The sequence below is a fragment of the Limnohabitans sp. genome, from assembly GCF_017848645.1.
Taxonomy (GTDB): domain Bacteria; phylum Pseudomonadota; class Gammaproteobacteria; order Burkholderiales; family Burkholderiaceae_C; genus Limnohabitans_A.
This window is the reverse complement of sequence record NZ_JAFEIF010000074.1, coordinates 1-56,167: the sequence shown is the minus strand read 5'-3', so window position 1 is coordinate 56,167 and position 56,167 is coordinate 1. Positions and strand designations below refer to the sequence as shown.

Below are 56,167 nucleotides of genomic sequence, written 5' to 3'. Positions count from 1 at the left end.
AGGGCTTCGCGGATGAAGATGACGCGTGCGCCGTGCAGGTCCACCCGGCTGTAGGCCGTGCGCCGCCCGCTGTAGACCACCAGGCCATAGAGCGTGGCGCGTTCCAGCGCCACCACTTCGGCGGATTTCTTTTCCCAATGCGGGTCGAGCACTTGTTTGCGCAGCAGGTGCGCGCCAACTTGTTCCAGCCACTGCGGCTCGATGGCGGCAATGCCCCGGCCAAACAGGCGCGTGGTCTCCACCAGTTCGGCCACCACAATCCAACGGCCCGGCTTTTTGCTCAAGTGTGCGCCGGGATGTTTGTGGAACTTGATGCCGCGTGCGCCCAGATAGGCTTCTTCGTCTTCGAGTTTGTAGCCCACGTTGCCCAGCAGACCTGCCAGCATGGACAGGTGCAATTGCTCATAACTCGCAGGCTGCGTGTTGATGCGCCACTTGTGTTCGGCCACCACGGTGAGCAGCTGGGTGTGCGTGTCCCGCCACTCGCGCACACGGCGGATGTTGATGAAGTTCTGGCGGAGCAGCTGTTCGTATTGGCGGTTGCTCAGCTTGTGCTGCGGCGCTTCTTTAATCGGGGTCAGATCCCGATTGTTTTGACCCGCAGAAGCAGCTGAATTTAATTGGGATCTGACCCCAATTGTTTTAGTGGGGCCACCCCGGGCGTCGTGAATCCATTTCCACAGCTTCAGGTAACCGGTGAACTCGCTTTTGTCGTCGTCGAACTTGGCGTGTTGCTGGTCGGCCTGAGCTTGCGCGTCCATGGGGCGGTCGCGCACGTCTTGCACGCTCATGGCGCTGGCAATGACCAGCACTTCTTCCAAGGCGTTGCGGTGACGCGCTTCCAGAATCATGCGGCCCACACGCGGGTCCAGCGGCAGGCGGGCCAGCTCTTGGCCGATGGGGGTCAGTTCGTTGTCGTCGTCCACCGCGCCCAGCTCGGCCAGCAGTTGGTAGCCGTCGGTGATGGCACGTTTGGACGGCGCTTCGATGAATGGAAAGTCTTCCACCACGCCCAGGTGCAGGCTCTTCATGCGCAAGATCACGCCCGCCAAGGACGAGCGCAAGATTTCCGGATCGGTGAAGCGCGGGCGACCCGCAAAGTCTTTGTCGTCGTACAGGCGGATGCAAATGCCGTTGGCCACACGGCCGCAACGGCCCGCACGCTGGTTGGCCGCCGCCTGGCTGATGGGCTCGACCAGCAGCTGCTCGACCTTGCTGCGCAAGCTGTAGCGCTTGACGCGGGCCGTGCCCGCGTCGATCACATAACGAATGCCGGGTACCGTGAGCGAAGTTTCGGCCACGTTGGTGGCCAACACGATGCGGCGGCCGTTGGACGCTTCAAAAATCTGGTCTTGCTCGGCCTGCGACAGGCGGGCAAACAAAGGCAAAACTTCGGCACCCCGCGTGAGTGGCTGGTGCGCCAAGTGCTTGCGCAGGTGGTCGGCGGCTTCGCGGATCTCGCGCTCGCCGGGCAAAAAGATCAGGATGTCGCCCGCTGCCCCGCCTTGCCAGAGTTCGTCCACCGCATCGGCCATAGCCTCGTTCAGGCCATAGTCACGCGACTCTTCAAACGGGCGGTAACGCTGCTCCACCGGGAAGGTGCGGCCGGACACCATGATGACCGGGGCCGGACCGTTGCGCGAGGCAAAGTGCTTGGCAAAGCGGTCCGCGTCGATGGTGGCCGAGGTGACCACGATTTTGAGGTCCGGGCGGCGCGGCAAGATCTGGCGCAGGTAGCCCAGCAAGAAGTCGATGTTCAGGCTGCGTTCGTGCGCCTCGTCGATGATGATGGTGTCGTAGGCCTGCAGCAGCGGGTCGGTCTGGGTTTCGGCCAGCAAAATGCCGTCGGTCATGAGCTTGACCGAGGCGTTTTTGGAGAGCCGATCCTGGAAGCGCACCTTGAAACCCACCACCTCGCCCAGCGGCGTTTTGAGCTCTTCGGCAATCCGCTTGGCCACCGAGCTGGCCGCAATGCGCCGGGGCTGGGTGTGGCCGATCATGCGGGCCCGTTCGCCCGGCTTGGCGTTGAGCTTGCCGCGCCCCAGCATCAGCGCAATTTTGGGCAGCTGCGTGGTTTTGCCCGAGCCGGTTTCACCGCACACGATGATGACCTGGTGCTGGTCCATGGCGGCCATGATTTCGTCACGGCGGGCCGAGACAGGCAGGCCTTCGGGGAAGTCGATTTGGAGGGGGGTGTCAGACAAGGCGAAAACTTCTGTGAAAATCAAGGCAAGAACAGCGGGGGATTATCCCAGTCCCGCGCACCCTGCCACTTTCGCAGCCCTTTCACCGCACCTTCGCCGCCCATGTCCACAGTCTTCAACTTCACCTTCGTGCCCTGGTTCCGCTCGGTCGCGCCTTACATCCACATGCACCGGGGCAAGACCTTTGTGGTGGGCATTGCGGGTGAGGCGATTGCGGCGGGCAAGCTGCACAACCTGGCGCAAGACTTGGCGCTCATCCAGAGCATGGGCGTCAAGATCGTGCTGGTGCACGGCTTTCGCCCGCAGGTGAACGAGCAACTGGCGGCCAAGGGCCACACCCCCAAGTACTCGCACGGCATCCGCATCACCGACAGCGTGGCGCTCGACTGCGCCCAAGAGGCCGCGGGTCAACTGCGTTACGAGATCGAAGCCGCCTTCAGCCAGGGCTTGCCCAACACGCCCATGGCGGGCTCCACGGTGAGGGTGATTTCGGGCAACTTCATCACCGCACGGCCCGTGGGCATTGTGGACGGGGTGGACTTCATCCACTCGGGCCTGGTGCGCAAGGTCGATGTCGACGGCATCATGCGAACCCTCGACATGGGCGCGATGGTGCTGCTCTCGCCCTTTGGCTTCTCGCCCACCGGCGAGGCCTTCAACCTGACCATGGAAGAAGTGGCCACCAGCGTGGCGGCCGAGTTGCAAGCCGACAAACTGATTTTTGTGACCGAGATCCCGGGCATCCGCATGCAGCCCAGTGAGCCGGCCAGCGAAGACAACCCGATCGACACCGAGCTACCCCTGGCTGCGGCCAAGCAGTTGCTCGCCTCGCTGCCCACGCCCACCGAGCCGACCGACATCGGCTTTTACCTGCAGCACTGCGTCAAAGCTTGCGAAGAAGGCGTGGAGCGCTCGCACATCCTGCCCTTTGCGGTGGATGGCGCTTTGCTGCTGGAAATTTATGTGCACGACGGCATTGGCACCATGGTGGTGGACGAAAAGCTCGAAGAGCTGCGCGAAGCCACGTCCGACGACGTGGGCGGCATCTTGCAGCTGATCGAGCCGTTTGAGAAAGACGGCACCTTGGTCAAGCGTGACCGCACCGAGATCGAGCGCGACATCGACCACTACACCATCATTGACCACGACGGCGTGATCTTTGCCTGCGCCGCGCTCTACCCCTACCCCGAAGCCAAAACGGCCGAGATGGCGGCACTCACCGTGTCGCCCCAGTCACAAGGTCAGGGCGATGGCGAAAAGGTGCTCAAGCGCATCGAGCAACGCGCCCGCGCCATGGGCCTCAAGAGCATCTTTGTACTGACCACCCGCACCATGCACTGGTTCATCAAACGCGGCTTTGCGCAGGTGGATCCGGACTGGCTGCCCGAGGCCCGCAAGCGCAAATACAACTGGGACCGCAAGAGCCAGGTCTTGGTCAAAAAGCTCTGATCACAAATCCAGCACCAGACGCGCCGTCTGGCTGCGCGAGCAGCAGATCAGCATCTGTGTGTTGGCCTCTTGCTCCTCGGGGGTGAGGAACATGTCCCAGTGGTCCGGCGTGCCCGCGATCACCTGGGTCAGGCAGGTGCCACACACGCCTTGCGAGCAGGAAAAAGGCACTTCGTGGCCCGCGTCCTGCAGCGCGCTCAGGATGCTTTGCTCTTTGCCCACCTTCAAGGTCTGGCCACTTTTTTGCAAGTGGACTTCGAAGCTGCCGTCGGCGTCGATGGGGGTTTGGGTCAGGTCGGGTGTGTTCATGCGGTGATCTCGGAAGAATTTTCTTGGGCCAATAAACGCTCGATGATGCGGCGCGACTGCACGCCGCCCGAGTCGATGTTGAGCATCAAAAGTTTACGCTCGGGCCATTGGCTGATGTTGGCTTGCTGCAATTGCAGCATCTCCATGTCTTCGTTGAAGATGCCGCCTTGGCCCGCACGGATTTTGTCGGTCAGCGCCGCGTCTTCGGGCTTGAACTGGCGCGCCATGCCCCAGTGGTACCAGTGCGAGGTCTCGGTCTCGGGGGTGATGAAGTCCACCACCACGCTGTAGGCTTTGACTTCGGGTGGCGCATCAAAACCGCCGTGTCCTGCCAGCGCCACGCCCACGTCGATCATGATGTGGGTGGGCGGCGTGAAGCGGCAAATTTGCCAGCGGTCCACCTTGGCCTGGGGGTCCAGGCCATTAGCGCTCATGGCCATTTGCCAAAAGGGTGGTGCCTGAATGCCCGTCATGTGGCGCTGCAAAATGACCTGGTCACCTGTCACCGTGGTGGTGCAAGGTGTCTCGTCGATCTCGGGCTGGCCGATGCTGTTGGCGTGCACATAGGTCTCGTGCGTCAGGTCCATCAGGTTGTCGATCATCAGGCGGTAATCGGCCTTGACGTGGTACAGACCGCCGCCATAAGCCCAGGCCGGGTTGTCGAAGAACTCGAACACCGGCATCTTGGCCTCGTCGGCTTGGGCCTGGTCACCCGGCCACACCCAGACAAAACCATAGCGCTCGACCACGGCAAACGCCTTGATGGCCGGAAAACCGCGCACGCGCTGGCCGGGCATCTGCACGGTTTTGCCATCGGTGCCCATTTCCAGGCCGTGGTAGCCGCACTGCAAATGGCCTTTGCACACCCTGCCCAGCGACAAGGGCGCACCCCGGTGTGGGCAAAAGTCTTCAACAGCAGCGACCTTGCCGTCCGGACCTCTGAAGAAGGCCATTTTTTCGTTGCAGATGGTGCGGCCCAGGGGCTTATCGCCCAGGGCTTCGAGTTCGGCCTCGGTGCAGGCCACGTACCAGGTGTTTCGGATGAACATGCTTCAACCTCTATGGCGAATGAGTGGTGTGCCCGGCGTGGTCGAGCTTTGAGGATTTTGCTTGTGTTTCCAAATACCAGGGAGCTGGCAGCCAAAACCGAACCGCATGACTGGCGCTCACAAGGCCTTGACCTCTTCGTCCACCAGGATCACCAAATCTGCACCCGTGATCAAGGTGATGCGGTTTTCTGCGGCGTATTCCTCGGCTTTGGTGCTCACTTGCCCCAAGCTGATGCAAACGCTGTTGCTGGCCTCCAAGGCATCACGGCGGGCCACCAGTTCGCGCAGCGGCTCCAGGCCCATGGCGGCCGCTTTCCAGCGTTTGGCACTGACCACGGTGCGCACGCCCTTTTTTTCAAGCAACATGTCGGCCGCGCCTGTGAGCTGTGTGACGGTGTAGCCTTGGCGGGTGAAGGCGGAGTCCAGCACCACCGAGAAATCACGCCAGCTCATGCCGCCGAGGTTTTGCAAGCCCTTTTCCACCAGCGCTGGACTGGGCAAATTGCGCTGTCGCCACAGGGCCATGCAACCGATCACAAAGAACGGAAAGCCCCCCAACATGCCCACGCCCTTGTACTGCTCGGGCAACAAGGCCCCGGCCACCACAGCGATCACAGCCACCAACACAAAGCTGATCCACCACGGAGAGCGCAGCAGCACCGCAAACAATGATTTCTCAGACATCTTGAATTTCACACGCACTCCCTGTCGATTAAAAAAGCGACCTGCATGGCCGCCTGGCGCATTATCAAACGGGTGTGTCGCCCGCCAAGGTGATGCGGTGCATCACCCGACGAAAACCGTGGTAATCGTTGACCGGGTTGTGCTGGGTGCAACGGTTGTCCCACACCGCCAGTGAGTGGGCCTGCCAGACAAAGCGGCAGGTGAACTCGGGCTTGACCTGGTGCTGAAACAGGAAGTTCAGGATGGGCGTGCTTTCGGCTTCGGTCATGCCCACAATGCCCGAGGTGTGGGCCACATTGACATAAAGGGCTTTGCGACCAGTTTCGGGGTGCGTGCGCACCAGCGGGTGGTGGGCCAGGTATTCCTTGGGAGCGTTGTCCTTGCCGTCACTTTTGATGCGGTCTTCACGGGTTTTGGAGACGTCGGCTTTGGCCGAGCTGCTGATGCCCACCAAGCCGTCAAGCAGCGATTTCATGGTGTCAGACAAAGTGTCCCAAGCCAGGTACTGGTTGGCAAACAGGGTATCGCCACCGTAAGGCGGCACTTCTTTGGCCAGCAGCATCGAGCCCATGGGTGGCTGGTCCAGGTAAGTGGTGTCCGAGTGCCAAATGCCACCGAAGTTGACTTTTTCGTGCTCCAGCTTCTTGACTTCGATGACGCAAGGAAAACCGTCCAAGCCTTTGACAAAAGGGTATTCAACGGGCTGGCCAATGGTGTGAGCAAAGCGCATGAATTGATCGGGCGAGAGGTCCTGGTCACGGAAAAAAATGACCTGGTGCTGCAGCAAGGCGGCGCGTATGGCCTGTTGCACATCGGCCGTGAGAGTCTGGGTCAGATCGACCCCGTGCAGCTCGGCGCCCAAGGCACCTGCAATTTGGCGAATGATCATGCTTTCATTGTGTCACGGAGCTTGGGTAAACCCCCATGGGTTTTGTCCGCCGCGAGACAAGCGCTGCAAGCCCTTCGTGTCATTCTTGCTCTCTTGTTTTCTTGTTTACTGGAGCTGACATGCTGAACCGTCGATTGAAATTTCTCGCCTTGGCCTTGGGTCTGTTCGTGGCCCAAAACGCAGTGATGGCACAGGACTTTTTGTCCAAACCCGTGCGCATTGTGGTGCCACAAACACCGGGCGGTGCCTCGGATGCGCTGGCGCGCATCGTGGGTCAAAAGCTCAGCGAAAAATGGGGCCAGGCGGTGGTGATCGAAAACCGCGCAGGCGCTGGGGGCAACGTGGGCATGGAACATGTGGCACAAGCCGCTGCAGACGGCCACACGCTGCTGATGAGCTATGCCGGCTCACACGCCATCAACGCGGCCCTGTACAAAAAACTGCCCTTCGACCCCGAAAAAGATTTTGAACCCGTGGCCACCTTGGCCACCTTGCCCTTTGTGCTGGTGGTGCGCCCGGACTCGCCTCTCAAAAGCATCAAGGATCTGGCAGAACAAGGCCAGCGCACACCTTTGACTTTTGGCTCGGCTGGCAACGGCTCGGTCAACCATTTGTTGGGCGTCATGTTCAATGCAGCGGCCAACACCAAGCTCGAACACATTCCCTACCGGGGCGCAGCGCCTGCGATGCAAGACCTGATGGGCGGGCAGATCAACATGGTGTTCACCAGTTTGCCATCGGTCTCAGGGGCCATCAAAAGCGGCACGCTGCGCCCTGTTGCTGTGACCAGTGCGGTGCGTTCGGGCAACTTCCCCAACATCCCCAGCATTGCCGAGTCGGGTTTCAAAGAGTTTGACGTGTCCCCTTGGTTCGGTCTGTTTGCTCCGGCCAAAACCCCGGCTGCTGTGGTGCGCCGCATCAACCAGGATGTGCAAGAGGTGCTCAAGAACAAGGAGGTGATCGAGCGCTTCAATGCGCAAGGCGCCGATGTGCTGATCACCCAACCTGCCGAATTTGCCGGCATGCTGAAAAGAGACTTGGCCAAATGGGCCGTGGTCGTCAAGGCGTCGGGTGCCCAGATTGACTGAGGTGCTTGGGCCGGTTCCCAAAACCACCGACCTGTGCGATGCCTGCGATGCGGCACTGGCTTGTGCATTGCCCTTTCATGGCTTCGGTATGCGCCGCGCCTTTACCGGCCCCATCCGCACCCTGCGCTGTCACGAGGACATAGGCTTGATGCGTGACACCATCACACAGCCTGGCCATGGCCATGTGCTGGTCATTGACGGCGGGGGATCTCTGTCGCGGGCCCTGTTTGGCGATGTGATGGCTGCAGCCGCTTCACGCAATGGGTGGGCAGGCTTGGTGATCCATGGCGTGATCCGCGATGCCGATGAGATCAATGGCATGGACGTGGGTGTGAAAGCGCTGGGGACCGTGCCCAAACGGGGCGAGCGGACTGGCGCAGGCGAGTTGGATGTGCCAGTAAGTTTTGGGGGCATGACGTTTTTGCCAGGACACCATGTGGTGGCGGATGCCGATGGCGTGATCATGTTGCCCTGGGGCCTGACGGCCGCAGACATTCAGGTCACCGATGTGGTGGCCGCAACGGCTTTGTACGGCCAAGGCAGCAGCGCAACCTGAAGGATGCCGCCCCGCTTGACCGTCCCTCAGGAGCAACCCCATGGTTCATTACTTTGACGAAGCCCGTGTTCAGCAATTGCTGAGCGTGCCCGATTTGCTGCAAGGCGTGCGTGAGGCCCTGGTGGCCCTGACGCTGGGCCAAGTGGTGCAGCCGCTGCGCATGGTCATGCCCATTGGCGAGGCAAGCAACGATGGCCTGCTGTTTTTGAAGCCCGCGCAGCTGGGCGATGCCCTGAGCACCAAGCTCATCACCTTGGTGCCGGGCAACGCGCAAAAGGGTTTGCCCACACTGCTGAGCACCATCGTGCTGATGGACCCGGCCACGGGCCAAACGCTGGCCGTGATGGAGGGCAACACCATCACCGCGATGCGCACGGCAGCGGCCTCTGCCGTGGCGGCCGACGCGCTGGTGCCGCGCACACCAAAGGTGGTGGCCATGCTGGGCAGCGGTGTGCTGGCCCGCAGCCACGCGCAAATGCTGCGTGCCGTGCGCGAGGTGTCCGAGATTCGGGTGTGGAGCCCCAACCCCGCCAACGCCCAACTGTGCGCACAAGACATCGGCGGCGTGGCCTGCGCCAGCGCGGAAGCCGCCGTGCGCGGGGCAGACATCGTGTGCACCGTGACCAATGCGAGTGAGCCGGTGCTGCAAGGCGCCTGGCTCAAGCCTGGTGCCTTTGTGGCGGCTGTGGGTGCCCCCCGTCCCACCTGGCGCGAATTAGACGACGCGGCCATGGCCCACTGGGTGGTGGCCGATCAGCGCGAGGCGGCCGAAAAAGAGTCAGGCGATGTGCTGCTGTCGGGTGCGCAGGTTGCCGCCGAGATTGGCGAGATTTTGTGCGGGCGGGTGGCTGCGCCACCCGCGGGCACCACCATCGTTTTCAAATCGCTGGGCCAGGCCGTGGAAGACACGGTGGCGGCAAGGCTGGTGTACCGCGCCGCCATGGCCGAACTGGGCGCATGATAGCCAGACAGCCAATGCAGCCCTGAAAGCGCCACACTGCGCCAACAGCTCAAGTTCAGGGCTCTGGTGTCGATTCTTCATAAATCGCTCCATCAAACCCATGTTGACCATCACCAAATCGCCTGAAAAATTCGACATCCCTGTTCGGCACAGGTATGTGTTTCATGGCATGGACATCGGGGACAGCTTGTTCTTTGACGATTTCAAACTGGCTGAAAACGCCCGCATTGCGGCCATTCAGTACGTCAAAAGGAACCGGCTGAGCTGGAAATTCGGCATCCGCAAGATGCACGATGGCTGGCGCATCTTCCGGATGGTTTAACGGCCCGAGCAAGTGGTGATGTTGCAAGGGCAGTCGTAAATGTCACCCACAATCGTGGTCAAGTACCGGGAGCTGCCCATGTCCGTGCCTTCACGCAAGATGATTTCCTGGTTGGCCGTGACGTAGGCATTTTCAATGTTGTCCACCTCGGAGTGGTGCACCACCGTGACCCATTTGCCCCCCATCATGTGGGCCCGGTTTTTGAACAAGTTCAATGCCGATGTGAAGTCGGTGTTGGTGCGGATGCGGTAGCGTTTGATGAGTGAGCAGCTGTTCACCGTGGCATAGACCTGCGAGCCCACAATGACCGATCGGGATTGAGGCGTCTCTTGGTACAAGATGTCTGGTTGAACCAAGGTCGCATCACGGTAAGAAGGTCCAGTAGTCGCCACGCGCATGTCAACTGTGGCGCACCCGGAAAGTACCACGGCACACAAAATGCCGATGAGAGAAGTTTTTGTCATGATGTCCAAGGCGTTAAGGTGAAGTCAAGCCATTGCAAATTTGCAGAGCGATTGTTTTTATTATCACTTTTGTCATTTGCACCTGTCCATGAGGCCCCATGTAACATCCGTAACTTGTTGACTTTGGGATCCATTTGCAAGCCGATGCGCGCGCCCGAGATCACGCACACAAGCATTGCAACTGACGTACCGTCCTTTCGCGCTCGCTGAGCGCACCACACCTCCAACGAAAAGATCACCTCATGAGCACTCCCCAAGCATTGACCGATGTGGTGATTGTGGGCAGCGGCGTGATGGGCGCGGCCACGGCCTATTGGTTGACCCGATTGCAGCCTGGACTGCGCGTCACGCTGGTTGAGTCGGACACGCGTTACGAAAAAGCCTCCTCATCGCTGTCGGCCAGCTCGATTCGCCAGCAGTTCACCTGCCCCGTCAACATCCGCCTGAGCCAGTACGGCATCGCTTTTTTGCGCGAAGCCGAGCAACACCTGGGCTTACCCGACCACCCGGTGGTGCTGGGCTTGCAAGAACCTGGCTACTTGTATTTGGCCCAACCTGAACAAGTGACCGCATTGCACACCGCGCACCAGATTCAAAAACAGGCTGGAGCAGATGTAGCCTTACTCGGCCCCGAGGCCCTGCGCCAGCGCTACCCATGGCTCAACGTGGACGATGTGGCCTTGGGCAGCCTGGGCCTGAGCGGCGAGGGCTGGTTTGACGGCCCTGCCCTGCACCAGGCGTTCTTGAAAAAAGCCATGGCGCAAGGCGTGCAGCGCCTGCACGATCGCGTGGTGGGCCTGGAGCACACCGACACGCACATCAGCGCGGTGCGGCTGGCCAGTGGTGGCAGCTTGCCCTGTGGCCAAGTGGTCAATGCAGCGGGACCTTGGGCCGGTGAAGTGGCCGGAATGGCCGGGGTACAGCTGCCCATTGAAGCGGCGCGGCGCACGGTGTTTGTGCTGTCTTGCCCCGAGCCGCTGCCGCAATGCCCCTTGCTCATCGACCCGAGCGGCTGGTGGCTGCGGCCTGAGGGGCGGTTTTTGATCAGTGGCGCAGAGCCCCAACACACCGAGCCTGGCCTGCCGCTGGAGCCCGACTGGGCTGAGTGGAACGATGAACAATGGGCCTCTCTGGCGCACCGCATCCCGGCGCTGGCAGCCCTGCGGGTGGAGCGGGCCTGGGCGGGTTATTACGAGATGAACACCTTCGATCACAACGCCGTGATTGGCCCGCATCCTGAGCTTGGCAACCTGTATTTCATCAACGGATTTTCAGGGCACGGCATGCAACATGCGGCAGGCGCTGGTTTGGCGCTGGCCGAGTGGATGCTGCAAGGAAAGTCTCGAAGCATTGACGTTGCTGAGCTGGGATTTGATCGCCTGCTGAACAACCGACCGCTGCGCGAGCTGGCGGTGATCGGCTGAGGCTAAAGGTCTTCGCGGGCTTCGATCAGCAGGCGTTGCACCACCGCGCCCCGGGTGCCTGCCACCGCGCGGATACGCAGGGCTGGGCCGGCTTCTAGTACCACGCGGCAGTGGTAATCGAGCCCATCGGTCTGGCCCGGGCAGCTGCTGGCAATGCGCCTGTGCCACTGCCGCTTGCCGTCAATTTCCAACGTCAATTCGTGCCAAGCCTGGGCATTCTCTTCGGGCACACGCACCAGCAAGCTGACATCGATGTCAAACGTGCGTGGCCGCTTCAACGCGCCGGGAATATTGAGCACGGCCACCGCATCGCCCACCTCGGTGCGCCACAACTCGGGTTTTGAATCGGGTTTTGCCCTGGACGCCATGGGCTTCAGGCTTGCAGCAAGGCCTGGAGTTCGCCGCTGTCGATCAAGCGACGCAGGTCATCGGCCCCGCCGACCAAGGTGCCGCGCACAAAGACCATTGGGAAAGTGGGCCAGCCGGTCCACATCTTCAGGGCATTGCGCAAGCGCCATTGCGAGAAATAACTGCCAAATTCGATGTACTCATGCGCCACGCCCGCTGAAGCCAGGGCTTTGCGGGCCTTGCCGACAAAAGGGTTGCCCGACAAACCCACCACCACCACGGCGTGCTGGGCAATGGCATGTTGCACCCGCTCGATCACGGGCAGGTGGTGGTCGGCAATGCGTTGGCGGATGGCAGGATGGATGGCCGATTCGGCCAGTATGGGTCTATTCATGGGTTCACTTGGGTGGTTTGGACAAGGACACGCAGTATCCGGAGGGCTGGCAAACCATGAAAAACGGGTTACAACCTTGTGAGTTGTAACCCGTTGATTTCAATGATAAATGGTCGGCGTGGCGGGATTCGAACTCGCGACCCCTTGCACCCCATGCAAGTGCGCTACCAGGCTGCGCTACACGCCGACAAGACTTGAATTATAGCCTGAAACCAGGCTCATTCAGACCGAGAGAAGCGCGCGAATTTGCAAAAGCTCTTGGTGCACCGACCAGTCCGATTCCAAACCTGGACGCGTTGGCCGATGCGTGTCGATGTCGTCGGTGACATCCTCATGCGTCAAATCCACCGAAGCCTCAATTTCATCGCTGTTGTCCTCCAGCATCTCATCCAAAAACGCACCCGAGCGCATGAGCTGACGCTCGCTCTGGGTCAACTCCAGCAATTTGTTGCGTGCCCCACTGATGGTGAAGCCCTGGTCGTACAAGAGGCCGCGTATTCTGCGGATCATCATCACTTCGTGTCGTTGGTAATAACGGCGGTTACCTCGACGCTTGACCGGACGCAGTTGCGTGAACTCCTGCTCCCAATAGCGCAAAACGTGTGGCTTGACGCCACACAGCTCGCCCACCTCACCAATGGTGAAGTAGCGTTTGGCTGGGATGGCGGGAAGCAAACTGTCCATGGCTGACAAGGAGTTATCTGAAAAACATTGGAGCTTACTGCAAGTGTGTTCACCTCGTCCAGCCCTCATTGGGGCTGGCGCATGCACAACCGAAGGTTGGGGCCAGCAAGAGCCCGGAAACCGGACGCTAAAACAAAAAAGCCTAAGTAGAAATCTACTTAGGCTTTTCATTTTGGCGGAGTGGACGGGACTCGAACCCGCGACCCCCGGCGTGACAGGCCGGTATTCTAACCAACTGAACTACCACTCCTGGTAGCTGTAACTTTTGTCAGGCTGCTTGTGCAACTGACCAAGTGCTACAAAACTTGGCGACCCTACGGGGATTCGAACCCCGGTACTCACCGTGAAAGGGTGATGTCCTAGGCCTCTAGACGATAGGGTCATAACCTGGACTGATTCTTTCGAATCTTCTCGACACTTTGGTGGAGGTAAGCGGGATCGAACCGCTGACCTCTTGCATGCCATGCAAGCGCTCTCCCAGCTGAGCTATACCCCCTTTGGCTTCACTTTCAAAAAACAACGTTACCGCTGTTTTCTTTTTGTTTTGCCTCGTTGGTGTCGAGACTTGAATTATAGACAGGTTTTCAAGCGTTTTTCAAGCTCGCAACAATTTTTTCTCTTTGGCTCAAAAAAAGTACCGCGTCAAGAGAAGGGGTCTGCGCCGTGCCCATCACCAAGACGCGCACGGGCATGGCCAGTTGGGGCATCTTGAGGCCGGTTTCAGTCAACGTGGCCTTGATGGCAGCGGCAATGGAGGGCTTGTCCCACACGCAAGTGGCCAGCTTGTCGGCCAGCAGCGCCAAGGCGGGTTTGACAGCGTCGGTCACGTGCTGGGCTTTTTCTTCCGCATTGGGCACCACGTCCAGATAAAAAGCCGAGATCCATTGGGCCAAAACCACGAGCGTGTCGCAGCGGTCCTTGAACAAACCGCAAATGCTGGCGAGGCGCTCATCGGCCACCACCCCCAGTTTGGCCAGAAAAGGCTGAACGTGCTGGGCCAGCTCCTCGTCAGGCAAGGCCTTGAGGTGCTGGGCATTGACCCATTTGAGTTTGGCCTCGTCAAATTGAGCGGCACTGCGGCCCAGGTGGTCCAGGTTGAACCACTCGATGAATTGCGCACGGCTGAAAATTTCGTCGTCGCCGTGGCTCCAGCCCAGACGCGCCAGGTAGTTGACCATGGCGTCGGGCAAATAGCCTTCATCACGATACGCCGTGACCGCTTTGGCCCCGTTGCGCTTGCTCATCTTCTCACCCTGCTCATTGAGCACCGTGGGCAAGTGGGCGTACACCGGCGGCTCTTTGCCCAAGGCTTTGAAGATATTGATCTGGCGCGGCGTGTTGTTCACATGGTCGTCGCCACGGATCACGTGCGTGATCTGCATGTCGATGTCGTCCACCACCACGCAGAAGTTGTAGGTGGGCGTGCCGTCCGGGCGGGCAATCACCAGGTCATCGAGCTCGTCGTTGCTGATCTCGATGCGGCCTTTGACCTTGTCGTCCCAGGCCACCACGCCGCCGATCGGGTTCTTGAAGCGCAGCACGGGCTTCACACCTTCGGGAATCGCGGGCAAGGTTTTGCCCTCTGCCGGACGCCAGGTGCCGTCGTAACGGGGCTTTTCCTTGTTGGTCATCTGGCGTTCGCGCAAGGCGTCGAGTTCTGCCATGCTCATGTAGCAAGGGTAGACATGGCCCGCGGCAATCAAGTCGGCCAGCACCGCCTTGTAGCGGTCCATGCGTTGCATTTGGTAGAACGGACCTTCGTCGTGGTCCAGCCCCAACCAGGCCATGCCTTCGATGATCACGTCGACAGACGCTTGCGTAGAGCGGTCCAGGTCGGTGTCTTCGATGCGCAAAATGAAGTCGCCGCCCGTGGCGCGGGCAAAGGCCCAGGGGTACAGGGCCGAGCGGATGTTGCCCAGGTGAATGAAGCCCGTGGGCGATGGGGCAAAGCGGGTGCGCGTGTGTACAGGTGTCGTCATATCAGAGGGTATCGAGACCACGGGAGAGGTCTTTTTGGATGTCTTGCGGGTATTCAAGGCCAACGGCCACGCGGATCAGGCCCTGGCCAATACCGGCAGCTTGCCGCTGGGCCTCGGTCAGGCGGCCGTGCGAGGTGCTGGCCGGGTGCGCGACCATGGTTTTGGTGTCGCCCAAGTTGGTGGCCAAAGACAGCATTTTCATCTGGTCCATCACATGGAAAGCGCGTTGGCGCGAGGCCTCAGGGCCCTCGGCTTTCACCTCAAAGGACAACACCGCGCCGCCCAAGCCAGACATCTGGCGCATGGCCAGGTCGTGCTGCGGGTGACTGGCCAAGCCGGGGTAGAACACGCGCGACACGGCGGGGTGCTTTTCCAGCCATTCGGCCAAGATTTGCGCACGGGCGCTTTGCGCCCGCATGCGCAGGTCCAGGGTTTCCAGTCCTTTGAGCACCACCCAGGCGTTGAAGGGCGCGAGCGTCATGCCCCCGCTTTTGAGTACCGGCAAAAACTTTTCGGTGATCATTTGCTGCGGCGCGCACAGCGCCCCGGCCATCACGCGGCCCTGGCCGTCCAGGTACTTGGTGCCCGAATGCATGATGATGTCGGCCCCCATGGCCACAGGGCGTTGCAGGGAGGGCGTGGCGAAACAGTTGTCCACGGCAAACAAAGCCCCCGCGTTGTGCGCGATGTCGGCCAGCGCCTGGATGTCACACACCTCGGTCAGCGGGTTGGTCGGGGTTTCGGCAAACAGCAAACGTGTGTTGGGTCGAACCGCCGCTTGCCACTCTTTCAAGTCGGTTTGCGAGACAAAGCTGGACTCCACGCCGAACTTGGCCAGGTCCGAGCCAATCAGCTTGATGGTCGAGCCAAACATGGAGCGCGAGCACACCACATGGTCACCCGCCTTGAGCAAGCCCATGCACATCATCAAGATGGCAGACATGCCCGAGGACGTGCCCATGGCCGCTTCGGTACCCTCAAGCGCCGCCAGACGCATTTCCATGCTGGCCACCGTGGGGTTGCCGTAGCGGCCGTAGGTGTAGCCCTCTTCGTCACCCGCAAATCGGGCGGCGGCGGCGGCGGCCGACGGCTGCACGTAGCCGCTGGTCAGGTACAGCGCCTCGGAGTTTTCGCCATACTGGCTGCGCTCCACGGCGGCACGCACCGCCAGGGTTTCGATGTGCAGGTCGTCAAATCTTTGGGCTTCGGTCATGGCAAGTACTCACACGCTGGCGTTGGGCAAAGCCAAACGCGAATTGTCATCATCGCCCTCTTCCACCTGGAGTCGGGTTTCGTTCAGACGGGTGATGTCGTCGATGGAAATATCACCGGTCACGTACACGCCGTCGAAGCAAGAGGCATCAAAGTCGGACAGTGCCCCTGCGGCGTTGACACGCGCTTGCGCCACAGCGGTTTTCATGGCGTCCACATCCTGGTAAATCAGGGCGTCGCAGCCGATGATCTCGCGGATCTCTTCGATGCTGCGGCCGTGCGCCACCAGCTCTTCTTTGGTGGGCATGTCGATGCCATACACGTTGGGGTAGCGCACAGGCGGCGCGGCGCTGGCCATGTAGACCTTGCGGGCACCCGCGTCCCGCGCCATTTGCACGATCTCGCGGCTGGTGGTGCCGCGCACGATGGAGTCGTCCACCAACAGCACGTTGCGCCCCTTGAACTCGCTCACGATGGTGTTGAGCTTTTGGCGCACCGACTTTTTGCGCACCGCCTGGCCCGGCATGATGAAGGTGCGGCCCACGTAACGGTTTTTCACAAAACCTTCGCGGTAAGGGATGCCCAGCAGGTGCGCCAACTGTGTGGCGCTGGGGCGGCTGGACTCGGGGATAGGAATGACCACATCGATGTCGCTGGGCGGTACGGTGGAAATCACGCGCTTGGCCAGGGTCTCGCCCAGGTTCAGGCGGGCCTGGTAAACAGAGATGCCGTCCATGGTGGAGTCGGGTCGGGCCAGGTAAACGTATTCAAAAATGCAGGGGCTGAGTTGCGACTTCTCGGCACATGGCTGGGTATGCAGCTGGCCGTCGAGATCGACAAAAATCGCCTCACCCGGGGCCACATCACGGTCAAACTGGTGGCCTGTGCCATCCAATGCGACCGACTCGCTGGCCAGCATGATGGAGCCATCTTCACTGCGGCCCATGCACAAGGGGCGGATGCCATGCGGGTCACGGAAAGCCACCAGGCCATGGCCTGCAATCAGAGCGATCACGGCGTAAGAGCCTTTGACACGGCGGTTCACACCCCGCACGGCCTCGAACACGTCCACCGGCTTGAGGGGCAAGCCGCGTGTGGTTTTTTCCAACTCATGCGCCAGCACATTGAGCAGCACCTCGGAGTCGCTTTCGGTGTTGATGTGGCGGTGGTCGTTGGAAAACAACTCGGCCTTCAAGGCGTGCGCATTGGTCAGGTTGCCGTTGTGCACCAGCACCAAGCCAAAGGGGGCGTTCACATAAAAAGGCTGGGCCTCTTCTTCGCTGAAGGCATTACCCGCCGTGGGGTAGCGCACCTGACCCAAACCGCAACTGCCGGGCAAGCTGCGCATGTTGCGGGTGCGAAACACATCGCGCACCATGCCTTTGGCTTTGTGCATGAAAAATTTGCGGTCCAGTTGCGTGACGATGCCTGCGGCATCCTGGCCCCGGTGCTGCAGCAGCAGCAAGGCGTCATAAATCAACTGATTGACCGGTGCGTTGCTGACAACGCCGACAATTCCACACATACTTTTAATCCGTTCAAAAACCGAACCGCCTGAAAATATTCAAGGCAAATAATCGACAAAGGCTTGTGGCAACAAGGGTTTGAGGCCCTTGAGTGCGAGGTCCAGCCAGGACGGCCCCACAGCACCCCGCCACCAGTCCTCTTGCGACAAACCCAGCAGCTGCAAGACCACCGTCAAGGCCAACAAGAGCACCACGCCGCGCGCCAAACCAAAAATGCCCCCGAGCGCCCGATCCACCGGGCGCAAACCCACGGTTTCCACCAATTTTTTGACCAGCCAGGACAACAATCCGGCTGTAAACAAGGCGGCAACAAAAACCAAGGCAAAAGCCACCGCGTACTGCACCTGCGCCGCCGCTTCTTTGAGAAAAGGCAAAAAGGCCACGGCATCGGCGGCGAACCATTGCGCCAGGATGAAGGCAGCCAACCAGCCAGCCAAGGACAAGACCTCGTAAACCAGGCCACGCCACAAGCCCACCAACATGGAGGCCAGCAACACCGCCAACAAAATCCAGTCGGTCAGGGCGAGGGCCACGTCAGATCCTCAAGACGGCCGCTGACAAGTCGAGTTTGCGAACCTTGGCAGCGGCTTTATCCGCCTCTTCACGGCTGCTGAAGGGCCCCACCCGAACCCGCGTCGTGGATTTGCCGTCAGAGGTCTCCACCACTTGCGTGAAGGTGATCATCCCCGCTTGTTCCAACTTGCGGCGCACCTCGCGCACTTTGGCCGGATCACTGAAGGCACCGACCTGCACCACATGCCGCTCACCTTTGGCTGCGGGAGGCTTGCCATCGAGCAAGGCCCGGGCTTTGTTGCCATCGTCTTTGGGCTTGGCCACGGGCTCGGTTTTGTCGGTTTTGCTGGGTGCTGGCTTGACTTCGGCCTTGACCGCAGGCGGTTTGGGCGCAGCCTCTGAAGGCTTAGTCAGAGGCGCAGGCTCAGGTGCAGGTGCAGGCTTGGGCTCAGGTGCAGGCTTGGGCTCAGGTGCAGGCTTGGGCCCATCCGCGGGCGCAGGCTTGGCGGCTTGAACCACGTCCTCTTTGGCATCCAGGCCTTCTTGCGGAGGCAAGGGTTTGGCGTTGGGCAACAAGGGTTTGGCAGGGCTGGCATCTGCAGGCAGGGTCGGCGTTGCTTTCAAAGGGGCACTGGTGGGACGGTCCGGGATGAGGATCGGGGTGTCCACCGCGACGGGGCGCGGCTGCGTGTCAAACAACAATGGAAAGCCGACCACAGCGAGCAGCACCAGGACCACGGCACCGATCAGGCGGTGGCGGGCGCGTCGACGCACCAACTCGATGCTCTCGCCTGTTCCGGGCGCGACCGTTTCGGCCGAGGCTGGAGATGAGGCCGCTTGACCCGGAAAACGGAACTTGAAAAACGCCATGGCAGGTGCTCAGGGGCTGAGGTGTTTGGCTTGCAGACGCGGGATGCCGTCTTTCAAAACACCGCCCACGGTATAGAAGGAGCCAAAGACCACGATTCTATCAGCCGGGTCTGACGCATCGATGGCAGCCTGCAGGGCTTGCATGGGGTCGGCATGCACGCTGGACGCGGTGTCGCTCCGGGTATTTTGCGCTTGCCAGGCCAGCTGCAAATCAGCCGCTTTGGCGGCACGGGGCAAGGGCAAATCGGTGAAATACCACTTGTCCACCATCGGGTTGACCTTTTGCAGCATGGGCAAGAGGTCCTTGTCGGCCATGGCCCCCAGCACCGCGTGGGTGGTGGGGTAAAAGCCCATGGCGTCCAGGTTGGCTGCCAGCGCCGCCACCGAATGCGGGTTGTGCGCCACGTCCAGCACCAACACCGGCTGGCCTGGCACGATCTGGAAGCGCCCAGGCAGCTCCACCATGGCCAGGCCGTTGCGCACGGCCTGGGCCGTGACGGGGATGCGCTGGCGCAAAGCGTCCAGCGCGGCCAGCACGCCCGAGGCGTTGATCAGCTGGTTCGCTCCACGCAAGGCCGGGTAGGCCATGCCGCTGTAGCGTCGGTCACGCCCTGCCCAAGCCCACTGCTGTTTATCGCCCGAAAAATTGAAATCCCGGCCAAACAACCAAAGTTCAGCCCCCACAGCGGCGGCGTGGTCGATCACGCTTTGCGGCGGCACCGGGTCGCTCACAATCACAGGCCGGCCGGCCCGCATAATGCCCGCCTTCTCAAAGCCAATGCTCTCGCGGTCTTTGCCCAAAATGGCCGTGTGGTCGATGTCGATGCTGGTGATCACCGCGCAATCGGCGTCGATGATGTTCACCGCGTCCAGGCGGCCGCCCAAACCGACCTCCAAAATCGCCACATCCAGGTTTGACTGGGCCATCAGGTGCAGGATGGCCAAGGTGCTGAACTCGAAATAAGTCAGGCTCACATCGCCCCGAACCGCTTCCACGACCGCAAATGCAGCGGCGAAGGCCTCGGGCGAAGCCGATTCGCCGTGAAGGCGGCAGCGCTCTTCAAAATGCACCAGGTGCGGCGAGGTGTAAACGCCCGTGCGGTAACCCGCTTGCAACAAAACGGCTTCGAGCATGGCGCAAGTTGAGCCCTTGCCGTTGGTGCCCGCCACCGTAATAACTGGGCAGTCAAAACGCAAGTCCATGCGATCGGCCACGGTTTTCACGCGGTCCAGCCCCATGTCAATGGCCACGGGGTGTAACTGCTCGCACCAGTCGAGCCATTCCTGTAGAGTCTTCATAGGCGGCGATTGTCGCCCAGTCTTGTCACTTTCCATTTGATCTAATCCCCATGGACCCCATTGTTTACGGCATTCCCAACTGCGACACCGTCAAAAAAGCCCGCACCTGGCTCACCGACCAAGGCTTGAACGCGGCATTTCACGATTTCAAAAAACAAGGTGTGCCCGAGGCGCAGCTGGACACCTGGCTGAACGCGGTGGGCTGGGAAACCCTGCTCAACCGCAAAGGCACCACCTGGCGCAAGCTGGACGCTGCCACGCAAGCAGGCGTGAAGGACAGCGCCAGCGCCAAACAAGTCATGCTGGCACATGCCAGCACCATCAAACGGCCGGTCATTGCCTGGCCCTCGGGCCGGGTCACTGTGGGCTTCGCGCCTGAACAATGGCCTGCCTGAAAACCACACTGGGGCTTGCGGGAGGTTGGCCTTGGCGCAAAGCGGTGGCCTTGGGTACACCTGTATGCACGCAATCCACGACCTTTGAACAACGGCCGCAACTTTACGTGCCAGCCATACGCCAGCGGGCATCCACGGCTAAACTAGTCCACAGTGATTTCACGGAGAAACCGATCATGAAAACCCTGATGACCACACTTTTACTGGCAGCCACCGGGCTGGCGCAGGCCCAGGAAGTCGGACAAGTGATCTCCCGCACCGCGGTGTACCAACAAGTCGCTGTGCCGCGCCAAACCTGCACGCAAACCCCCGTGGCTGTTCAAAACACATCGTCCGGCGCAGGGGCCTTGATGGGGGCCATCGCCGGCGCTGCCGTGGGCAACCAAATCGGGGGCGGATCGGGGCGGGCCTTGGCCACCATGGCCGGTGTCATGGGCGGTGCCATCATGGGCGACCGGATCGAAAATCCGGGCAGTCAAATTCAAAACCAAACCACCTGCACCACCCAGACCGCGTATGAAAACCGTTTGAGCGGGTACAACGTGGTTTACGAATACGCAGGCAAGCAATACAGCGTGCAACTGCCCCAAGACCCTGGCCCCACCATCCAGCTGCAAGTCACGCCCATGGGCATGCCTCAGTCTGCTGCGCCCACAGACACGGTGGTGACCACAACCGCCGTGCTGCCCCCCGTCATCACCGAATCCCGCGTGGTTTATGTCCCCACCCCGGTTTACCGAAACTACCCACCGGTCTACTCCAACATCCAACTGGGCTGGGGCTGGAGCAATGGCCACGTCCACAACCGCCGCCATGGCCACGGCCAGTGGCGCTGAAAGTCCCTGATCGCCGCGCACCATCGATCCCGGATCAGATCGGCTGTCTGGCCTAAAATGCCGGGTTGACTGGCCACCAAGGGCGTCCAAAGACGCCCTTTTCCATTGACGCGGGATTGTCTCGCCCCTTTGAAGCACCACCCATGACCACCCAAACCATCGACGGCGTCTCCGTCAACACCCAAGCCAATGTTTACTTTGACGGCAAATGCGTCAGCCACGGCCTGACCCTGCCCGACGGCACCAAACTGTCGGTGGGCGTGATCCTGCCCGCCACCCTGACCTTCAACACCGGCGCACCCGAAATCATGGAATGCGTGGGCGGCTCCTGCGAATACAAGCTCGACGGCAGCACCGAATGGGTCAAGTCCAGCGCTGGCGAGGAGTTCAGCATCCCCGGCAACTCCAAGTTCGAAATCCGCGTGACCGAGCCCTACCACTACATCTGCCACTTCGGTTGAACCCCCCGAACGAAACGATATGAGCACCATCCTGCAAAACCTGCCCAAAGGGCAAAAAGTTGGTATCGCCTTCTCGGGCGGTCTGGACACCTCTGCCGCCCTGCTGTGGATGAAGCAAAAGGGCGCACTGCCCTACGCCTACACCGCCAACCTGGGCCAGCCTGACGAGTCGGACTACAACGAGATTCCCCGCAAGGCGATGGAATACGGCGCTGAAAAAGCCCGCCTGGTCGACTGCCGCACCCAGCTGGCCCATGAAGGCATCGCCGCCATCCAGAGCGGCGCCTTCCACATCTCCACAGGCGGCATCACCTACTTCAACACCACGCCTCTCGGCCGCGCCGTGACCGGCACCATGCTGGTGGCGGCCATGAAGCAAGACGACGTCAACATTTGGGGCGACGGCAGCACCTTCAAGGGCAACGACATCGAGCGCTTTTACCGTTATGGTTTGCTCACCAACCCGAGCCTGAAGATCTACAAGCCCTGGCTGGACCAGCTGTTCATCGACGAGCTGGGTGGCCGCGCCGAAATGAGCGCCTTCATGACCGCCAACGGCTTTGGCTACAAGATGAGCGCCGAGAAGGCCTACTCCACCGACAGCAACATGCTGGGCGCGACCCACGAAGCCAAGGACCTGGAAAGCCTGCAAAGCGGCATGAAGATCGTCAACCCCATCATGGGCGTGGCGTTCTGGAAGCCCGAAGTCGAGGTCAAGGCCGAAGAAGTGAGCGTGCGCTTTGAAGAAGGCATGCCCGTGGCCCTGAACGGCGTGGAATACGCCGACCCGGTCGAGCTGTTCCTGAAAGCCAACGAAATCGGCGGTCGCCACGGCCTGGGCATGAGCGACCAGATCGAGAACCGCATCATCGAAGCCAAGAGCCGCGGCATTTACGAAGCCCCCGGCATGGCGCTGCTGCACATCGCCTACGAGCGTTTGGTCACCGGCATCCACAACGAAGACACCATCGAGCAGTACCGCATCAACGGCCTGCGCTTGGGCCGCCTGTTGTACCAAGGCCGCTGGTTCGACCCACAGTCCATCATGCTGCGCGAAACCGCCCAGCGCTGGGTGGCCCGCGCCGTGACCGGTACCGTGACGCTGGAGCTGCGCCGCGGCAACGACTACAGCATCCTGAACACCGAGTCGGCCAACCTGACTTACGCCCCAGAGCGTTTGTCGATGGAAAAAGTGGAAGACGCGCCGTTCAGCCCTCTGGACCGCATCGGTCAGCTGACCATGCGCAACCTCGACATCGTCGACACCCGCGCCAAGCTGGGTATTTACGCGCACGCTGGCCTGCTGTCGGTGGGTGAAGGCCCGCACATCTACAAGCTGGATGGCAGCGGCAAGAAGTGATTTTTGCTTTGCTTTAAAGAGAAACGGCCTGCGGGCCGTTTTTTGTTGTCTCGTCTTGCTTGGTTTTGTGGTGTTTTCCGCCTTGTTGCGGGTGCCTGCCGGCTCGCCTCATCACTCGCTTCGCTCGCCAAATCGGCGAGTCCGGCAGGCACCCGCACCAAGGCTAAGTCCCGTCACAAACAGGGAAAGTCTTTGACCCAGCAGCAACGCAGCCCTGGGTATTGGCCTGAGCGGATCGGCCGATTTGGCGAGCGAAGCGAGTTATGAGGCCGACCGCTCAGGCCAATGCCCGGGGCGGAACACAGGCGCTACAAACGACAGCGAACAGTAAGCCTCAAATCACCACAGGCTCCGGCTCCAACCGAATCCCGAACCGCTCGTACACACTGGTCTGAATGGCTTTGGCCAGTGTCATCACCTCGCCCCCCGTGCAGGGGTTCTCACGCCCACCCCGGTTCACCAACACCAGCGCCTGCTTTTCATAGACCCCGGCGTGCCCCACGCTCTTGCCCTTCCAACCGCACGCGTCGATCAGCCAGCCCGCCGCCAACTTGATGGAGCCGTCGGGCATGGGGTAGTGCACCACCTTGGGCTCACGGGCGATGATGTCGGCGCATTGGTCTGCCGTCACAGTGGGGTTTTTAAAAAAGCTGCCCGCGTTGCCAATCACCTGCGGGTCGGGCAGCTTGGCGCGGCGAATCGCCACCACCCAATCAAAAATCTGCCGTGCATCGGGGCTGTGGATGCCCGTCTCGGCCATTTTGCGCTCCAAATCAAGGTAGCCCAGCTCGGGCTTCCAGCGCTTGGGCAACGCAAAACGCACCCGCAAAATCACCGCACGGCCTGCCAGGCCCAAGCCATCGGGTCCGCCCGAGGCGTGTTTGAACACCGAATCGCGGTAGCTGAAGCCGCACTGCGCTGCGTTCAGACTGAACAACTCGCCCGTGAACATGTCCATGGCGTCCAGCGAATCAAAGCGGTCTTGCAGCTCCACCCCGTAGGCACCGATATTCTGAACGGGCGAAGCGCCCACAGTGCCAGGAATCAGGGCCATGTTTTCCAGACCGGGGTAGCCTTGGTCCAGCGTCCAAGCCACCAGCGCGTGCCAGTCGACGCCGGCGCCCGCCTCAATCAGCCAGTGTTTGTCGGTCTCACCCACCAGGCCAATGCCGGGCACTTCCATCTTGAGCACCAGCGCCTTGACGTCGCCCGTCAAAACGATGTTGCTGCCGCCGCCCAGCACCTGCCTTGGCAAGCTGGCCAGTTGCGGGTCGGCCAGCACAGCCAGCAGGTCGGCTTCTGAGCGCACGCGCACCAAAGCATGGGCTTTGGCGGCGATGCCGAAAGTGTTGTACGGCTGCAGAGGGACATTTTTCTCAAGGAACATGGGAGAATTGTCGCATTCTCAACCTTCGGATTTTTAAAGCCATGCCCTCGTTTGATACCGTTTGCGAACCCAATATGGTCGAAGTGCGCAACGCCGTTGACACATCCGCCAAAGAAATTGGCACCCGCTTTGACTTCAAAGGCACCTCGGCCAACATCGAACTCAAGGACAAAGAGATCACGATGTTCGGCGATGCCGAGTTTCAGCTCACGCAGGTCGAAGACATCCTGCGCAACAAACTGACCAAGCGCAACGTGGACGTGCGCTTTCTGGACATTGGCAAAGTCGAGAAGATCGGCGGCGACAAGGTCAAGCAGGTGATCAAGGTCAAAAATGGCATCGAGACCGAAGACGCCAAAAAGATCACCAAAGTGATCAAGGAAAGCAAGCTCAAAGTGCAGGCGTCCATCCAGGGCGATGCGGTGCGCGTGACCGGTGCCAAGCGCGATGACCTGCAGGCCGCCATGGCCCTGCTGCGCAATGACATGACCGAGCTGCCGCTGTCGTTCGACAACTTCAGGGATTGATCCGGGTTGAACCCGCGCTGGTTCAGCGCGTGGGCTCGTCCAAAAAGCCACCCGAGCGCAGCGTGACCACCAAGGTGTCGCGCCAGCCGCCAGCCAGCTCGGGCTGAATGGGGGTGGTCTCGTGGATCACGCGGCTGTCGTCCAGCAGCAGCACCGACCAAGGCTCGCTCAGGGTGAAGCGCTGGCCTCGGGGACTGTCCATGTCGAACACCCGCGTTTCGCCGCCTTTGATGCCGTGGCGGCCCACCAAAAAAACCGCCACCCAGTTCACGCCATCGCGGTGCGCCCCTTCAGGCGTGGGTCGGCCAATGCCGTCGGTAGTGTCGATGCGGAACTGGTGGGCTTCGGTGAACCAGGTCTGATCGCCCTGCGCGGCTGAGGCCACGCGGCCCAGCCAGCACAACAATTTTTGCCAAGCCGCTTGTTGCACCACCTCGGGCGACATCGGCTCAAACCAGCGCTGCATGCCACCGTGCAAGGCGTTGTAAGACAAGGGCTGCCAATGGGCACGGTGCGGCATGGCGGCCGCCTGCTGGGTCGTGACTTCAAAACTGGCGTGACGGCGGCGGCGGTAACGGCCACCATCCTTGAGGTACTGGTCGGGTGGCAGATCGTTCCAGCTCGGCTCCAAAGCTTGCAAGTCTTCGATCTGCACGCCCGCCAAAGCACAGACACTGGTGGCCCCAAGCACCGCAAAACCTTGCGCCGCCAAAGTGGCGTTGAGCTGGTCAGCGGGGGTCAGAGGGGGCAGCAGGGTTTGTTGGGTCATGAAAACGTCCAGGAGATCAGGCAAAGGACGCAAGCATAACGCGCACCCTGAGCTGGGTGCCTTCAAGCGTAACGCTGGCTGGCCAGTTTCGCGCCTTCGGCCAAGGCCTTGAGCTTGGCTTCGGCCACGGCGCGACTCATCGGGGCCAAGCCGCAGTTGGTGCAGGCAATCAGGCGGTTTTTGGGCACAAACTGCAGGGCACGGCCAATGGTATCGGCGATTTCTTCGGGCGTTTCAATGGCCGGGTTGGCCACGTCGATCACGCCGACCATCACATCCTTGCCTTCCAGCAGCTTCATCATTTCCATCGGCACATGCGAGTGCATGCACTCGAGGCTCACTTGCTGGATGCTGCTCTTGGCGAGCGCCGGGAACACCTTTTCATACTGACGCCACTCGTGGCCCAGCGTCTCTTTCCATTTGTTGTTGGCCTCGATGCCGTAGCCGTAACAAATGTGCACGGCCGTGGTGCAGGTCAGGCCCCGCGCAGCCACCTCCAGCGCCTTCACGCCCCAGTCGGCGGCATCGTCCATGTAGACGTTGAACGCGGGTTCATCGAACTGGATGATGTCCACGCCATCGGCTTGCAGCGCCAGCGCTTCCTGGTTGAGCAATTCGGCAAAGGCCATGGCCATCTTGACCTTGTCGCCATAAAAACGGTCGGCCACGGTGTCCACAATCGTCATCGGGCCGGGCAAGGTGAATTTGAGTTTTTTCTTCGTGTGGGCACGGGCCAGCTGGGCTTCAAAGGCGTGCACACGACCTTTGAGGCGCAAGGGTGCAATGACTTGTGGCACCTGCGCGTCGTAGCGGTTGTTGCGGATGCCCATGGTGACTTTGTTCACAAAGTCGATGCCCTCGACTTGCTCGACAAAGCCGTGCACAAAGTGCTGGCGCGCCTGCTCGCCGTCACCGATCACATCCAGACCTGCGTCTTCTTGCGCCTTGATCCACAGCAGCGTGGCATCGGCCTTGGCTTGCTGCAGCTCGGGGCCTTGGGTGGTCCACTGGGGCCAGAGTTTTTCGGTCTCGGCGAGCCAAGCGGGTTTGGGCAAGCTGCCAGCAATTGCGGTGGTGAACATGTCAAAAATCCTGAGGGTTTCAAAAATCAAAGCGTGGAGTTTGCCGTCAATCCAAATTCTTGGGCGAGCAACTCGTAAGAGCGCATTTGCGCTGCAGGGTCATGCGTCCAGGTGATGACCACCAACTCTTGCACCTCCAGCCGCACAGCCAGTTGGCGCAGCTTGCGGCCCACCGTGGCGGCGGAGCCGATCAGGGCCGAATCGCGCAGACGCTCCAGGGCGAATTGCTCGGCCGGGCTGTAATCACGCGCCGCTTCTTCAGGCGGCAAGAGCGCCCCGATGCGGCCCAGATTCCGGTCCATCTTCCAGCGGGCACGGCTCTCGAACAGGCGCAGCGCCTCTTCGTCGGTGTCGGCGGCCAAGGCCCAGACGCACAAGGCAGAGTGAGGCTTGGCCAAGCCCTCGCTGGGCCGGAAAGTTTCACGGTAAATCTGCAGCGCTTCGTCTGCGCCCTGCCCATCGGTGATGAAGTAGGCAAACGCGTAAGGCAGGCCCAGGTGGGCGGCCAATTGGGCCCCATAGTCCGAGCTGCCCAGCATCCACACGATGGGCGAGGTGTCCGACTGAGGGTAGGCAAACACGTTGTGCCCCGGGTGGCCGGGCGGCAGGTTGTGGCCACTCACCCAGGCTTGCATTTCCATGACTTGCTGCGGAAAACGCTCCGAGGCGCTGCGGTCGGGGTTGAGCAACTGCGCGGTCCGCCCGTCGCTGCCGGGCGCGCGGCCCACGCCCAGGTCGATGCGGCCGGGCGCCAAGGCGTCCAGCACACGGAACTGCTCAGCCACTTTCAGGGGCGCATAGTGCGGCAACATCACCCCCGCACTACCAATGCGGATACGCTGGGTGCAGGCGGCAATTGCGGCCATCAGGACCTCGGGGGCGCTGCCCACGATGCTGGGGTGGCTGTGGTGCTCGCTCACCCAAAAGCGGTCATAACCCCAAGCCTCGGCCTTTTGCGCCAACGCCAGGGTCTGGCGAATGGTCGCGTCCTGGCCGCGCCCGGAGGCAGCAGCCGATTGGTCAAGGATGGAAAGTCTCAGGCTCATTCGTTTGGAACTCGGTATATGGGCTCAAGCCTTCGCAGGTGTGCCCAAGGCGGCCATTTCGGCCTCTTGCAGTGCCCGCCACATGACTTTGCCGCTGCCACTCTTGGGCAAGGCGTCAACAAAACTCACGGCGCGGGGCATTTTGTAAACGGCCATGTTCTCACGGCACCAGTCGATGATGTCCTGCTCGGACACTTTGCCCTTGTGGTCTTGCCGCAAAACCACCACCGCCTTGACCGACTCGCCCCGGTAGGCGTCTCGGGTGGCGATGATGCAGGCCTCTTGAATGGCCGGGTGGCGGAACATCAAGGCCTCGACCTCGGCGGGCCAGACCTTGAAACCGCTGGCGTTGATCATGCGCTTCAAGCGGTCGGTCATGAAGAAGTAACCTGCTTCATCGACCCGGCCCATGTCGCCCGATCGGAAAAACCGAAAGCCGTCGCGCTCAAAAAAAGCAGCTGCAGTCGCCTCTGGCCGCTTCCAGTAACCCTTGAACACCTGCGGGCCGCTGATCACGATCTCACCCGACTCGCCTGGTGGCAATTCGACCAAGGTGTCGGGATCGACGATGCGCGACTCCACACTGAAAAATGGAATGCCCAAACACTGCTTTTTGGGCGCATCGGGCGGGTTGGTGTGCGAAGGCGCCGCCGTCTCGGTCAGGCCATAGCCCTCCACATAACGCAGGCCAAATTGGTCCAGCAAACGCTGGGCCACGGCCTCGGGCATGGCCGCGCCGCCACCGCCGATGTAGACCAGGCTCGTCAGGTCGTAGCGGTCCATGTGGGGACTGCCCAGCAAATCGATCACCATGGTCGGGATGTTGGTCCAGTGCGTGACGCGCCATTTCGAGATCAAATGCCCCGCCACATCGCGGTCCCAGCGCGGCATGACCACCAGGCTCGCGCCCAGCAAGATGCTGGTGTGCATCACGCTCACCATGCCGGTGATGTGGAACATGGGCACCACACACAAGGTCACGTTTTCGGGCGTGCCATTGCCCCACAAACCGCTGGACATGGCGTTGTGCATGATGGTGCCATGCGTGTGCATGCAGCCTTTGGGCAAGCCAGTGGTGCCGCTGGTGTAGGGCAAGATCGCCAGGTCGTCGGTTTTCGCCTGGGGCGGTGGCAAAGCCACAGCGGGCTGGGCCATGAGCGCCGCCCAGGCATGCACTTGACCCGAACTCAAAACCGGCAAATCACGCACCGGCAGCAACCAGGGCCGCCAAGCCTCGGGCATGTCTTCAGGACCCACAGCCGCAGGGTCAAACACATCGGTGAATTGCGTCACAACCAGATGTTTCAGGCGCTGCTCGGGAGGCAAGGCCTCGCTGGCCTGGGCCAGGTCGGGGGCCAAGTCGGCGGTGGTCACCGCCACCCGTGTGTCCGGGTCGGTGATGTAGTGCTTGAGCTCTTCGGCCCGGTTCATCGGGTTGACCGGCACCACCACCGCGTCGATGCGCAAAATCGCAAAGTGCGTGATCACCAGCTGCGGGCAATTTTGCATGTCCAAGACCACGCGGTCCCCGGCTTGCACACCCAAAGCCTTGAGTTGCCCCGCCAACTGTTCTGCGCTGGCCATCAACTCGCGGTAGGTCCAGACCCGACCCATGAACACCAAAGCCGCTTTATCGGGATAGCGCATGGCGCTGATGGCCAGGTTCATCCACAAGGAAGTGGCGGGCGCCGTGATCCGGGCGGGCAGGCGAGCAGGCCATACAGCAGCGTGAGCGGGCATCAAAGGGTCTCCTGTTATTGGCCGTCATATTAAGGGCGCACCTCACTGGGAGAGGCTTTGCATTTGTCGCGGACGGGACCGGCTTTCATCACGAATAAGACGTCTTGATGAGATTGATCCGCTTAATTTGTTTCAAGATGTTTCTATAAAGGTAAAAAAGTATTCCTTTTAAGCCATTTGGCATTTTTATCACTAAAATAAAGCCATGCAAACACATCCCACACCCGACACGCCCGAAGACTACTGTGGCACCACCTACGCAGCCAAATTGCTGGGCTTGTCGGTGGGCACCATCCAGACTTTGGTGGAAAAAAACGAACTGCAGGCCTGGAAGACCCAGGGCGGACACCGCCGCATCTCCATGCCCTCGATTCGCGAGTACCAGAAAAAACACAACATGCTGATGAGCCCCGGCGAAAGCCGTGAGTACAGGCTGCGTGTTTTGCTGGTCGAAGACGATCCCGTGACCCGAGACATGGTGCGCGACTTCTGCAACCGCTGTGAGATGCCTGTGGACTGCACGGCCATGTCCTCGGGTCTGGAAGCCCTCATTGACATGGCCAGCATCCAACCCGATGTGCTCATTGCCGACCTGAACATGCCCGGCGTAGATGGGTTTGAGCTGCTGCGCACCCTCAAACACTCGACCCAATTCCAGCGCATGACTTGTTTGGTGATCTCGGCCTTGTCACAAGAAGAAATCGCGGCTCGGGGCGGCTTGCCCGAAGGCACCATCTTCATGGCCAAGCCTGTGAACATGCAATGGTTCAATGGCTTTTTCACCGCATTGATCGCAGGACGAAAGCTGGAACACCAGGCGGCTTGAGACAGCATTTTTGATTCATTAATTAATACATTTTGTTTCAATTTAGGCCGCAAACCTCTTCGCAAGCTCATAGTGCTTTCCCACAATGGACCGCACTGCACATTTTTGCAGTCAACCAGAGGAGAGCCGACGTGTGGAAGAAAATCGCAGGTGTATTGCTGACCCTTGGCTTCGCGGGGCTGACCTGGGCCCAACAAATTGACTTGAACAAAGCCACCGAGGTCGAGCTGGATGCCTTGAAAGGCGTGGGGCCCGTGCTGACCAAAGAGCTGATGAACGAGCGTAAAAAGGCGCCCTTCAAAGACTGGGAAGACGTGACCAGCCGTGTCAAGGGGCTTGGACCGCAAAAGGCCAGCAGCTTGTCCGACCAAGGTGTGCGGGTGCAGGGCAGCACCTACACAGCCAAATCGGCGGGTACAGCCGCAGAAAAAAAACCGGCCAAAGCGGCAGACTCCGCCAAGGATGCGCCCAAGGACAGCGGCAAAGCAGCCCCCAAGAGCGCCGATGCCACTGCAGGCAAAGCACCAGCCGCCAAGAACTGATCAAGCGTGACCCCGTTTCGGGCAGACCCGCCTGCCCGAAACATCGCCTCAGTCTTTCCCGAATCCCCCCCCGCCGGGCGTGTGAATCTCAAACACATCACCCGCTAGCATCTCGACTTGGCCAATGTGCGCGAGCTCTTGCACCGTGCCGTCGGCGCGCACCACGCGGTTGATGCCCGGCAAGCCGCTGTGCCCACCTGCCATGCCAAAAGCCGGATGAATGCGACCATTGGACAAAATGCCCGCCGTCATCGGCTCCAAGAAGCGCACCCGGCGCACGCCGCCTTCACCACCCCTCCAGCGGCCCGCGCCGCCCGAGCCTTGTCGAATGGCATAACTTTCCAGCCGAACCGGAAAGCGGAACTCCAGCACTTCGGGGTCCGTGAGACGTGAATTGGTCATGTGGGTTTGCACCACCGAGGTGCCGTCAAAACCACCCACCAATTGGCCCTGCGCATCAAAGCGCCCACCCGCACCGCTGCCGCCCGAGATGGTTTCGTAGTACTGCACCCGCGCATTGCCAAAAGTGAAGTTGTTCATGGTCGGCTGGCTGCCCGCCATCACACCCAAAGCGCCAAACAGCGCGTTGGTGATGCAGGTCGAAGTTTCCACATTGCCCGCTACCACCGAAGCGGGCGGATTGGGGTTGAGCATGGAGCCTTGCGGAATGATGACCTTGAGCGGCTTAAGGCACCCGGCGTTCAGCGGGATGTCGTCGTCCACCAAACTGCGGAACACGTACAGCACCGCCGCCATGCACACCGCCCGTGGGGCGTTGAAGTTGTTGGGCAGCTGGGCGCTGGTGCCAGTGAAGTCGATCTCGGCCGTGCGCTCAGCGGCATTCACGCGCACCGCCACCTGGATCTGCGCGCCGTTGTCCAGCGGCAAAGTGAAAGCGCCGTTTTTGAGGCGCGTGATAACCCGACGCACCGATTCTTCCGCGTTGTCCTGCACATGGCGCATGTAGGCCTGCACCACGTCCAGGCCAAACTGCTCGACCATGCGGCGCAGCTCTTGCACGCCTTTTTCGTTAGCGGCAATTTGCGCTTTCAAGTCGGCCATGTTTTGCGCCGGGTTGCGCGAGGGGTATTCGCCGCTTTGCAGCAGCGCCACCATCTCGGCCTCGCGCAAATGGCCCGCCTCGACCAGCTTGACGTTGTTGATCTGCACGCCCTCTTCTTCGATGCGTGTGGAAAACGGTGGCATGGAGCCTGGCGTCAAGCCGCCCACATCGGCGTGGTGCCCGCGTGAGCCGACATAAAACACCGGGTCAGCGTGGCCGTCCAGATAAACCGGAGTGATCACCGTGATGTCAGGCAAGTGCGTGCCGCCGTGGTACGGGTCGTTCAGCACAAACACATCGCCCGGCTGCATGCGGCCTTGGTTCTCCTTGATCACGGTCTGGATGCTCTCGCCCATGGAGCCCAAATGCACCGGCATGTGTGGCGCATTGGCAATCAAGTGCCCTTCGGCGCTGAACAGGGCGCACGAGAAGTCCAAGCGCTCCTTGATATTGACCGAGTAGGCCGTGTTTTGCAGCTGCAAACCCATTTGCTCGGCGATGTTCATGAACAGGTTGTTGAACACCTCCAGCAGCACAGGGTCAGCCTGCGTGCCTGCCGCGTGTTGCACCGCGCGCGCCTGCACGCGCACAAGCAGCAAATGGTCGAGTGACGTGAGGCGTGCTTGCCAACCGGGTTCGACCACGGTGGTGGCGTTTTTCTCGGCAATGATGGCCGGGCCATCGATCACATCGCCGGGGCGCATGTCTTCACGCACCACCAGCGCGGCGCCCTGCCACTCGGCCACGCCTTGCGCATTCGCTGCGTACACCCGCACCGTGTCGCGGCGCGGCACATCGCGCTGCGGGTGCACGGCCAGCACAGCTTCTTCAGGCGCATCGCCGGGCAGCACCGCTTCGACCGACACCGCTTCGACCACCAAGGCCTTGCCCTGCATTAAGAACGCAAATCGCTGTCGGTAAGCCGCCTCAAACCCGGCCACCAATTGGGCTTGAGCGCCCCAAGGCACGACCAGCGCCGAATCGGTGCCTTCGTAACGCAAATGCACGCGTTGGCGCAGCTCGATGCGGTCAGCACTGGTCGCGTCCCGGCCCATTTGCGCCAGCAAGGCCAAGCGGGTGGATTCGCCCAAAGCCTGCAAGCGCTCGGCCATGAAGGGCATGGCCGTAGCGTCCAAGCGCCGCTCCACCGATTCCTCGCGCATGACGTTCTGGTCGGCCAGGCCCATGCCATAGGCCGACAGCACGCCCGCCAGCGGGTGCACCAGCACCTGCGACATGCCCAAAGCATCGGCCACCAAACACGCATGCTGCCCACCCGCACCGCCAAAGCACTGCAAGGTGTAACGCGTCACGTCATAGCCCCGAGCCACCGAAATTTTCTTAATGGCGTTGGCCATTTGCTGCACCGCGATCTGGATGAAACCGTGCGCCACATCTTCGGCAGCGCGGCCGGTTTGCGCGGCCAGTTTTGCAAAATGCCCGCGCACCACCTCGGCATCCAGCGGCTGGTTCGCCTCGGGCCCAAACACCGACGGAAAAAACTGCGGTTGCACCTTGCCCACCATCACGTTCGCATCGGTCACGGCCAGCGGCCCGCCCCGGCGGTAACTGGCCGGGCCGGGGTTGGCCCCAGCACTTTGCGGCCCCACGCGAAACCGCGCACCGTCATAGGCCAGCAAAGACCCGCCGCCTGCGGCCACGGTGTGGATGCTCATCATGGGCGCGCGCATGCGCACGCCCGCCACCTGGGTTTCAAACTCGCGTTCGAACTGCCCGGCAAAGTGCGACACATCTGTAGAGGTGCCGCCCATGTCAAAGCCAATCACCTTGTCGTGCCCCGCCAGCTGCGCCGTGCGGGCCATGCCCACAATGCCGCCCGCCGGGCCGCTCAAGATGGCATCCTTACCTGCAAACACCTGTGCGTCGGTCAGGCCCCCCGAAGACTGCATGAACATCAGTTTCACACCCGGCATCTCGCTGGCCACCTGGTCCACATAGCGGCCCAAAATCGGTGACAAATACGCGTCCACCACCGTGGTGTCGCCCCGGCTGACCAACTTCATCATCGGGCTGGTTTGGTGCGAGGTGCTGACCTGCGTGAAGCCCACTTCACGCGCAAGCCGCGCGGCGGCCAGCTCGTGCGCGGTGTGACGCCAGCCGTGCATGAACACCACCGCCACCGAGCGCACACCTTGCGCAAAACTGTTCACCAATTGCGTGCGCAAATGCACCTCGTCGAGCGGTAACAAGACCTCGCCATCTACTGCCACACGCTCTTGCGCTTCCACCACCGCGCTGTAGAGCAACTCGGGCAGCACGATCTGGCGGTCAAACAAGCGCGGGCGATTTTGGTAGGCAATGCGCAGCGCGTCGCCAAAACCCTGTGTGGTCACCAGCAGGGTGGCCTCGCCCTTGCGCTCCAGCAGCGCGTTGGTGGCCACCGTGGTGCCCATCTTCACGCACTCGACCTGTTCCGGTGTAACCGGCTCGCCGGGCTTCAAGCCGAGCAAATGCCGTATGCCCGACACCGCCGCATCGCGGTATTGCTCGGGGTTTTCGCTCAGCAACTTGTGCGTCACCAATGTGCCGTCTGGGCGCTTGCCCACCACATCGGTGAAGGTGCCGCCCCGGTCGATCCAGAATTGCCAACGGTTTTTGCCAGCGGGTGTGATGTGGGATTCGGTCATAGGTCGCTCAACAATCAGAATTCAAAAGATCACGTTCACAAAGAGGCCGCCGCACGCGCCGCTTGGTCGTACATGCCCGAGAGCACACGCAGCAATCGAGCCAGTTCGCCAATGTCGCGGTTCAGGCCATCGTCGGCCTTCAAGGCGTCGATCAAACAGCTCTCACGGATTTCGCGGTAACGCTGCACATAAGCGCGGCCCTCGTCGGTGGCGGCATAGGTCACGTCCTTGCCATTCTTTTGCGACACCACCACCCCCAAGCCTTGCAGCTTTTTCAGGGCGTAATTCACCAAATGGGTGTCTTCGATGTTCATGATGAAACAGATGTCGGCCAGGCGCTTGTCACGCGCACGGTGCGTGACATGGTGCAGCACCAGCACATCGAGCGGCGTCAGGTCTTTCAGGCCCGCCGCCGCCATGCAATGGATGATCCAGCGGTGAAACGCGTTGCCCGCCACGATCAGGCCGAACTCGAATTCGCTCATCTCGGCGCTGTCGGGCGAGACCAGATGGGCCGAGGACACGATGGGGCTCGGGGCAGAGATGCTCAGAGAATTTTTGCGCGGCATGGGTTCCGTCTAGGCTGGAGAGTTGAGAAAGTCTATGCCCGATGCCGACAATTTGCCAACAATTTGTTGACGTTAAGGGAAAACACCGAGCGCGGATTGGCGCCACCTTGCCTACAGTGGGCACCAGACAGATGCACCCGATGCACGCGGTAAGCGGGCACCTTTCTTGCACTGCCCAGTGAACCGTTCATTTCCATCTTTCACAGGAGTTTTCATGCAACGTCGCGCCCTTCACCTCAGCCTGCTCGCTGGCCTGCTCGCTGTTTCCGGTTTTGTCTCGGCCCAAACCAAGTGGGACCTCCCCGCCGCTTACCCGGCCACCAACTTCCACACGGTCAACATGACCCAGTTTGCAGCCGATGTGGACAAAGCCACCGCAGGCAAGCTGAAGATCACGGTGCACGCGAACGCATCCCTGTTCAAGGCCCCCGAAATCAAGCGTGCCGTGCAAGGCGGCCAAGCCCAGTTGGGCGAGATTTTGCTGGTTAACTTCCAGAACGAATGGCAGCCCTTTGGTGCGGACGGCCTGCCCTTTTTGGCAGACAGCTACGACGAGTCCATGAAGCTCTACAAAGCCCAAAAGCCGCTCTTGGAAAAGAAACTGGCCGAGCAAGGCATGATGCTCTTGTACTCGGTGGCCTGGCCACCACAGGGCATCTACAGCAAAAAACCGATCAACAGCGTGGCCGACCTCAAGGGCATCAAGTGGCGCGCCTACAGCCCCACCACCGCCAAGATCGCTGAACTGGTCGGCGCGCAACCGGTGACCGTGCAAGCGGCCGAGTTCTCGCAGGCCTTGGCCACGGGCGTGGTCGAATCCACCATGACGTCAGGGGCCACGGGCGTAGACAGCAAGCTGTTCGAGCACCTCAAGTACTACTATGACGTGCAGGCCTGGCTGCCCAAAAACGCGGTGATTGCCAACAAGAAAGCCTTTGACGCCTTGGACAAGCCCACCCAAGAAGCCTTGATCAAAGCCGCTGCTGCGGCCGAGACCCGAGGCTGGGCTGAATCGCGCAAGGTCAACACCTCCACACTGGAAATCCTCAAGGCCAATGGCATGACGGTGGCTCCTCCTTCGGCACAACTCAAAGCCGATATGAAAAAAGTGGGCGACGTCATCATGAAAGAGTGGCTTGAAAAGTCTGGGGCTGAGGGCAAAGCCATCGTTGATGCGTTCAACCGCTGACCGCATGCGCCGACTGCTCAACGCCCTTTATGACAGCAGCGCCGCTTTGGCGGCGCTGTGCATGTGCGGCCTGCTGTTCATGGTGCTGCTGTCGGTCTTGAGCCGACAGCTCCATGTCCATGTGCCCGGCACCGATGCCTATGCGGGTTACCTCATGGCCGGGGCGGGCTTTTTGGCGCTGGCCCACACCTTGAAGCGCGGCGAACACATCCGCGTGACCTTGGTGCTGGGCTTGTTCAAGGGCGCAGCCCGCCGGGGCATGGAGGTGTTCAGCCTGTCGCTGGCCAGCCTGCTGGCCTGTTTGTTCGCCTTTTACAGCTGCCGCCTGGTGTGGCAGTCCATCGAGTTTCACGACATCTCCACGGGCAATGACGCCACGCCTTTGTGGATTCCGCAGCTGGTCATGGCCCTGGGCACGGTGATTTTTGCTCTGGCCTTTGTCGACGAGCTGGTGCTCGAAATCCAGGGTCGCCGCACCGCCACCGACAGCGGCGAGATGCTGCGCAACGAATGACATGCCATGAATGACATGATGATCACAGGGCTGCTGGTCCTGACCTTGTTTCTGATTTTGGGCAGTGGCGTGTGGATTGGTCTCACGCTCTCTGGCGTGGCATGGGTCGGCATGCAATTGTTTTCCGCCAGACCCGCGGGTGACGCCATGGCGATGACCATCTGGGGCTCGGCTTCGAGCTGGACCCTCACCGCTCTGCCCCTGTTCATCTGGATGGGCGAAATTCTGTTTCGCACACGCCTGAGCCAGGACATGTTCAAGGGCTTGGCCCCTTGGATGCAGGCCCTGCCCGGGCGCTTGCTGCACACCAATGTGGTGGGCTGCGCCATCTTTGCGGCCGTGTCGGGTTCGAGCGCAGCCACCTGCGCCACGATCGGCAAGATGACCCTGCCCGAGCTGCAAAAACGCGGCTACCCAGAAGACATGGTCATTGGCACCCTGTCCGGCTCCGGCACCTTGGGTCTGTTGATTCCGCCGTCCATCATCATGATCGTGTACGGCGTGGCGGCCGATGTGTCAATTGCCCAGCTCTTCATCGCCGGCGTCTTGCCCGGCTTGCTGTTGGCCGGGCTGTTCTCGGGCTACATCATTTATTGGTCCTTACGGCACCCGGACCAGATCCCGCCGCGTGACGCACCCATGAGCTTCATGCAAAAGCTGGAGGCCTCTAGCAGCCTGATCCCGGTGGTCTTGCTGATTGCGGCGGTGCTGGGCTCGATTTACACCGGCTTTGCCACCGCCACCGAGGCGGCGGCTGTGGGCGTGGTGGGCTCCTTGGTGCTGTCCGCCCTACAGGGCTCTATGAGCTGGACCGTGTTCAAAGAGGCCTTGATGGGGGCCACACGCCTGTACTGCATGATCGCCCTGATCTTGGCAGGCGCTGCGTTTTTGACCTTGTCCATGGGCTACATCGGCCTGCCCCGCCACCTGGCCGAGTGGATCGGTGGCCTGGGCCTCAGCCCCTTTGCGCTCATCATGGCCTTGATGGTGTTTTTCATCCTCCTGGGTTGCTTTTTAGACGGCATCTCGATGGTGGTGCTGACCATGGGCGTGCTCATGCCCACAGTCCAAAAAGCCGGCATCGACCCGATCTGGTTTGGCATCTTCATCGTGTTTGTGGTCGAGATGGCGCAGATCACGCCACCCGTGGGCTTCAACCTTTTTGTGCTGCAAGGCATGACAGGCAAGCAACTGCCCTACATCGCCCGGGTGTCCATGCCCATGTTCTTTTTGATGATGGGTGCTGTGTTGTTGATTTACTTTGTGCCCGGCATCGTGACCTGGCTGCCCACCCAGATGAAACTCTGAGCTTGCAGGCAGGTTCATCCTCTATGATTCAACCCGTCCCCAAAGGACGGGTTGTTCATTTGGGCAGTAAGGATTGTTTGTGTTTAAAAATGTGATGGTTTACCGCATCGGCGAGGGCTTTGCGCCCACATTGGCCGATGTGCAGGCGGCCCTGGAGCCGGTGCAGTTTGTGGAATGTGGCGCCAGCCAGGAAAAATCCATTGGCTGGGTGCCCCCACGGGGTGAAGCCCATGGGCCGTTGGTCGAATCGGTGGCTGGGCAGTGGATCTTGAAACTCATGATCGAGTCCAAGGCGGTGCCGGGCAACGTGGTGCGCCGCAAAGCCGATGAACGCATCGCCGAAATCGAAGCAGCCACCGGCCGCAAACCCGGCAAAAAGGAAAAGCGCGACCTGATGGACGATGTGCTGCTGTCGCTGCTGCCTCAGGCCTTTGCCCGCCAATCCACCGTGCTGGTGTGGATGGACCTGGAAAACCGCCGCTTGGTGCTGAACGCGGGCAGCCAGGGCAAGGCCGATGAAGTCATGTCCGCATTGATGAACGTGATGGGTGGCCTGTCGGTCTCCCTGATCCAGACCGTGACCTCTCCGCAGGCCGCGATGACCCAGTGGCTGCTGGCCCCCACCCCAGACGAATGGCCGTCTGATTTGACCGTGGAGCGCGAAACCGTGCTCAAGTCCACAGGCGAAGACGCCGCCAGCGTGCGCTTTACCCGCCACCATCTGGCCAACGACGACGTGCGCAAGCATGTGATGGAAGGCAAGCTGCCCACGCAACTCGCGCTCAGCTGGGACGGCCGCGTCGCCTTCGTGCTAACCGACACCCTGCAGCTGAAAAAAGTACAGTACCTCGACGGTGTGATGGACGAATCGGGAACCGACAAAACCGAAGACCGCTTTGACGCCGATGTGGCACTGTCCACCGGCTTGCTGGGGCCGCTGATCGACAGCCTGATCGACGCCTTGGGTGGCGAGATGGAGTTGGGCGCAGCTGCTGCCGAACCGGCCCAGCCCAACCCGACGCGCACTGTGGTGAATTCGATCCTACCGACTGGGGCAACGGGCGCAGCGGCGACAGACGAAGACCCCCCGTTTTAATCGTCGGTAAACCCCAAGCGAAAGGACCCACGCCATGCTCACGGTGATTGCGATTTGCTTGGGTGCTTGTGTGGGTGCGCTCTCGCGCTGGCAGCTGGGCCTATGGCTCAACCCTAGCCCGGCAAGCGGTGGCCTCTTGCCTTGGGGCACCTTGGCGGCCAACTTGATCGGTGGCTATCTGGTGGGTGTGTGCGTAGGGGTGTTCCAGCAACTGCCCGACCTCGACCCGGTTTGGCGCATGGCCTTGGTCACCGGTTTTTTAGGGGCACTGACCACTTTCTCCAGCTTCTCGGCCGAGGTCGTGGCCATGCTTCAGCAAGGCCGCTTTGCGCTGGCGGTAGGCACGGCCAGTTTGCACTTGTTCGGTTCGCTGGCCCTCACGGTGCTGGGACTTAAAACCGTGGGTCTAATCTGGGCGCGCTGATCGAGCGAGGGGCGGGTTTGCAGCGGTTACAGCCACTCGCTCGCACACTCACCCCCCACCCCGTTGCATCGTCAAATCAAAACGCTTCATGAAGCTTTGACGCGCATCTTCTTCCACGCCCACAAAAACAAAAGACACGGCCAGCCGCTGCAGGCGCAGCAGCGCGATCACGCGTGGGGGCAGGATGCGCCATTGCAGCAGCAGATGGCCGTCACCGATGTGCACGCGTGCTTGGCCGGTGCCCAGTTCAAAGTCATGGTCACCCAAGGCGCGGGGCAAGGCCGTCAACCATTCGGTTTCGCTGGTGCCCATGTCGCGCTCAAAGCGCTCGAGGTAGAAGGACTGCATGGGTCCGTTAGCCGCGTGTGCTGTGCTCAACCACCGGCCACAGGTGGCCAGATGGCCAACACGTCGCCATCGACCAAGGTGGTGGTGCCCCGGTCTTCTGGTTTGATGTATTTGCCGTTGACCAGCACCAGATGCACGAGCTTGGGCGGCATGCCAAAGGGCTCGATGATTTGGCTGATGCTGGCGTCCTGCGCCACGTCCAGTGTGACCTGGTTGCTGCGCCGGGCTTCGGCAGGCAAATAGTCGGTCAGCGTGGCAAACAGTTTGAATGTGATGTTCATGTGCAGATTGTCACTTCATCGGCGGCGTGCGTCTTGCGCGCCGCTCCATCGCCCTTGACCCTGTGCGCAATCGAGGTAGGCGTCCACCAGCTTGGTCGGGTCGTGCATCAGGCGGTCTTTCCAGTCGCCCAGACGCACCTGGCCTTCGACCAAGCCGCGCATCACGCCCACATGCTCGGTCCAGCCCACACTGTTACAACCAATCATCACATCGTCCTTGAACTGCAAGCTCAGGTGACGACCCGCAGCTTTATCGGTCAACACGGCCGACTGGCCACCGGACACGCCTTCCCAGTTGCCAAAACTGGTGGAGATCAATCCCAGGGTGTCGAGCACGTTGATTTGTGTGACGCCTTTGAGCTCGGTTTTTTGGCCCAGCATGTTGAGCGCGGCCACGCGGGCCTGCTCGGCGGCATTGGGCTGGATGGCGCTCACAATCGTTTTGCCACTGACCATGTCAAAAGCTTCGGCGCAGTCGCCTGCTGCGTAAATGCCGGGCACATTGGTTTGCAGGTGCTGGTCGGTCAACACGCCTTGCAGGCAGGTGATGCCGCTGTCCTTCAAAAAGCCAATCGCTGGGCGCACACCCGTCGCGCTGATGACCAGATCAGCCTCGACAGTTTGGCCATTGGACAAACGCACCTGCAGCGGGCCACCCGCTTCGTCGGACCCCAAGCCCACCGCGGAAGCCAACTTGCCGAGCAAGCCTTTTTCTGCACCTTGGCTGATGGCTTCGACCTTGGTGCCGGTGAACACCTGCACGCCTTTGGCCTCGCACCAGTCGCGGATCATGCCGCCCGCCACCGGGCCCATCATGCGGGGCACCATGCGGTCACCCATCTCCACCACGCTCAGCTTGACGCCACGCGCAGCCAGCGCTTCCATGATGATGCAACCAATGAAGCCTGCGCCCATTTGCAACACGCGAGCACCGGGCTTGGCCAGCGCCTGGATGGCCCGGGCGTCTTCCAGCGTCCAGCACGGGTGTACGCCGGGCAGGTCCATACCCGCAATCGGGGGGCGCACGGGGTGCGAACCGGTCGCAATCAACAGCTTGTCAAAAGCCATCGACTGGCCGTTGTCAAGATGCACCGTTTTACCTGCCGCATCGACGCGGGTGACTTTGGCCTTGACTTGCGTGATGCGCAAATCGTCAAAGTGGGTGGCGCTCTTGCGCAGGTAGGTGCCCTGCTCTTCGATGTTGCCAATCAACAGATAAGGGATGGCCATGCGCGAATACGGCGCATCGGACTCGTCGCCCACCAAGGTGATGGTGTCGTTCGGGGCGTGTTTGCGCAGGGTCTCGGCGGCGATGACGCCGGCAGGGCCTGCGCCCAAGATGACGTGGTGGGTCATGAATCGGACTCCAGAAACAGGTAGCGGCCCGCAGGCCGCTTGGATTCCTGTAGAAGCGCACCCCTACGGTGAAGGCTTCACGAGCAGGCGCTCGCTCCTACAGGGGCAAGGTCACAAACCCAGACGTTCCCGGGTGGCCGATGTGGGGTGGCCTTCGCCATCCCAACCGCGAGCCTCGTAGTACTTGGGCAGCATTTCGTCCAACTTGCTGACCATGCCTTTGCCGGGGCCGGTTTTTGCAGCTTCGGTCATCAGGCGCTTGGGCAGGTTGTCGTCGGCCTTGGTGAAGCCGGCGGCGTTGTTGAAATCACGCTCCATGTTCCAGATGCGCTCGCCGATGTGGTTCAAGTGCTCCATGGTGAACTCTTCACCGCAAGCGGCTTGCACCTGAGGGGCCACGTCAGCCAGTGTCCAGGCAAAGCTGGTGAAGACGCAAATGCCGGCCGAGTCAAAGGCGGCTGTCGCGTCTTGGAAGGCCTTGACCAATTCTGGCTTGCCTTCGTGCTCGGTGGGCTCGGTCTTGACCGGAATGCCCAGCACTTCAGAAGCGATGGTGTAGCCGCGCAGGTGGCAAGCACCACGGTTGGATGTGGCGTAAGCCAGGCCAATGCCTTGGATCACACGACCGTCATAGGCTGGGAACTCTTGGCCCTTGACGCTCATGGACAAATCGGGGTGGCCGTATTTGGCGGTCAGGCGCTTGGAGCCCATGCCAATTTCCTTGCCAAAACCGATGCCCTTGGCGGTCATGTCGACAAACTCGCAGAGCGCTTCGGCCGAGCCAAACGGTGCTTCCACACCGATTTGCTCTTTGGTCAGCACGCCCATTTCGTACAGCTCCATGACAGCGCCTATGGTGGCACCGAAGCTGATCGGGTCGAAGCCTTCTTCGTTGCAGATCATGTTGGCGTATTGCAGGGCTTCGAGGTCTTTCACGCCGTTGGCTGCGCCCAGCGCCCAAGCCGCTTCGTATTCCAGGCCGCCGTTGGCGCCCCAGTACTCAGGCTTGTTCTTGACCGAGAAGTGGCCTTCGTCCATCTTGCTGATGCGGCCGCAAGCAATGGTGCAACCAAAGCAAGCTTGGTTGGTCACCAGGTGCTTTTTGCCATCGGTCTCGCGGGGCGTGACCATGGCTTCGGCCGAGATGTCTTTGGCGCTTTCAAACTGCACGTCGCGGTGGTTGCGAGTGGGCAAACCGCCCACTTCGTTGATCACATTCATCAGCACTTGGGTGCCATAGGCTGGCAAGCCTTGACCCGTGACCGCGTTGTCGGCCAACACCTTTTTGGCGGCCTTGGCCGCAGCCATGAAAGCCTTGGGGTCTTTCATGTTGCCCACGCCTTTGGTGCCGCGCACCGCGATGGCTTTGAGGTTCTTGCTGCCCATGACGGTGCCCACGCCCGAGCGGCCAGCCGCGCGGTGCAGGTCGTTCACAACGGCGGCATACAGCACGCCGTTTTCACCGGCCTTGCCGATGCTGCAAACGCGCAGCAACGGGTCTTGCAAGCTGGACTTGAGGATTTCCTCGGTCTTCCAGACGCTTTGGCCCCACAAGTGGCTCGCATCGCGCAACTCGGCTTCGTCGTCGTTGATGTGCAGGTAAACCGGCTTGGCCGATGCGCCTTCAAAAATGACCATGTCCCAACCGGCCATTTTGAGCTCAGCGCCCCAATAGCCACCCGAGTTGGAGCAAGCGATCGCGCCAGTGAGCGGGCTCTTGGTGATGACGGTGTAGCGGCCACCGGTGGAGGCCATGGTGCCGGTCAGTGGGCCTGTGGCCCAGACGATTTTGTTGTCAGCCGACAGCGGGTCGACTTTGGGGTCGATCTCGCTGATCAAGTATTTGCTGCCCAGACCGCGTGAGCCAAGGTAGGCTTTGGCCCACTCCATGTTCAGCGGTTCGGATTTGACGGTGCCAGCCGTGAGGTTGACGCGGAGAATTTTTCCAGCCCAAGACATGTTGATGCTCCTTGTGGGGGGATTTAAGAGGCCGAGGGCTGATTGCCCAACTTGTCGGCCCACTGCTTCATCTTGTCGATGCCGGTCCAGTTGGCATCCACGAATGTGATGGCGCCAGTGGGGCAGGCGTCGGCGCAAGCCGGGTCACCACCGCACAGGTCGCACTTTTGCACCTTGCCAGTCTCTTGCACATAGTTGATCGTGCCGAACGGGCAAGCGATGGTGCAAACCTTGCAGCCCACGCAGGTGGATTCGTTGACCACTTTGGCACCGGTGGCTTTGTCCACGGTGATGGCTTCCACAGGGCAGGCATGCAGACACCAAGCCTCGTCACACTGGGTGCAGGTGTAAGGCACTTTTTTGCCGGTGTGATGGAAATCAAACACCTTGATGCGCGATTTGGAGGTGGCGTATGTGCCGTAGTTCTCGAAGGAACAGGCCATTTCGCACTGCAAGCAGCCGGTACATTTGTCCGGATTGATGTGCAGGACTTTCTGCATGTGTATCTCCTGTGGTGTGGCGGACTTCTCAAGCCCGCGCTTATGAATCAGAATGCATAGCCATTGTTGGTGCATCGCCCTGCAAACCGCTCCGGATTAACCCTAGGTTTGTCAGGGTTGACGCAAAAATTCTCAGCTTGATACACATCTGACATGCCCCTGACCGCCCACCACAGCGACCGCCTTCAGCGGATCGAACAAGCCCGCGACCTGGTGTTTCAGGGCCGATCCGAAGCCCAGGGCAGCGGCGTGTCTCCCTGGATTGCCCAGTCCTGGCAGCGCTGCCTGTCCATGGGCTTGCAACCGGGCCAGGCGGTGGGTTTTGACGCCATCTCGGCCCAGCACATGCGCCGAGTGCAAGAGGCCAGCCGGCCCTTGGTGCAGGCGGCCCAGCCGGTGCTGGCCGAGCTGGCGCGGGCCATTGCCGACATCCGTTATTTCGCCATCCTGACCAATGCCCAGGGCATCGTGGTGGACGTGCACGGCCCAGTGGACCGGCAAGACCGCCGTGCCGAAGTGATCGCCCGTGTCGGGGTCGACTTGTCAGAAAAAGCCGTGGGCACCACGGCCATCAGCGCCGCCCTGACCGAATTGCAGCCGGTCTGGTTGCACCGGGGCGAGCATTTCTTTCAGGACACGGGGGTTTACAGCTGCGCCGGGGCACCGGTATTTGGCCCGGATGGCCTGTGCGCGGGCATGCTGGACCTGACGGGCATCGAAACCACCGAGCGCCCTGCCCTCAAACACCTGGTGCGCCGCTCCGCCCGCAGCATCGAAAACAGTTGGCTGCTGTCCACCGATCATGCGCTGGTGCTGCGCCTGAACTGGCCCGGCAACCAGCCCGGCGACGACAGCGATGGCCTGATCACACTCGACCCCAACGGCCAGATCGTGGGGGCCAACCCCACGGCGCGGCAAATGCTGTCCTTGTCGCCGGACACCAACGGCCAAACGCAGCACGCCAGCGAAGTGTTCGCCTCGCCCTGGGAAAACCTGTTCGACGCGGCCAGCCGCCAAGCCAGTGCGCAAGAGCTGCCGCTGTGGTCGGGCCTGCGTTTGCAAACCCAAGCCCTGCGCCCGGGCACCCGCCCTGCGGCCGCGCACAGCGCGAAGGCCTCAGAACGTGCTCAGGCGATGGCCAAACCCCTCAAGGATGTGCAAACCGACATGATCCGCGAAGCCGTCCAGCAAGCCCGTGGCAACGTGGCCGAAGCCGCCCGCAGCCTGGGCATCAGCCGCGCCACGGTTTACCGCAAACTTGGCTTGCCCAAAGCCTGATCACTTGCCCGCGTTCGGGAAAAACAGCTGCTCGCCGCCGATTTTGTAGTCGGCAATCACACTCTGACCAGCGGCCGAGGTGATCCAGTCCACAAACTTCTGCGCATCGGCCTGTTTGACGTGGGCATGCTTGGCGGGGTTGACCACCATCACACCGTACTGGTTGAACAAGCGGTTGTCGCCCTCCACCAAAATGGCCAGATCAGCGCGGTTCTTGAAGTTGAGCCAAGTGGCGCGGTCAGCCAGAACGTAGGCGCCTGTAGAGGCCGCAATGTTCAAAGCCGGGCCCATGCCGCAGCCGCACTCCTTGTAGCCGCTGCCTTTCTTGTCCGTCAGGTTGGCCGTTTTCCAAAAACGCAATTCGGCCGCGTGTGTGCCGCTCTTGTCACCACGCGACACAAAGGCTGCGTTGCCGGCCGACAACTTGGCCAAGGCCGCCACAATGTCTTTGCCTTTGGTCGCTGCCGGGTCGGCCTTGGGGCCAATCAGCACAAAGTCGTTGTACATCACGGGCAAGCGCTTGATGCCAAAACCATCGGCCACAAATTTTTCTTCGGCTGCTTGGTCGTGCACAAACACCACATCGGCATCACCGCGCCGCGCCATGTCCAGCGCCTGGCCTGTGCCCAGCGCCACCACTTTCACGTCGAGGCCACTGGCCTTTTTAAAGGCGGGCAGCAAGTGCGCGAACAAGCCCGACTGCTCGGTCGATGTGGTGGACGACATGACGATGGACTGGGCTTGTGCCCACACCGAGGTGGTGGCCAAAACGGCGCACACCAAGGTGCGACGGGTCATTGAAAGCGTGAAGGTCATGAAAGTTCTCCTTGAACAAAAGCATGGGCTGCCGGGCTGTGTTCAGCCAGCAGTTCGGGGTTGAAAAAATCGGCCACGAGCAAGTCGGCCATCACTTGACCGAACTCCAGATAAACGACGCGGGTGGCCAAGCGCTTGACTTGGCCCAGGTTGTGGCTGGCCCAGACCAGGGTCAACGGGCGCTCTTGGTTGCTGGCAAAGTCGGCCATCAGGGCTTCGACTTCGCGTTTGGCGTGCGGGTCCAGGCTGGCCGTGGGTTCGTCCAGCAGCAGCACATCGGGGTGCCGCGCCCAGGCGCGGGCCAAGGCCAGGCGCTGCTGCTGCCCGCCCGACAACTGGCGGCCGTTTTGCTGCGCTACAGACAACAAACCCACGCGATGCAAAGCCTGCAGCGCCAACGCTTGGGCGGCCGACCAACTCAGACCGCGTGCGCGGTCCAGCCACAAGCCCAGCGCCACATTGTTCAAGGCCGACAGGCGCAGCAAATGCGGCCTTTGGAACAGCATGGCCTGACGCACCCCCGCCGCTTGTTGCACCTGCCCTTGTGTGGGTGGCACCAGCCCATGCAAGGTGCGCAGTAAAGTGCTTTTGCCCGAGCCATTGGCGCCCACCAGCGCCACACGCTCACCCGCCACAATGCGCAAGCTCACCCCCGTCAAGGCCGCTTGCGCCCCCAGCTGCACGCTCACCGCGTCCAGTCCGATCTGCGCGGCGCTCATGGCTGCACCCCTAGGGTTCTTTCATCAGGCGCGGGTCGCATGGTGCGCCGCTCACCCCACAGGCGCAGCCCCGCCACCAGCGCATTGAGCAGCAACACCACCGCCAGCAAGACCATGCCCAACCCCAACGCCAGCGGCAAATCGCCCTTGCTGGTTTCCAAGGCAATGGCCGTGGTCATGACCCGCGTGAAGCCATCGATGTTGCCGCCCACGATCATGACTGCGCCCACCTCCGAGATGGCGCGGCCAAAGGCGGTGACGCCAATGGTGAGCAAGGCCAGGCGTTCGTCCCAAGCCAGCAGCAAGCTGCGCACCCAAGGCCCTGCGCCCAGCGACGCCCACTGCTCGCCATGCTGGCGTTCCACGTCTTCGACCACTTGGCGCGTGAGCGCGGCCACCACGGGCACCACCAAAATGAACTGCGCCAACACCATGGCCTGAAAACTGAACATCCAGCCCAAAAAGCCCAAAGGCCCACTGCGCGACAGCAGCAGATACACGACCAGCCCCACCACCACCGAAGGCAGCGCCAGCAAAGTGCTCAAGCCCACCAGCACCGCGCCCCGCCCCTGAAAACGTGACACTGCCAGCCAAGCCCCCAATGCCACACCCACGCCGTAGGCCAGCAGGCAGGCCGTGGCACTCACGGCCAAGGACCGGGTGACGACCACCCACAGGGCAGGATCGAAAGAGGTGACGAGGTTCAGCGCCGTCAGGACGCTGTCGGAGAAGGTGTTCATAGAGCTGGGATGGATGCTAACGGACGATACGTCGCCTTTCCCTAAGGGATGTCCGCTATGAATTGCCTTGCATAGGTCCAAGCTGTACCACGGACCGCTACCGCGCAGAATGAGGCAAACTGCTGGCCGTGCAACACATCAACCTCTCTTACAGCTGGACACCGCATCAAGCGCAAGCCGTGCAGCGTGACCTGACCAGCCCTTTGCGCAACCCTTTGATGGACTCGCTGCAAGCCGTTCGCGAAACCGGCTCCATTGCGGGTGCAGCCCGAGTTTTGCAGCTGTCCTATCGCCATGTCTGGGGCGAACTCAAGCGGTGGGAACAAGCACTCGGCCAGCCTTTGATCCTGTGGGAAAAAGGCCAAGCCGCCCGTTTGACGGAATTTGCCGACAAGCTGCTGTGGGCCGAGCGACAAGCGCAAGCACGCCTCGCCCCCCAGATCAGCGCCTTGCAAGCCGAACTGGAAAAAACCTTTGCTGTGGCCTTTGACCCGGGCAGCCATTTGTTGACGGTCTACGCCAGCCACGACGATGCGCTGGTCAAACTCAGGGAACACAGCGCCCGCCAATCCCTGCACTTGGACATGCGCTTTTGTGGCAGCGTGGACGCGATCCGCGCCTTGAACGAAGGCCGCTGCACCGTCGCCGGGTTTCATGCCCCCTTGCATCCCGATACCAGCACCTTGACCGCCCGAACTTACAAGCCCTTGTTGAAAACCGGCCAGCACAAACTCATTGGATTTGCCACCCGTGAACAGGGCTGGATGGTGGCCCCCGGCAACCCCAAGAACATCACGGGTTGGAACGACCTGAGGCGACCCGAGCTTCGACTCGTCAACCGAACACTGGGCACTGGCACCCGATTGCTACTCGACCAATGGCTTGAAAACCAGACCGCATCGACAAGTCTTCCCACTGGCTACGACCAAGAGGAACCCTCGCACTCTGCTGTGGCCACCCGCATCGCCTCGGGCCACGCTGATTTGGGCCTGGGCATTGCATCGGCAGCCCACACCCAAAAACTTGATTTTGTTCCCCTGACGCAAGAGCACTACTGGCTGGTGTGCTTGAAATCGGCCTTGAACAACCCGGCCGTGATCGCCTTGCGAGAGGTTTTGCAAAGTGCCGAATGGCAGCAGCTGCTGAGCCAACAAACGGGCTATCGCTTGCACAAAGAAGCCGGACAGATCCAATCGCTCAAACAATGCCTGCCGTGGTGGCCCCAGCGATGAGACCCCTGTCTTGAAGCCACTTGCCCACAAAAAAACCGCGCCTGAGCGCGGTTTTTTTGCGGTCAAAAGAAAAGACTTGTCCTTACTTTTTCGGCTCGGTGGCCATCAAAGCTTTGAGCGCATCGTCATCTGACTTCTGGCTGCTTTCGTCTTCGGCAGTTTCATCAGGCTTGAGCGTGTCATCCGCGCCTGGCTCACCCGCATTGGAAGAGCTTTCCAGCTGCATCATCACCTCGTTGGCGTCGAGCTTGGTGCCCTCGTCCATACCGCCTGTCACCAAACCGGGGTACATGATGACTGCCGCCACCATGATCAACTGAAGGCAAATGAAGGCGATCGAGCCTTTGTAAATTTCCGTGGTCTTGACCGATGGGATCAAAGCCCCGGTCACCCGGTCCTTGTAATCGTTCTTGGGAGCCACACTGCGCAAATAAAACAGTGCAAAACCAAAGGGCGGCGTCAAGAAAGACGTTTGCAGGTTCATGGCAATGATCACGCCAAACCAGATCATGGCCTGATCAGCGGTCATGCCAGGCACCATGGCGGGCAGGATCTTCTCTGCCACAGGCGCCAAGATCGGAATCACGATGAAGGCAATTTCAAAGAAGTCGATGAAACAACCCAAGATGAAGATCAAGATGTTGACCACAATCAGGAAGCCAATCGCACCGCCTGGCATGTTGGTGAACAAATGCTCCACCCAGATGTGACCATCGGCTGCATTGAAGGTGAAACTGAACACGGTCGAACCGATCAGGATGAACAGCACAAACGAAGCCAACTTGGCTGTGCTGTCGAGTGCCTGACGTGTCAAGTCCATGGAAAACTTGCCCTTGACCACGGCCAGCACCACGGCACCCAAGGCCCCCATGGCACCGCCCTCGGTGGGCGTGGCCACCCCCAGGAAAATGGTCCCCAAAACCAGGAAGATCAAGATCAGGGGCGGCATCAGCACAAATGTCACCTGCTCTGCCAGTCTGGAGAGCAAACCCATTTTGGTGACACGGTTGACGATAGACAGGGCCAAACCGGTCAAGGAAGCCACCGTCATCGACATGATGATGATTTCGTCACCCGCTGCAGGCTGAGCGCGTCCGGTCATACCGCCAATGATCTGGTCATGGATTTGAGCCCAACCGTAGCCAATCAAGCCGCACAAGGCCAACAAGACCAGCAGTGAGCGGTGACCTGATGCGCCATTGTCTTCGCGGTAAATGCGCGCTTCGGGTGGCAAGGCAGGCACCATGTCCGGCTTGACGAGCGCCACCACCACGATGAACAAAATGTACAAACCGACCAGCAACAGACCAGGAATCAAGGCGCCGGCATACATGTCCCCCACCGAGCGGCCCAATTGGTCGGCCAGCACAATCAGCACCAAGGAGGGCGGAATGGCTTGCGCCAAAGTGCCCGAGGCGGTGATGGTGCCCGTCGCAATGGTTCGGCTGTAACCGTAGCGAAGCATGATGGGCAATGAGATCAAGCCCATCGAAATCACTGCGGCCGCGACAACACCCGTGGTCGCTGCCAACAAGGCGCCGACCAAAATGACCGCAATGGCCACACCACCACGCACGGGCCCAAAAACCTGGCCGACGGTTTCGAGCAGGTCTTCGGCCATGCCTGAGCGTTCAAGAATAATGCCCATGAAGGTGAAAAACGGAATCGCCAAGAGCGTGTCGTTTTGCATGATCCCGAAGATCCGCAAGGGCAATGCTTGGAACAAGGAGGCTGGGAACAAACCCGCTTCCATGCCAATAAAACCAAAACCCAAGCCGCAAGCGGCCAAAGCAAACGCCACCGGAAAGCCTGTCAACAACAGGACAAACAGGCCAACGAACATGAGGGGCACAAATTGTTGTGCCAGGAACGAGGCTTCCATCAACGGTCTCCCTGTGGTTGTGCCATTTTTTCAAGCTCAGCGGCACGCTTTTGGTCATCAGACAGAGCATCCTCTGTGGACAACACATCAGGTCCCTGGCCTTGCAGAAAAGCCCAACGCTTGACCATCTCTGACAGACCTTGCAGCTGCAACAAAAAGAAACCCAAAGGAATCAAGGCGTACGCTGGCCAACGGATCAAACCACCTGCGTTTTGAGACATCTCACCACTCACGAGGGCTTGAATGAACAAGGGCCAGGAAAGGTAGATCGAAAGCAGACAAAAGGGCGTCAACACCAAGGCAAAGCCCCAAAAGTCAATCCAGTTGCGGGCGCGATCGGTCAGGCGGCTTGAAATGAAGTCGATCCGAACATGCGAATTGCGCAGCAAGCCGTAACCGGCTCCCAGCAAAAACACCCCCGCAAACAGGTACCACTGAATTTCGAGCAAGGAGTTGGAACTCATGTCGAACATCTTGCGAACAATCGCATTGCCTGCACTGATGGCGGTAGTCAACAAAATCAACCAGCCGGTGAATTTACCCACTTTCAGATTGAGTGCATCAATCCAGCGGGAACACAAAAGTAAAGAGCCCATTGGCATCTCCAAGGATTAAATCAGGCGCGATTGTAAGTCTAGGCCAAGCTCGGCAAATCAGCGAAGGATGGCGAGTTGACTTGAAATTTATCCGCTGGGTTTGCAGCTTTTTTCAATCAACAAAAAACCCCACCCTTTTGACGGGATGGGGTTGTATCATGGGTACGGCAACATCCACAGACGTCGCCGACAACCAAGATTACAGCTTGGCGCCTTGCATGAAGCTGTCGAAACGCGCTTCAGTGAAGCGGAACCAAAGGTTGGAGTCTGCGCGGAACTTGGAATAGTCTTCGTAGACTTTTTTCCAGCTGGGGTTTTTGGCCGACAACTCGCTGTACAGCGCCATCGATTCCTTGAACGCGGCATCCATCACGGGCTTGGGGAAAGCCACCAGTTTGGCCTTGTTGGCCACCAGTTGCTTCAGGGCACCGGGGTTGCGAGCATCGTACTTGGCTTGCATTTCGGTGTGCGCGTAGGCCGCAGCGCACTCGACAATCGCCTTGTACTCAGACGACAGGCTGTCATAGGCTTTTTGGTTGATGTAGAGGTCCAGCTGGGGACCACCCTCCCACCAGCCTGGGTAGTGGTAGAAAGGCGCCACTTTGAAGAAGCCCAGTTTCTGATCGTCGTAAGGACCCACCCACTCGGCGGCATCGATCGTGCCTTTTTCCAGGGCTTGGTAAATCTCGCCGCCAGGAATGTTTTGCGGTACACCACCCAAACGCTCAATCACTTTGCCGGCAAAGCCGCCCACGCGGAATTTCAGGCCTTTGTAATCGTTGACGGTCTTGATTTCCTTGCGGAACCACCCGCCCATCTGAGCGCCTGTGTTGCCCATGGGGAAACTCATGATGTCGTACTGCTTGTAGAACTCACGCATCAGCTTCAAGCCGTTGCCGTCATACATCCAGGCCGACATTTGGCGGCTGTTCAGACCGAAGGGGATCGCGCAACCCAATGCGAATGTTTCGTCTTTGCCAAAGTAGTAGTAAGGCGCGGTGTGCGCCATCTCCACAGTGCCGTTTTTCACCGCATCAACAATGCCGGGCATGGGGACCAGTTCACCCGCAGCGTGCACTGAAATCTCGAATTTTCCGCCGGTCAATTCCTTGACTTTCTTGGAAAAGGTTTCTGCAGCGCCATAGATGGTATCCAGGGCCTTGGGGAAACCGGAAGTCAGGCGCCAACGCAAATTTGCTTGGGCTTGAACCAAAGCAGGCGCGGCACCAGCTGCCAGCACACCAGCCAAACCAGTGTTCTTGATGACGGAACGACGATCCATGAATGGACTCCTATTGAAAAATTAAAGACACACCCGAGATATCCGGGCATTGACTCACAGGTCGATGCGTATTGTAGGAAGCTGCGGAACCCCCAAAGACAGGGGTTTACCCTTTTAATTGGGATTGAAATTTAACAAAGTTGAAGTAACAGCAAAAATTGAAAGCTTTTCAAGGCCTCTTGAATTGAATTCAATCGGGCCAGCGCTGCCGAATCGACGCCTCGATGCCGGCCGCATCCAGCCCCTGCAAAGCCAGCAGCTTGGCCGGGTCGCCATGCTCAATGAATTCGTCGGGCAAGCCCAGGTGCAAAATGGGTCGGTTGATCTGCAAGGTCTGCAGGGCTTCACCCACCGCGCTGCCCGCACCGCCCATGATGCAGCCCTCTTCCACCGTCACCAGGCGCTCATGGCTTTGGGCGATTTGGGCCAGCAAATCCACATCCAGCGGTTTGACCCAGCGCATGTTGACCACCGTGGCGTTGAGCTTTTCAGCGGCCTGCAATGCGGGCGCCAACAAAGTGCCAAAGGCCAAGATGGCCAGTTTTTCGCCTTGGCGGCGCACTTCGCCTTTGCCAAAAGGCAAGGTGTCCAGATCTCGTCCGGGCTCGACCCCCACGCCCGCACCACGCGGGTAGCGCACCGCCACCGGGTGGTTTTGAGCGTAAGCGGTGCTCAGCAGCTGGCGGCATTCGCGCTCGTCGGCCGGGCAGGCCAGACTCATGTTGGGGATGCAGCGGATGTAGGCGATGTCGTAAGCCCCCGCGTGGGTGGCCCCATCGGCCCCCACCAAACCGGCACGGTCCAGGGCGAACACCACGGGCAGGTTTTGCAGCGCCACGTCGTGGATCAACTGGTCGTAGCCACGCTGCAAGAAAGTGGAATAAATAGCCACCACAGGCTTGAGGCCTTCGCAGGCCATGCCGGCGGCAAAGGTCACAGCGTGCTGCTCGGCAATGCCCACGTCGTAATAGCGCTTGGGGAAACGCTGATGGAAAGCCACCATGCCCGAGCCCTCGCGCATGGCGGGGGTGATGCCCACCAAGCGCATGTCTTTTTCGGCCATGTCGCACAGCCACTGGCCAAACACCTGGGTGAAGGTGGTTTTGGCAGGCGTGGCCGCAGGCACCAGGCCCACACTCGGGTCGAACTTGCCGGGGCCGTGGTAGGCCACTGGGTCGGCTTCGGCCTTCTCGTAACCTTGGCCCTTTTTGGTGACCACATGCAAAAACTGCGGGCCGTCCAGATGCTTGATGTTCTCCAGCGTCGGGATGAGCGACTCCAGATCATGCCCATCGATCGGGCCGATGTAGTTGAAGCCGAATTTCTCGAACAGCGTGGCGGGCACCACCATGCCTTTGGCGGTTTCTTCCAAGCGTTTGGCGAGCTCAAACAGGGGCGGTGCGTTTTTCAGCACGTTCTTGGCCCCGGCCTTGGCCGCCGAATAAAAACGCCCGCTCATCAGTTGGGCCAGGTAGCGGTTGAGCGCCCCCACCGGCGGGCTGATGGACATGTCGTTGTCGTTCAGGATCACCAGCAGCTTGCATTCTTCAACGCCCGCGTTGTTCAGCGCTTCAAAGGCCATGCCAGCGGTCATGGCGCCGTCGCCGATCACCGCGATCGAGTGGCGCGACTCACCTTTTTGGCGCGCGGCCACGGCCATGCCCAAAGCGGCCGAGATGCTGGTGGACGAGTGCGCCGTGCCAAAGGTGTCGTATTCGCTTTCGTCGCGGCGCGGAAATCCCGACAGGCCGCCAAACTGGCGCAGCGTGGGCATGCGGTCGCGGCGGCCTGTGAGAATTTTGTGTGGGTAGGTCTGGTGGCCCACGTCCCAGACGATGCGGTCTTCGGGGGTGTTGAAGACGTAGTGCAAGGCCACGGTCAACTCGACAGTGCCCAGGTTGGAGCTCAGGTGCCCGCCGGTTTTGGACACGTTGTCCAGCACGCAGTGGCGCAGTTCATCGGCCAATTGAGGCAAGTCGGTGCGCTGGAGGCGGCGCAGATCGGCCGGGGAGTCAATGTTTTTGAGCAAATCGGTCATGTCAGTTGTTTCTTTCTACCACCATGGCGGTCAGTGCACGCAGCGCGGCCAAACGGTGATCCGGCAATCCGGTATCGGCCAAGGCCTGCATCGCCTGCGCGGCCAGCGCATCGGCATAAGCCTTGGCCGCGTCCAGCCCCATCAGGGCCACATAAGTGGGTTTGTCGGCGGCTTCGTCCTTGCCGGCAGTCTTGCCCAGCGTGGCCGAATCGGCCGTCACATCCAGGACATCGTCCACCACCTGAAAGGCCAGACCCAATGCCTCGCCAAAACGCATCAAAGCCGCTTGCACTGTTTCGGCCACGCCCGGCACGCATGCCGCGCCCATTTGCACGCTGCACAGCAGCAGCGCCCCGGTTTTGAGGCGGTGCATCTGGCGCAGCTGGTCTTCGCTCAGGCGTTGGCCCACGCTGGCCAAGTCAATGGCTTGGCCTCCGGCCATGCCTTGGTAACCCGAAGCGCGGGCCAGCAGGCCCACGCAAGCGGCTTGCACCGCAGCGCTCACGCTGGCATCCTGGGGGGTTAAAAATTCAAAAGCCAAGGTTTGCAAAGCATCACCCGCCAGCAAAGCCTGGGCCTCGCCAAACTGCACATGCACTGTGGGTTTGCCGCGCCGAAGCACATCGTTGTCCATGCAGGGCATGTCGTCGTGCACCAGCGAATAAGCATGGATCAACTCAATGGCGCAGGCGGCATTCAGGGCTGCCGCGCTGCTGGCCTCGTTGCCCACAGCCTCGGCCGTGGCCAGTACCAACAAGGGGCGCAGGCGCTTGCCGCCGTCCAGCACGGCGTACCGCATGGCTTGGCCCAATGCGGCAGGTGATTGGGCCGCAATACCGGCCGACAAGGCCTGCTCGACGTTATCGAGATGCGGCTGCATCCAGGCCTTCAAATCCACACTCATGCGCCGCTCCAGGGTTTGAGTTGCCCGCCATCCAGCACCTGGATCTGGTCTTCCACCGCCTTGAGCTTGTCGCGGCAAAAAGCGAGCAAAGCCGCGCCGCGCTGGTAGCCCGTCAAGAGCTGGTCCAAAGGCATTTGGCCCGATTCGAGCTGGCCCACCAGGGACTCCAGCTCCGCCAAAGCCGCTTCGTACGTGGCGGGCAGCGGGGCTGCCGGGGCGTCAGCGGGGGC

Annotated in this window: 56 protein-coding genes and 4 tRNA genes (1 of these 60 cut by a window edge); 20 read left to right on the top strand and 40 right to left on the bottom strand. The window is 60.7% G+C overall.

Features of this window, described 5'->3' with window-relative positions; genetic code table 11:
- Positions 1–2,204, bottom strand: the 5' portion of a protein-coding gene (hrpA, locus tag QZ190_RS15875; RefSeq protein WP_291918245.1) for an ATP-dependent RNA helicase HrpA. The gene continues 1,771 nt to the left of window position 1, outside the view; only the first 2,204 of its 3,975 coding nucleotides appear in the window; the start codon lies at positions 2,202–2,204; its stop codon lies beyond the left edge, outside the window.
- 102 nt (positions 2,205–2,306) lie between these two features.
- On the opposite strand from hrpA, the gene argA reads away from it, so the two are divergent.
- The gene (gene argA, locus QZ190_RS15870) at positions 2,307–3,653 is read left to right on the top strand and encodes an amino-acid N-acetyltransferase (protein WP_090139223.1); all 1,347 of its coding nucleotides are present in this window, start codon (positions 2,307–2,309) and stop codon (positions 3,651–3,653) included.
- On the opposite strand, the gene QZ190_RS15865 is transcribed toward argA, so the two are convergent.
- The 4 genes from QZ190_RS15865 to QZ190_RS15850 form a co-directional block, all read right to left on the bottom strand.
- Positions 3,654–3,962 carry a 2Fe-2S iron-sulfur cluster binding domain-containing protein gene (locus tag QZ190_RS15865; protein ID WP_291918238.1) on the bottom strand — a complete coding sequence of 103 codons (309 nt, stop codon included), beginning with the start codon at positions 3,960–3,962 and terminating at the stop codon, positions 3,654–3,656. It lies immediately after the preceding gene.
- Positions 3,959–5,011, bottom strand: a complete 1,053-nt coding sequence (locus tag QZ190_RS15860) for an aromatic ring-hydroxylating dioxygenase subunit alpha (RefSeq protein ID WP_291918236.1) — start codon at positions 5,009–5,011, stop codon at positions 3,959–3,961. The genes QZ190_RS15865 and QZ190_RS15860 overlap by 4 nt, the downstream gene beginning before the upstream one ends.
- A 117-nt stretch (positions 5,012–5,128) precedes the next feature.
- The gene (locus tag QZ190_RS15855) at positions 5,129–5,695 is read right to left on the bottom strand and encodes a restriction endonuclease (RefSeq protein WP_291918233.1); all 567 of its coding nucleotides are present in this window, start codon (positions 5,693–5,695) and stop codon (positions 5,129–5,131) included.
- Between the two features lie 64 nt (positions 5,696–5,759).
- On the bottom strand, positions 5,760–6,584 hold the full coding sequence (locus QZ190_RS15850; protein WP_291918231.1) for a TauD/TfdA family dioxygenase: 825 nt from the start codon (positions 6,582–6,584) through the stop codon (positions 5,760–5,762).
- Between the two features lie 119 nt (positions 6,585–6,703).
- Between QZ190_RS15850 and QZ190_RS15845 the strand changes: the two genes are divergently transcribed.
- The 4 genes from QZ190_RS15845 (at position 6,704) to QZ190_RS15830 (ending at position 9,511) form a co-directional block, all read left to right on the top strand.
- Entirely contained in the window at positions 6,704–7,672 is a 969-nt protein-coding gene (locus QZ190_RS15845) for a tripartite tricarboxylate transporter substrate binding protein (protein WP_291918228.1), read from the top strand.
- The gene (gene rraA / locus QZ190_RS15840; protein WP_367114247.1) at positions 7,656–8,228 is read left to right on the top strand and encodes a ribonuclease E activity regulator RraA; all 573 of its coding nucleotides are present in this window, start codon (positions 7,656–7,658) and stop codon (positions 8,226–8,228) included. Before QZ190_RS15845 ends, rraA begins: the two co-directional genes overlap by 17 nt.
- A 40-nt stretch (positions 8,229–8,268) precedes the next feature.
- Positions 8,269–9,189, top strand: a complete 921-nt coding sequence (locus QZ190_RS15835) for an ornithine cyclodeaminase family protein (protein ID WP_291918222.1) — start codon at positions 8,269–8,271, stop codon at positions 9,187–9,189.
- Between the two features lie 100 nt (positions 9,190–9,289).
- Complete coding sequence (locus QZ190_RS15830) at positions 9,290–9,511, top strand: hypothetical protein (RefSeq protein ID WP_291918220.1); 222 nt, start codon at positions 9,290–9,292, stop codon at positions 9,509–9,511.
- On the opposite strand, the gene QZ190_RS15825 is transcribed toward QZ190_RS15830, so the two are convergent.
- Complete coding sequence (locus QZ190_RS15825; RefSeq protein ID WP_291918217.1) at positions 9,508–9,975, bottom strand: hypothetical protein; 468 nt, start codon at positions 9,973–9,975, stop codon at positions 9,508–9,510. The two genes, QZ190_RS15830 and QZ190_RS15825, sit on opposite strands and share 4 nt — an antisense overlap.
- 242 nt (positions 9,976–10,217) lie before the next feature.
- On the opposite strand from QZ190_RS15825, the gene QZ190_RS15820 reads away from it, so the two are divergent.
- Positions 10,218–11,399 (top strand): FAD-binding oxidoreductase, encoded by a 1,182-nt coding sequence (locus QZ190_RS15820; protein WP_291918215.1) that lies wholly within the window; start codon positions 10,218–10,220, stop codon positions 11,397–11,399.
- 2 nt (positions 11,400–11,401) lie between these two features.
- Here QZ190_RS15820 and QZ190_RS15815 read toward each other — a convergent pair whose 3' ends face one another.
- The 13 genes from QZ190_RS15815 to folC all read right to left on the bottom strand — a co-directional run bounded on the left by QZ190_RS15815 (position 11,402) and on the right by folC (position 20,224).
- Positions 11,402–11,767 carry a hypothetical protein gene (locus QZ190_RS15815; RefSeq protein WP_291918213.1) on the bottom strand — a complete coding sequence of 122 codons (366 nt, stop codon included), beginning with the start codon at positions 11,765–11,767 and terminating at the stop codon, positions 11,402–11,404.
- A gap of 5 nt (positions 11,768–11,772) precedes the next feature.
- On the bottom strand, positions 11,773–12,141 hold the full coding sequence (locus QZ190_RS15810; protein WP_291918210.1) for a glutaredoxin domain-containing protein: 369 nt from the start codon (positions 12,139–12,141) through the stop codon (positions 11,773–11,775).
- Between the two features lie 110 nt (positions 12,142–12,251).
- Positions 12,252–12,328, bottom strand: a tRNA-Pro gene (locus QZ190_RS15805).
- Positions 12,329–12,363: 35 nt separating this feature from the next.
- Positions 12,364–12,825, bottom strand: coding sequence for a MerR family transcriptional regulator (locus QZ190_RS15800; RefSeq protein ID WP_291918208.1), 462 nt, complete (start codon positions 12,823–12,825; stop codon positions 12,364–12,366).
- A gap of 173 nt (positions 12,826–12,998) precedes the next feature.
- Positions 12,999–13,075 (bottom strand) — tRNA-Asp (locus QZ190_RS15795).
- Positions 13,076–13,131: 56 nt separating this feature from the next.
- Positions 13,132–13,207, bottom strand: a tRNA-Glu gene (locus tag QZ190_RS15790).
- A gap of 38 nt (positions 13,208–13,245) precedes the next feature.
- Positions 13,246–13,321: transfer RNA gene (locus QZ190_RS15785), tRNA-Ala, on the bottom strand.
- 88 nt (positions 13,322–13,409) lie between these two features.
- A complete protein-coding gene (gltX, locus tag QZ190_RS15780) occupies positions 13,410–14,804 on the bottom strand; it encodes a glutamate--tRNA ligase (RefSeq protein ID WP_291918205.1) in 1,395 nt (464 codons plus the stop codon).
- 1 nt (position 14,805) lies between these two features.
- Positions 14,806–16,017: an O-succinylhomoserine sulfhydrylase gene (locus QZ190_RS15775; RefSeq protein WP_291918202.1), complete on the bottom strand. Its 1,212-nt coding sequence runs from the start codon at positions 16,015–16,017 to the stop codon at positions 14,806–14,808.
- A gap of 9 nt (positions 16,018–16,026) precedes the next feature.
- Positions 16,027–17,541: an amidophosphoribosyltransferase gene (gene purF, locus QZ190_RS15770; RefSeq protein WP_291918201.1), complete on the bottom strand. Its 1,515-nt coding sequence runs from the start codon at positions 17,539–17,541 to the stop codon at positions 16,027–16,029.
- Between the two features lie 39 nt (positions 17,542–17,580).
- Entirely contained in the window at positions 17,581–18,075 is a 495-nt protein-coding gene (locus QZ190_RS15765; protein WP_291918198.1) for a CvpA family protein, read from the bottom strand.
- A 1-nt stretch (position 18,076) separates the two neighbouring features.
- On the bottom strand, positions 18,077–18,925 hold the full coding sequence (locus QZ190_RS15760) for an SPOR domain-containing protein (RefSeq protein ID WP_291918196.1): 849 nt from the start codon (positions 18,923–18,925) through the stop codon (positions 18,077–18,079).
- Positions 18,926–18,934: 9 nt separating this feature from the next.
- Complete coding sequence (gene folC, locus QZ190_RS15755; RefSeq protein WP_291918192.1) at positions 18,935–20,224, bottom strand: bifunctional tetrahydrofolate synthase/dihydrofolate synthase; 1,290 nt, start codon at positions 20,222–20,224, stop codon at positions 18,935–18,937.
- Positions 20,225–20,274: 50 nt separating this feature from the next.
- On the opposite strand from folC, the gene QZ190_RS15750 reads away from it, so the two are divergent.
- From QZ190_RS15750 to argG, 4 genes are all read left to right on the top strand, one after another.
- The gene (locus QZ190_RS15750; RefSeq protein ID WP_291918190.1) at positions 20,275–20,619 is read left to right on the top strand and encodes an ArsC family reductase; all 345 of its coding nucleotides are present in this window, start codon (positions 20,275–20,277) and stop codon (positions 20,617–20,619) included.
- Positions 20,620–20,807: 188 nt separating this feature from the next.
- On the top strand, positions 20,808–21,455 hold the full coding sequence (locus QZ190_RS15745) for a glycine zipper 2TM domain-containing protein (protein WP_291918187.1): 648 nt from the start codon (positions 20,808–20,810) through the stop codon (positions 21,453–21,455).
- A gap of 143 nt (positions 21,456–21,598) precedes the next feature.
- Positions 21,599–21,916 (top strand): pyrimidine/purine nucleoside phosphorylase, encoded by a 318-nt coding sequence (locus tag QZ190_RS15740; protein ID WP_089963092.1) that lies wholly within the window; start codon positions 21,599–21,601, stop codon positions 21,914–21,916.
- Between the two features lie 19 nt (positions 21,917–21,935).
- Positions 21,936–23,276, top strand: a complete 1,341-nt coding sequence (argG, locus tag QZ190_RS15735) for an argininosuccinate synthase (protein WP_291918184.1) — start codon at positions 21,936–21,938, stop codon at positions 23,274–23,276.
- A 334-nt stretch (positions 23,277–23,610) separates the two neighbouring features.
- On the opposite strand, the gene murB is transcribed toward argG, so the two are convergent.
- Complete coding sequence (murB, locus tag QZ190_RS15730) at positions 23,611–24,663, bottom strand: UDP-N-acetylmuramate dehydrogenase (RefSeq protein ID WP_291918181.1); 1,053 nt, start codon at positions 24,661–24,663, stop codon at positions 23,611–23,613.
- Positions 24,664–24,704: 41 nt separating this feature from the next.
- Between murB and QZ190_RS15725 the strand changes: the two genes are divergently transcribed.
- Positions 24,705–25,190: a YajQ family cyclic di-GMP-binding protein gene (locus QZ190_RS15725; protein ID WP_291918178.1), complete on the top strand. Its 486-nt coding sequence runs from the start codon at positions 24,705–24,707 to the stop codon at positions 25,188–25,190.
- A gap of 22 nt (positions 25,191–25,212) precedes the next feature.
- Here the strand turns inward: QZ190_RS15725 and QZ190_RS15720 are convergent, their stop codons facing one another.
- The 4 genes from QZ190_RS15720 to QZ190_RS15705 all read right to left on the bottom strand — a co-directional run bounded on the left by QZ190_RS15720 (position 25,213) and on the right by QZ190_RS15705 (position 29,827).
- Entirely contained in the window at positions 25,213–25,959 is a 747-nt protein-coding gene (locus QZ190_RS15720; protein ID WP_291918175.1) for a 2OG-Fe dioxygenase family protein, read from the bottom strand.
- Between the two features lie 62 nt (positions 25,960–26,021).
- Entirely contained in the window at positions 26,022–27,041 is a 1,020-nt protein-coding gene (locus tag QZ190_RS15715) for a methionine synthase (RefSeq protein ID WP_108379982.1), read from the bottom strand.
- A gap of 26 nt (positions 27,042–27,067) precedes the next feature.
- A complete protein-coding gene (locus tag QZ190_RS15710) occupies positions 27,068–28,087 on the bottom strand; it encodes an LLM class flavin-dependent oxidoreductase (RefSeq protein ID WP_291918167.1) in 1,020 nt (339 codons plus the stop codon).
- A 24-nt stretch (positions 28,088–28,111) separates the two neighbouring features.
- A complete protein-coding gene (locus tag QZ190_RS15705; protein WP_291918164.1) occupies positions 28,112–29,827 on the bottom strand; it encodes a long-chain fatty acid--CoA ligase in 1,716 nt (571 codons plus the stop codon).
- Between the two features lie 205 nt (positions 29,828–30,032).
- Here QZ190_RS15705 and QZ190_RS15700 point away from each other — a divergent pair, with 205 nt between their 5' ends.
- A complete protein-coding gene (locus tag QZ190_RS15700) occupies positions 30,033–30,653 on the top strand; it encodes a response regulator (protein WP_291918161.1) in 621 nt (206 codons plus the stop codon).
- A 131-nt stretch (positions 30,654–30,784) separates the two neighbouring features.
- Positions 30,785–31,195: a DUF655 domain-containing protein gene (locus QZ190_RS15695; RefSeq protein WP_291918159.1), complete on the top strand. Its 411-nt coding sequence runs from the start codon at positions 30,785–30,787 to the stop codon at positions 31,193–31,195.
- Between the two features lie 48 nt (positions 31,196–31,243).
- Here the strand turns inward: QZ190_RS15695 and QZ190_RS15690 are convergent, their stop codons facing one another.
- Complete coding sequence (locus QZ190_RS15690; protein ID WP_291918156.1) at positions 31,244–34,906, bottom strand: hydantoinase B/oxoprolinase family protein; 3,663 nt, start codon at positions 34,904–34,906, stop codon at positions 31,244–31,246.
- Between the two features lie 35 nt (positions 34,907–34,941).
- A complete protein-coding gene (locus QZ190_RS15685; RefSeq protein ID WP_089954592.1) occupies positions 34,942–35,475 on the bottom strand; it encodes a winged helix DNA-binding protein in 534 nt (177 codons plus the stop codon).
- A gap of 214 nt (positions 35,476–35,689) precedes the next feature.
- On the opposite strand from QZ190_RS15685, the gene QZ190_RS15680 reads away from it, so the two are divergent.
- From QZ190_RS15680 to crcB, 5 genes are all read left to right on the top strand, one after another.
- On the top strand, positions 35,690–36,664 hold the full coding sequence (locus tag QZ190_RS15680) for a TRAP transporter substrate-binding protein (RefSeq protein WP_291918150.1): 975 nt from the start codon (positions 35,690–35,692) through the stop codon (positions 36,662–36,664).
- A 4-nt stretch (positions 36,665–36,668) separates the two neighbouring features.
- Entirely contained in the window at positions 36,669–37,178 is a 510-nt protein-coding gene (locus QZ190_RS15675) for a TRAP transporter small permease (RefSeq protein WP_291918147.1), read from the top strand.
- 6 nt (positions 37,179–37,184) lie between these two features.
- Positions 37,185–38,486, top strand: coding sequence for a TRAP transporter large permease subunit (locus QZ190_RS15670; RefSeq protein WP_291918145.1), 1,302 nt, complete (start codon positions 37,185–37,187; stop codon positions 38,484–38,486).
- Between the two features lie 79 nt (positions 38,487–38,565).
- Positions 38,566–39,582: a recombination-associated protein RdgC gene (locus QZ190_RS15665; RefSeq protein ID WP_291918142.1), complete on the top strand. Its 1,017-nt coding sequence runs from the start codon at positions 38,566–38,568 to the stop codon at positions 39,580–39,582.
- A 34-nt stretch (positions 39,583–39,616) separates the two neighbouring features.
- Entirely contained in the window at positions 39,617–40,006 is a 390-nt protein-coding gene (crcB, locus tag QZ190_RS15660; RefSeq protein ID WP_291918139.1) for a fluoride efflux transporter CrcB, read from the top strand.
- A 48-nt stretch (positions 40,007–40,054) separates the two neighbouring features.
- Here crcB and QZ190_RS15655 read toward each other — a convergent pair whose 3' ends face one another.
- The 5 genes from QZ190_RS15655 to QZ190_RS15635 form a co-directional block, all read right to left on the bottom strand.
- Entirely contained in the window at positions 40,055–40,354 is a 300-nt protein-coding gene (locus tag QZ190_RS15655) for a hypothetical protein (protein ID WP_291918136.1), read from the bottom strand.
- Positions 40,355–40,380: 26 nt separating this feature from the next.
- Complete coding sequence (locus QZ190_RS15650) at positions 40,381–40,635, bottom strand: MoaD/ThiS family protein (protein ID WP_062403458.1); 255 nt, start codon at positions 40,633–40,635, stop codon at positions 40,381–40,383.
- 15 nt (positions 40,636–40,650) lie between these two features.
- Entirely contained in the window at positions 40,651–41,991 is a 1,341-nt protein-coding gene (locus tag QZ190_RS15645; RefSeq protein ID WP_291918131.1) for an FAD-dependent oxidoreductase, read from the bottom strand.
- Positions 41,992–42,102: 111 nt separating this feature from the next.
- Complete coding sequence (locus QZ190_RS15640) at positions 42,103–43,950, bottom strand: aldehyde ferredoxin oxidoreductase family protein (RefSeq protein WP_291918130.1); 1,848 nt, start codon at positions 43,948–43,950, stop codon at positions 42,103–42,105.
- A gap of 23 nt (positions 43,951–43,973) precedes the next feature.
- On the bottom strand, positions 43,974–44,450 hold the full coding sequence (locus QZ190_RS15635) for a 4Fe-4S dicluster domain-containing protein (RefSeq protein ID WP_019427650.1): 477 nt from the start codon (positions 44,448–44,450) through the stop codon (positions 43,974–43,976).
- 153 nt (positions 44,451–44,603) lie between these two features.
- On the opposite strand from QZ190_RS15635, the gene QZ190_RS15630 reads away from it, so the two are divergent.
- Entirely contained in the window at positions 44,604–45,728 is a 1,125-nt protein-coding gene (locus QZ190_RS15630) for a helix-turn-helix domain-containing protein (RefSeq protein WP_291918122.1), read from the top strand.
- On the opposite strand, the gene QZ190_RS15625 is transcribed toward QZ190_RS15630, so the two are convergent.
- Genes QZ190_RS15625 through QZ190_RS15615 form a run of 3 tightly spaced genes read right to left on the bottom strand, consistent with a single transcriptional unit; the run spans position 45,729 to position 48,003 of the window.
- Positions 45,729–46,526 (bottom strand): substrate-binding domain-containing protein, encoded by a 798-nt coding sequence (locus QZ190_RS15625; RefSeq protein ID WP_291918291.1) that lies wholly within the window; start codon positions 46,524–46,526, stop codon positions 45,729–45,731.
- 14 nt (positions 46,527–46,540) lie between these two features.
- Positions 46,541–47,263, bottom strand: coding sequence for an ATP-binding cassette domain-containing protein (locus QZ190_RS15620; protein WP_291918119.1), 723 nt, complete (start codon positions 47,261–47,263; stop codon positions 46,541–46,543).
- On the bottom strand, positions 47,260–48,003 hold the full coding sequence (locus QZ190_RS15615; RefSeq protein WP_291918116.1) for an ABC transporter permease: 744 nt from the start codon (positions 48,001–48,003) through the stop codon (positions 47,260–47,262). Before QZ190_RS15615 ends, QZ190_RS15620 begins: the two co-directional genes overlap by 4 nt.
- 137 nt (positions 48,004–48,140) lie before the next feature.
- Here QZ190_RS15615 and QZ190_RS15610 point away from each other — a divergent pair, with 137 nt between their 5' ends.
- Entirely contained in the window at positions 48,141–49,235 is a 1,095-nt protein-coding gene (locus QZ190_RS15610; RefSeq protein WP_291918289.1) for a substrate-binding domain-containing protein, read from the top strand.
- A gap of 82 nt (positions 49,236–49,317) precedes the next feature.
- On the opposite strand, the gene QZ190_RS15605 is transcribed toward QZ190_RS15610, so the two are convergent.
- The 6 genes from QZ190_RS15605 to QZ190_RS15580 form a co-directional block, all read right to left on the bottom strand.
- On the bottom strand, positions 49,318–51,117 hold the full coding sequence (locus QZ190_RS15605) for a TRAP transporter large permease subunit (RefSeq protein ID WP_291918113.1): 1,800 nt from the start codon (positions 51,115–51,117) through the stop codon (positions 49,318–49,320).
- Positions 51,117–51,713 carry a TRAP transporter small permease subunit gene (locus tag QZ190_RS15600; RefSeq protein ID WP_291918110.1) on the bottom strand — a complete coding sequence of 199 codons (597 nt, stop codon included), beginning with the start codon at positions 51,711–51,713 and terminating at the stop codon, positions 51,117–51,119. The genes QZ190_RS15605 and QZ190_RS15600 overlap by 1 nt, the downstream gene beginning before the upstream one ends.
- A gap of 199 nt (positions 51,714–51,912) precedes the next feature.
- The gene (locus tag QZ190_RS15595; protein WP_291918108.1) at positions 51,913–52,995 is read right to left on the bottom strand and encodes a TRAP transporter substrate-binding protein; all 1,083 of its coding nucleotides are present in this window, start codon (positions 52,993–52,995) and stop codon (positions 51,913–51,915) included.
- A 190-nt stretch (positions 52,996–53,185) separates the two neighbouring features.
- The gene (gene dxs / locus QZ190_RS15590; RefSeq protein ID WP_291918106.1) at positions 53,186–55,033 is read right to left on the bottom strand and encodes a 1-deoxy-D-xylulose-5-phosphate synthase; all 1,848 of its coding nucleotides are present in this window, start codon (positions 55,031–55,033) and stop codon (positions 53,186–53,188) included.
- 1 nt (position 55,034) lies between these two features.
- The gene (locus tag QZ190_RS15585; protein ID WP_291918103.1) at positions 55,035–55,937 is read right to left on the bottom strand and encodes a polyprenyl synthetase family protein; all 903 of its coding nucleotides are present in this window, start codon (positions 55,935–55,937) and stop codon (positions 55,035–55,037) included.
- A partial coding sequence (locus tag QZ190_RS15580; RefSeq protein WP_291918100.1) for an exodeoxyribonuclease VII small subunit occupies positions 55,934–56,167 on the bottom strand: 234 nt, incomplete at its 5' end. The genes QZ190_RS15580 and QZ190_RS15585, both read right to left, overlap by 4 nt.

Coding starts and splice junctions, on each gene's coding strand:
- QZ190_RS15705 (WP_291918164.1), bottom strand. CDS start 29,827: ATGCCCGCTCACGCTGCTGTATGGCCTGCTCGCCTGCCCGCCCGGATC.
- QZ190_RS15740 (WP_089963092.1), top strand. CDS start 21,599: ATGACCACCCAAACCATCGACGGCGTCTCCGTCAACACCCAAGCCAAT.
- QZ190_RS15600 (WP_291918110.1), bottom strand. CDS start 51,713: ATGGGCTCTTTACTTTTGTGTTCCCGCTGGATTGATGCACTCAATCTG.
- QZ190_RS15680 (WP_291918150.1), top strand. CDS start 35,690: ATGCAACGTCGCGCCCTTCACCTCAGCCTGCTCGCTGGCCTGCTCGCT.
- QZ190_RS15715 (WP_108379982.1), bottom strand. CDS start 27,041: ATGTTCACCACCGCAATTGCTGGCAGCTTGCCCAAACCCGCTTGGCTC.
- QZ190_RS15810 (WP_291918210.1), bottom strand. CDS start 12,141: ATGAATAGACCCATACTGGCCGAATCGGCCATCCATCCTGCCATCCGC.
- QZ190_RS15650 (WP_062403458.1), bottom strand. CDS start 40,635: ATGAACATCACATTCAAACTGTTTGCCACGCTGACCGACTATTTGCCT.
- folC (WP_291918192.1), bottom strand. CDS start 20,224: ATGAAGACTCTACAGGAATGGCTCGACTGGTGCGAGCAGTTACACCCC.
- purF (WP_291918201.1), bottom strand. CDS start 17,541: ATGTGTGGAATTGTCGGCGTTGTCAGCAACGCACCGGTCAATCAGTTG.
- crcB (WP_291918139.1), top strand. CDS start 39,617: ATGCTCACGGTGATTGCGATTTGCTTGGGTGCTTGTGTGGGTGCGCTC.
- QZ190_RS15860 (WP_291918236.1), bottom strand. CDS start 5,011: ATGTTCATCCGAAACACCTGGTACGTGGCCTGCACCGAGGCCGAACTC.
- QZ190_RS15835 (WP_291918222.1), top strand. CDS start 8,269: ATGGTTCATTACTTTGACGAAGCCCGTGTTCAGCAATTGCTGAGCGTG.
- QZ190_RS15750 (WP_291918190.1), top strand. CDS start 20,275: ATGGACCCCATTGTTTACGGCATTCCCAACTGCGACACCGTCAAAAAA.
- QZ190_RS15710 (WP_291918167.1), bottom strand. CDS start 28,087: ATGAGCCTGAGACTTTCCATCCTTGACCAATCGGCTGCTGCCTCCGGG.
- QZ190_RS15615 (WP_291918116.1), bottom strand. CDS start 48,003: ATGAACACCTTCTCCGACAGCGTCCTGACGGCGCTGAACCTCGTCACC.
- QZ190_RS15670 (WP_291918145.1), top strand. CDS start 37,185: ATGAATGACATGATGATCACAGGGCTGCTGGTCCTGACCTTGTTTCTG.
- QZ190_RS15585 (WP_291918103.1), bottom strand. CDS start 55,937: ATGAGTGTGGATTTGAAGGCCTGGATGCAGCCGCATCTCGATAACGTC.
- QZ190_RS15685 (WP_089954592.1), bottom strand. CDS start 35,475: ATGCCGCGCAAAAATTCTCTGAGCATCTCTGCCCCGAGCCCCATCGTG.
- QZ190_RS15595 (WP_291918108.1), bottom strand. CDS start 52,995: ATGGATCGTCGTTCCGTCATCAAGAACACTGGTTTGGCTGGTGTGCTG.
- QZ190_RS15655 (WP_291918136.1), bottom strand. CDS start 40,354: ATGCAGTCCTTCTACCTCGAGCGCTTTGAGCGCGACATGGGCACCAGC.
- QZ190_RS15700 (WP_291918161.1), top strand. CDS start 30,033: ATGCAAACACATCCCACACCCGACACGCCCGAAGACTACTGTGGCACC.
- QZ190_RS15605 (WP_291918113.1), bottom strand. CDS start 51,117: ATGGAAGCCTCGTTCCTGGCACAACAATTTGTGCCCCTCATGTTCGTT.
- QZ190_RS15675 (WP_291918147.1), top strand. CDS start 36,669: ATGCGCCGACTGCTCAACGCCCTTTATGACAGCAGCGCCGCTTTGGCG.
- QZ190_RS15830 (WP_291918220.1), top strand. CDS start 9,290: ATGTTGACCATCACCAAATCGCCTGAAAAATTCGACATCCCTGTTCGG.
- QZ190_RS15865 (WP_291918238.1), bottom strand. CDS start 3,962: ATGAACACACCCGACCTGACCCAAACCCCCATCGACGCCGACGGCAGC.
- murB (WP_291918181.1), bottom strand. CDS start 24,663: ATGTTCCTTGAGAAAAATGTCCCTCTGCAGCCGTACAACACTTTCGGC.
- QZ190_RS15800 (WP_291918208.1), bottom strand. CDS start 12,825: ATGGACAGTTTGCTTCCCGCCATCCCAGCCAAACGCTACTTCACCATT.
- QZ190_RS15635 (WP_019427650.1), bottom strand. CDS start 44,450: ATGCAGAAAGTCCTGCACATCAATCCGGACAAATGTACCGGCTGCTTG.
- QZ190_RS15630 (WP_291918122.1), top strand. CDS start 44,604: ATGCCCCTGACCGCCCACCACAGCGACCGCCTTCAGCGGATCGAACAA.
- QZ190_RS15625 (WP_291918291.1), bottom strand. CDS start 46,526: ATGACCCGTCGCACCTTGGTGTGCGCCGTTTTGGCCACCACCTCGGTG.
- QZ190_RS15640 (WP_291918130.1), bottom strand. CDS start 43,950: ATGTCTTGGGCTGGAAAAATTCTCCGCGTCAACCTCACGGCTGGCACC.
- dxs (WP_291918106.1), bottom strand. CDS start 55,033: ATGACCGATTTGCTCAAAAACATTGACTCCCCGGCCGATCTGCGCCGC.
- gltX (WP_291918205.1), bottom strand. CDS start 14,804: ATGACGACACCTGTACACACGCGCACCCGCTTTGCCCCATCGCCCACG.
- QZ190_RS15760 (WP_291918196.1), bottom strand. CDS start 18,925: ATGGCGTTTTTCAAGTTCCGTTTTCCGGGTCAAGCGGCCTCATCTCCA.
- QZ190_RS15820 (WP_291918215.1), top strand. CDS start 10,218: ATGAGCACTCCCCAAGCATTGACCGATGTGGTGATTGTGGGCAGCGGC.
- argA (WP_090139223.1), top strand. CDS start 2,307: ATGTCCACAGTCTTCAACTTCACCTTCGTGCCCTGGTTCCGCTCGGTC.
- QZ190_RS15775 (WP_291918202.1), bottom strand. CDS start 16,017: ATGACCGAAGCCCAAAGATTTGACGACCTGCACATCGAAACCCTGGCG.
- QZ190_RS15825 (WP_291918217.1), bottom strand. CDS start 9,975: ATGACAAAAACTTCTCTCATCGGCATTTTGTGTGCCGTGGTACTTTCC.
- QZ190_RS15850 (WP_291918231.1), bottom strand. CDS start 6,584: ATGATCATTCGCCAAATTGCAGGTGCCTTGGGCGCCGAGCTGCACGGG.
- QZ190_RS15645 (WP_291918131.1), bottom strand. CDS start 41,991: ATGACCCACCACGTCATCTTGGGCGCAGGCCCTGCCGGCGTCATCGCC.
- QZ190_RS15690 (WP_291918156.1), bottom strand. CDS start 34,906: ATGACCGAATCCCACATCACACCCGCTGGCAAAAACCGTTGGCAATTC.
- QZ190_RS15855 (WP_291918233.1), bottom strand. CDS start 5,695: ATGTCTGAGAAATCATTGTTTGCGGTGCTGCTGCGCTCTCCGTGGTGG.
- argG (WP_291918184.1), top strand. CDS start 21,936: ATGAGCACCATCCTGCAAAACCTGCCCAAAGGGCAAAAAGTTGGTATC.
- QZ190_RS15725 (WP_291918178.1), top strand. CDS start 24,705: ATGCCCTCGTTTGATACCGTTTGCGAACCCAATATGGTCGAAGTGCGC.
- QZ190_RS15720 (WP_291918175.1), bottom strand. CDS start 25,959: ATGACCCAACAAACCCTGCTGCCCCCTCTGACCCCCGCTGACCAGCTC.
- QZ190_RS15815 (WP_291918213.1), bottom strand. CDS start 11,767: ATGGCGTCCAGGGCAAAACCCGATTCAAAACCCGAGTTGTGGCGCACC.
- QZ190_RS15745 (WP_291918187.1), top strand. CDS start 20,808: ATGACCACACTTTTACTGGCAGCCACCGGGCTGGCGCAGGCCCAGGAA.
- QZ190_RS15620 (WP_291918119.1), bottom strand. CDS start 47,263: ATGAGCGCCGCGCAGATCGGACTGGACGCGGTGAGCGTGCAGCTGGGG.
- QZ190_RS15845 (WP_291918228.1), top strand. CDS start 6,704: ATGCTGAACCGTCGATTGAAATTTCTCGCCTTGGCCTTGGGTCTGTTC.